The sequence below is a fragment of the Flavobacterium xueshanense genome (genome assembly GCF_900112975.1).
GTDB lineage: Bacteria > Bacteroidota > Bacteroidia > Flavobacteriales > Flavobacteriaceae > Flavobacterium > Flavobacterium xueshanense.
This window is the reverse complement of sequence record NZ_FONQ01000017.1, coordinates 1-57,671: the sequence shown is the minus strand read 5'-3', so window position 1 is coordinate 57,671 and position 57,671 is coordinate 1. Positions and strand designations below refer to the sequence as shown.

Sequence of the window (57,671 nt, the reverse complement as noted above, 5' to 3'; positions counted from 1 at the left end):
AATGGTACAATTATGTAGAAAAGTTTGTCGGAATCAGTGGGCAGGCCGAAAACTGGCCTCTTTTGCCGGATGGTAAATTTTTACCTCCAATGGATTTAAATTGTGTAGAGAAATCAGTTAAAGAAAGATTAGAAAAACATTATAATAAATCACGTATTCTGACAATTGGTAGAACCGCCAACTTAACTGTGCCTCACAAAGGTCGCGGTAGTTGTCAATACAGAAATTTGTGCAGCCGAGGATGTCCGTTTGGAGCGTATTTCAGTACGCAATCTTCTACTCTACCTGCTGCGATGGCAACCAACAGATTAACAGTGAGGCCCTATTCAATTGTGAATCATATCATTTATGATAAAGACACTAAAAAAGCAAAAGGTGTGATGGTTATTGACGCAGAAACAAATGAAACTATGGAGTTTTATGCTAAAATTGTTTTTGTTAATGGTTCCACTTTAGGTTCAACATTTATTTTATTAAATTCTACTTCAGAAGCACATCCTAATGGAATGGGTAATGCCAGCGGACAATTGGGACATAACTTAATGGACCACCATTTCCGTTGCGGTGCTGAGGGAACTGCTGAAGGTTTTGAAGATAAATATACTTACGGAAGACGAGCCAACGGAATTTATATTCCAAGATACCAGAATGTAGGAAATGATAAAAGAGATTATTTAAGAGGTTTTGGATATCAAGGTGGTGCAAGCAGAGGATCATGGCATAAAGAAGTAGCCGAACTGGCTTTTGGTGAAAATTTTAAATCTACCATGTCACTACCTGCTGATTCATGGAGTATGGGATTGGGTGGTTTTGGAGAAATGCTGCCTTATTATGAAAATAAAGTGTACATCGATCACAGCAAAAAAGACAAATGGGGACAACCTGTTTTGGCCATTGATTGTGAATACAAAGAGAATGAAGCAAAAATGCGTGAGGATATGATGAATGATGCTGCCGAAATGCTAGAAGCATCTGGAATCAAAAATGTAAGAACCTATGATAATGACTGTTATCCAGGTATGGCTATACACGAAATGGGTACAGCGAGAATGGGTAACGACCCTAAAGATTCTGTATTAAATAAATGGAATCAAATGCACGAAGTGAGTAATGTATTTGTAACCGATGGTTCTTGTATGCCTTCTATCGCTTGTCAAAATCCATCATTAACATTTATGGCTTTAACGGCTCGTGCTTGTGATTATGCGGTAAAAGAATTAAAAAAAGGAAATATTTAGGTTCATCGTTATGAGAAAATTAAGAATGGGAATGGTCGGCGGTGGCCAAGATGCCTTCATTGGTGCAATTCACCGCTTAGCCGCCAATATGGATGGACTAATCGAATTAAGCTGCGGAGCATTAAGCATTAAGCCAGAAACAGCTATTGCATCTGGTAAAGCGTTGTTTCTTCCGGAATCAAGAACATATTTGACGTATGAGGAAATGATTAAAGCTGAAGCGGGTTTGCCTGCTGATGAAAGAATCGATTTTGTTACTATTGTCACACCAAATTTTGCTCATTTTGCACCTGCAATGATGGCTTTGGATCATGGTTTTAATGTGGTAATTGAAAAACCAATGACTTTTTCATTGGAAGAAGCAAAATTATTGCAGCAAAAAGTTGAAGAAACAGGATTGATTCTTTGTTTAACACATACCTACTCCGGCTATCCAATGGTCAAGCAAGCCAAAGCGATGGTTAATGAAGGAAAATTGGGAAAAATTAGAAAAGTTTGGGTAGAGTATCCGCAAGGGTGGTTAAGTAAATTATCCGAAAGAGAAGGTAATGCGCAAGCGGCTTGGAGAACTGATCCGACTAAATCAGGTAAAAGTTCCGTAATGGGCGACATTGGAACTCATGCAGCACATCTAGCCGAATATATTACCGGAGCCAAAATTACGGATGTTTGTGCTGAATTAAACACTCTAGTCGAAGGACGTGTAATGGATGATGATGGAGCTGTTTTGTTAAAGTTTGACAATGGTTCCAAAGGTGTTTTAATGGCTTCACAAGTAGCTGCCGGTGAAGAAAATGCATTAAGAATAAGGGTTTATGGTGAAAAAGGTGGAATCGAATGGTTTCAACATGATCCAAACACTTTAACGGTTAGGTGGTTAGATGAACCAACTCAGGTTTTAAGAGCTGGATCTAACTATGCACATTTATCTTCATTTGCAACACACAATTGTAGAACTCCAGGCGGACATCCCGAAGGTTATTTAGAAGCATTTGCTAATATTTATCGCAACTTTGCTTTAACCCTCAACTGCAAATTAGATGGTACAACTCCTACTCCTGAAATGTTAGACTTTCCTTCTGTTGAAGATGGAGTAAGAGGAATGGCGTTTATTGATAACGTAGTAGCATCATCACAATCTGATAAAAAATGGACTCCTTAGGTTTTGTAATTAATTAGGAATTCACAAAAGTTTAGACAAATATAATATGACAACAATACAAGGTCCAGCAGTATTTTTAGCCCAATTTATAAGTGATGAAGCGCCTTTTAATTCTTTAGATGGGATTTGTAAGTGGGCCGCTGATTTAGGTTTTAAAGGTATTCAAATGCCAACATTAGATACCCGTTTCATTGATTTACAAAAAGCCGCCGAAAGCAAAATCTATGCAGATGAACTTAAAGGTACCATTGCTTCCTATGGATTAGAAATTACAGAGTTGTCTACGCATCTTCAAGGTCAGTTAGTAGCCGTTCACCCCGCTTATGATGATTTTTTTGATGCTTTTGCTCCGGTAAATGTACATGGAAACTCTAAAGCGAGGCAAGAATGGGCTGTTCAACAATTAAAATATGCAGCTAAAGCATCCCAAAATTTAGGTTTAAATGCTCATGCCACCTTTAGCGGTTCTTTACTTTGGCAATATTTTCATCCTTGGCCTCAAAGGCCACCCGGCTTAATTGAAGATGGTTTTGCTGAATTAGCCAAACGCTGGTTACCAATTTTAAATGAATTCGATGAAAATGGAGTCGATCTTTGTTATGAAATACATCCTGGCGAAGATTTGTTTGATGGGGAAACCTATGAAATGTTTTTAAAGGCGGTAAATAATCATTCCAGAGCGTGTTTGTTGTATGATCCGTCCCACTTTGTATTACAACAGTTAGATTACATTCAATACATTGATTTTTATCATGAAAGGATTAAAGCTTTTCACGTAAAGGATGCCGAGTTTAACCCTACAGGAAAGCAAGGGACTTTTGGAGGATATCAAAATTGGGTAAACCGTGCAGGCCGTTATCGTTCCCCTGGAGATGGTCAAATTGATTTTAAATCTATTTTCAGCAAACTGGCACAATATGATTTTAAAGGCTGGGCTGTTATGGAATGGGAATGCTGCATTAAAAATCAAGAGGATGGCGCCCGAGAAGGCGCAGCATTTATAAAAAATCATATTATAAAAGTTACCGATAAAGCATTTGATGATTTTGCTGCTGTTGAAACAAATAAAGCTTTTAACAAAAAAAACTTAGGATTATAAAACTTAAATATAAATGAAAATGAAATTAAAATATTTACTTTTTGGGATGGCTTTAGTGAGCCTAACCTCATTTTCTAATGATAATTTAGACACAAAATATATTAAAGCTACTAAAAAAACAGCCGCCATTTTTCAAACATCGGATGGTGAAAAATTAATCGCTAAATCTGATTGTGTTGGATGTCATAAACTAGACAAGAAACTTATAGGCCCCTCCTATTTAGATATTGCAAAAAAATATCCTTCGAACGAAAAAAATATTGCTTATTTATCTGGTAAAATAATAAAAGGTGGTTCGGGAGTTTGGGGAACAATACCTATGTCTGCACATGCGTCGCTTAAAAAGAATGATGCAAATTCTATGGCAAAGTATATTTTATCCCTAAAAAAATAAATCAAAATGCGCTTTTAAATATTCTACATAACTTTAGAATGCCGAAAATAAAGCCATGATGTTGCACTATTTTAGTGCTATTAACTAAACTAGATTAAAAATCAATGAAACAAAAAGAAGAAGAAGATAAAATCACAAATAACCGCCGTGATTTTATAAAAACAACTGCTATAGCTGCTGCAGCTTTTATGATTGTTCCCCGCCATGTTTTAGGGAGAGGATTCGTTGCACCAAGCGATCGTTTATCAATAGCCAGTATTGGCGTTGGTGGAAAAGGTAAATCTGATATCGCTATTTTTGCCAGCAGTGGAAAAGCTGATATTTCTTTTTTATGTGATGTTGATACTAGAAGAGCCGCTGCAAGTGTAAATGCATTTCCTAAAGCTAAATTTTACACCGACTGGCGCGAAATGTTAGACAAAGAACATAAAAATTTCGATGCAGTTTCAGTTTCAACTCCGGACCATAATCATGCTATTCAAGCGCTTGCTGCTATGCAGTTAGGAAAACATGTATATGTTCAAAAACCTATGGCACATGATATTTACGAAGCCCGTATTCTGACTAAAGCTGCCAAAAAATATAAGGTGGTTACCCAAATGGGAAATCAAGGTGCCTCAAATGATGGTACCCGAATAATGAAAGAATGGTATGATGCGGGTCTAATTGGTGATGTTCACACGATACATGCATGGACAGACCGCCCGGTTTGGCCTCAAGGTATTCCGTGGTCTGCCAATAAATCCGATATTCCAAGTGAATTAAATTGGGATTTGTGGTTGGGAACCGCTCCTCACAAAGAGTATGTAAATAAATTAGTGCCCTTCAACTGGCGAGGATGGTGGGATTATGGTACTGGTGCTTTAGGAGATATGGGTTGTCACCTGCTAGAAGCTCCTTTTAGTGTATTAAACTTAAAATATGCCAAAGATGTACAATGTAGTGTTGGTTCTGTATATGTAGATGAATTTCAAAGAGGATATTTTCCTGAAAGTTGTCCACCTTCTAGTCACGTTACATTAACTTTTCCAAAAACTGATAAAACAAATGGTGACATCGCAGTGCACTGGATGGATGGAGGAATCCAACCTGAAAGACCTTCCGAATTAGGTTCGAATGAAATTTTTGGAGATGGCGGAAATGGAACATTGTTCACAGGTACAAAAGGAAAAATGATGTGTGATACCTATGGTTTAAATCCTCGGTTGCTTCCTTTAAGTAAAAATGAAAATCTACAAGTTGCTCAAAAATATGCAAGGGTGATCGATGGTGCCGAAGGACATTACAAACAATGGATTGAAGCAGCAATTGCAGGTTATGGAAAAAAAGAATTAAGTTCTCCTTTTGAAATTGCAGGTCCTTTAACAGAAGCATTATTGATGGCAAATCTTGCTATAAGAGGATATGATGTAATGAGAGAAGAGCTTGGAGAAGAAGTGTATCCGGGCCGTTCAGCAAAATTACTATGGGATAATGATGCCATGAGAATTACCAATTTTGACGAAGTTAATCAATTTGTGAAACGAGACTATCGCCAAGGTTGGAAAGCTTTAACTTTATAAACAAGATTACCTAATAATTCAAAAACTTAAAAATGATTAAAAATATTTGTACCTCCTTAATGGTTATACTAATGATTCAAACCGCAAATGCACAACAGGCACCAATACCCAAAGGATTTAAATCAATTTTTGATGGACAATCCACAGCAGGATGGCATTCTTACGGAAGAAAAACAGCTGGTTCAGGTTGGAAAGTTGAAGATGGCGTATTGCATTTTGATCCTTCTGCTGCCCAAAATGGTCAAGGAGGCGATCTTGTTACTGATCTTGAATACGAGAATTTTCATTTGAAATTAGAATGGAAAGTAGCAGCAAATGCAAACAGTGGTATTATTTTCTTCGTTAACGAGGATTTGACAAAATTCAAAAACACTTATGAAACAGGTCTTGAAATGCAAGTGTTAGACAATGATGGTCACCCTGACGGTAAAATTGAAAAACACCGTTCAGGAGATTTGTATGATTTAGTAAAAAGTACTTCAGAGCCTGTTAAACCTGTTGGAGAATGGAATTCTGTTGATGTTGTATGTAAATTTGGAAAACTGACAATGTTAGTTAATGGTGTAAAAGTTGTTGAAACAACACTTTGGGATGCTAATTTCAAAAATTTAGTTGCCGGCAGTAAATTTGCTACTTGGCCTGGTTTTGCAGCTTTCAAAAAAGGAAAAATTGCTTTGCAAGATCACGGTGACAATGTATGGTTCAGAAACATCATGATTAAAGAATGGAATACTATGAAAATTACAACCGGATGTGAGGCCGGAATGTAATTGAAGAAAAAGTATTAAAAAAAACTAAAACTAACCAAACCAAAATAAAAATTAACCAACCAATGAATAGCACCATCCGAATAAAATTATCCATAATGATGTTCCTAGAATTTTTTATCTGGGGCGCATGGTTTGTAACTCTTGGAACATTTCTGGGAAATAACTTAAAAGCATCAGGTTCAGAAACTGCCGCTATTTTTTCTACACAATCCTGGGGCGCTATTGTTGCACCTTTCATCATAGGTTTAATAGCTGACAGATATTTTAATGCAGAAAAAATTTTAGGAATTCTTCATCTCGTAGGTGCCTTTTTAATGTATCAGATGTATCAATCAGAAGAAGTGGGAATGTTCTATACTTATGTTTTAAGTTACATGATTTTATATATGCCAACATTAGCTTTAGTAAATTCTGTTTCTTTCAATCAAATGAAAGATCCTGAAAAAGAGTTTGCTAATATTAGAGTTTGGGGAACTATTGGTTGGATCATTGCGGGACTTTCAATCAGTTATTTATTTCATTGGGATTCTGCCGAAGGAATAAGTTCAGGTTTACTTAAAAACACTTTTTTACTAGCTGGTATTGCTGCCTTTATTTTAGGTTTATTTAGCTTTTCATTACCAAAAACGCCACCAAAAGTAAGTGATGAAAAAATAAAAATTGGAGATATTATAGGTCTTGATGCTTTAAAATTATTGAAAGATAAAAACTTTGCAATATTTTTTGTTTCATCTATTCTAATTTGTATTCCTCTTGCTTTTTATTATCAAAATGCTAATCTCTTTTTAACTGAAGCCGGTGTTGAAAATCCAACGGGGAAAATGGCAATTGGACAAATATCTGAAGCCTTATTCTTATTATTGATTCCGGTATTTTTTACACGTTTTGGTTTCAAAAAAACGATTTTAATCGGGATGTTAGCATGGGCAATTCGTTACGTTTTATTTGCTTATGGCAACGGTGGAGACTTAAGTTTCATGTTGATTATAGGTATTGCTTTGCACGGTATTTGTTACGATTTCTTTTTTGTTTCGGGTCAAATTTACACCAATTCAAAAGCGGGAGAAAAATATAAAAGTGCTGCTCAGGGTCTCATTACATTAGCTACCTACGGAGTTGGTATGTTAATAGGTTTTGCTGTTGCAGGTTGGATAACAGATAATTATAAGCTGGCAGACGGTGCTGTAAACTGGCAGATGGTGTGGATTATTCCTGCTGGTATAGCTATCGTTGTATTTATTCTTTTTGCACTTTTATTTAATGAAAAAAACAAAGGAGAAGAATCCACTTCTGCTGTATAAAAAATTAAAAATGAGTGCTAATTTAAATAGAAGATCTGCAATAAAAGGAATATTAGCCGGAACAGTTGCGATGGGAATTCCTTCTGGATTTTCTGCTTTGGCTATGGCAAAAAATGAAGCAGCAACACAATTGGGTAAATTGAAAGGAAATATAAATCACTGCGTTTCTCGGTGGTGTTTTAATGACATAGATTTAGATACTCTTTGCATCGAATCCAAAAAGATGGGAATTACCGGGATTGATCTAGTGGGTCCTAAAGATTGGCCAACCTTGAAGAAATATGATCTTGTTTCTACAATGTGCAACGGTGCAGAGATTAATTTAGTAGATGGTTTTAATGATGTTAAATTCCACGAAACGCTTTTAAAAAACTACACTGAAATGATTCCGCTAGTGGCAAAAGCCGGTTATAAAAATCTGATTTGCTTTAGCGGAAGCCGACGAGGAATAACTGATGAAGAAGGTTGGAATAATTGTGTTATTGGTTTGCAAAAACTAATTCGATTGGCTGAAAAACACAATGTGATTTTAGTAATGGAATTGCTAAACAGTAAAATTGATCATAAAGATTACCAATGTGACCGAACATCCTGGGGAGTAGAATTAGCAAAACGCTTGAATTCAGAAAACTTTAAATTGCTTTATGATATTTATCACATGCAAATTGATGAAGGTGACGTGATTAGAAACATAAGAGACAATCATCAACATATTGTACATTATCATACAGCCGGCGTTCCGGGACGAAATGAAATTGATGAGACTCAAGAATTAAATTATTCCGCAATTATGAAAGCAATTGCAAAAACTGGTTTTAAAGGTTTTGTGGGTCAAGAATTTATTCCTAAAAACCCGGACAAACTAGCTTCTTTGAAACAGGCTATTGCAATTTGTGATATTTAACTAATCTAAAAAATAACTCATGATAAAAAGAAGAGAATTTTTAATTAATACTGGTTTGGCTCTAGGCGCATTAGCCCTTGCTCCTACATTTGCTTTTGACTCAAAAAGGAGACCTATAGGAATTCAATTATGGACCTTGCGTGACACGTTACCAAAAGATGTTAAAGGTGTTTTAGCTCAAGTTGGTAAAGCAGGATTTTGCGAAGTGGAAACTTTTGGTTACTCAGTTGACAAAGGTTTTTTTGGAACTTCAGTACGCGATTTTAAATCTATATTGGATGATAACGGTTTAAAAGCAACAAGTAATCATTTCGATTTCAATTCGATGATTAAAGATGGTTCAACTGATCTTGTAAAATATTATGTAGAAACCGCAAATCAGTTAGGAAGTGAATATGTGACGGTACCATATATTGTTTCAGAATTGCGCGGAACTACTGGTGATGCTTATAAAAAATTAGCCTTGCAAATTAATAAAGTAGGAGAACTTTGTAAAGAAGGAGGTTTGAAATTAGCGTATCATAATCACGATTTTGAATTTACTAAATTTGGTTCAACGAATGGATATGAGATTTTATTGAAGGAAACTGATAAAAACTTAGTTGATTTTGAAATGGATTTATATTGGGTAGTTCGCTCTGGAAATGATCCACTGCAATTATTCAAAAAATATCCGGGACGTTTTTCAATGTGGCATGTAAAAGATATGGATAAAGTAAATCCAGATTGGAATGCAGAAATTGGAACTGGAACTATAGATTTTAAATCGATTTTTGCTCAAGCTAAACTTGCTGGAATGAAACGTTTCTTTTTGGAACACGAATCAAACTACAAACCAAATCCAGTAGAATCTGCTGCAACAAGTTTTAATTACATTCGGAAAAACTTGATCTAAATAGTTTTAAATAAAAATAGGGATACTTTTTGTGTCCCTATTTTTTTGAGTAATTAATTTAAAATATTTTTATTCAAAAACTGCTTATAGAATTATGATAATCAATGAATTAAGATTAAATTATTCCGTAATATCAAAACCAGCGACATAGAAATTTTTATTTATTTCCATTATAGCATTTTCAGTATTTGCTGTAACATTCTTCCATTTTATTTCCGGTTGCAACAATTCTTCTTTTCCGTTTAGAGTTACTTTCACGGGCATATTAAAACCAGCTACACAATTTGTCCAGCGATACCCCAGTTGATTATCTTTGAAAAAATATTCAAGTGTAGGAATTCTGGTGTCTCGTAAGTACTGATTAAAAACAGTTAATAAATCGAGTCCGACTTTTTGACTCATATAATTCTCAATTTGTTTTGTAGTTACCGTTTGGTGATAAAAAGTACTATTCAAACCTCTTAAAATTCCTCTCCATTTTTCATCATCATTTACTAATTGGCGTATAGTGTGAAGCATATTGGCGCCTTTAGGATACATATCGCCTGAACCTTCATTATTTACATCGTAATTCCCGATTATTGGTTTGTCATTTTTGATATTTTTTCTGATTCCTCTCACGTACTCAAATCCTGCTTCTTTCCCATAATAATATTCGACAAAAAGACTTTCAGAATAGTTCGTAAAACTTTCGTGAATCCACATATCAGCAATATCTTTATACGTGATATTATTGGCAAACCACTCGTGTCCAGATTCATGAATTATGATAAAATCAAATTTTAATCCCCAACCCGTTCCGCTCAAATCACGACCCAAATAACCATTTAGAAATTTGTTTCCATAAGTTACTGAACTTTGGTGTTCCATTCCTAAATATGGGGCTTCAACAAGTTTGTAGCTGTCTTCGTAAAAAGGATACGGTCCAAACCAATGTTCAAAAGCCTTTAGCATTTTTGGAACATCCTGAAATTGTTTTTTGGCTTTCGCCAAATTGTCCCTCAAAACATAATAACTGCAATCTAAATTACCTTTTTCTCCTTTATATTTTTCTGAAAATGAAACATAATCTCCTATATTTATGTTTACACCATAATTATTAATTGGATTTGACACATACCAATTATAAGTTTTTGTATCATCTTTTAGTTGTTTAACACTAATCAGACGACCATTCGATACATTTGTCAAATTTTTAGGAACATTTACACTAATCAGCATATTTTCCACTTCGTCATACATGTGATCTTTGTTTGGCCACCAAACACTCGCTCCTAATCCTTGACATGAAGAAGCAATAAAAGGCTTACCATTATTGTCTTTTTTCCATGTGATTCCTCCGTCCCATGGCGGATTTACGGCAACTTTTGGTTTTCCTCCATAATATATGGTCAGTTCTTTTATTGCACCTTTTGTTTGAAGAGCAATTAAATCAATAAAAAATGCATTTCCTTCCCTTCTGTATTTTAAAGTTTTTCCATCTTGAATGACCTTAAAAATTTCCATGGGATTCTGTAAATCAATTTGCATATTGTTGTATTCCTGTAGCACCTTATATTTTATGGTGTTCGAACCAGAAATAGTGCTGTCTGCGGGATTTACTTTAATATCAAGATGGTAGTTTTTTACATCCCACCAAGCTCTTTCTTTGGTAATACTTCCACGTATCGTGTCTTGTCTAGTAAATATTTCTTCTTTTTTTTCTAGAAGGCCTTGCGCATTTACACCATTAAAGATGAGAAATGAGATAAAAATAAGACTGCATTGTTTTTTCATAATGAATTCATTTTGGACAAAAATAACCTTTAAAATTATAGAAATAAAATTCCTTAAATTTATTTACCGGGATATATCTGAACATATTCTTGAAGTAATTTATTTTGTTTTCCTCTAATTTCCATAATTACTTTATTGTTTTTAAAGTCAAATTTTAATAAACCAAAATTGATATCCGTAATCACTTCTCCTTTTACATAAGGATTTTCTTCACCAGAAAAAGAAGTATAGGTATGTGTCAATCCACTCGAGGTAAAATCTACTATCGGATACGCTAATTTAGCAACATTTTTGGAAGAAAATGTAGCAATATGGCGATCTCCCGATATTATAAAAGTACCTTGAGCTTTGGTGGAAATTATTAATTGCTCTAATTTTTCTATTTCATGAGGAAAATTTCCCCAGGCTTCAAAACCATGTTTATCGGATAAAAACTGAATACTGCTTACTATTACGTTAAATTGAGCATCGGAATTTCTAAGTTCTTTCTTTAGCCAATTCCATTGTGCCTTTCCCAGTAATGTCCCTTCACCATATTTATTGGGTTGAAAACGCTTTTTTGAATCGGTGGCTTTTGTTAGTGCTGTTCTAAAAAAACGAGAATCCAATACAATTATTTTGACTTTATTTCCCTCAACAACAATGGTTTTTGCAGTATAAATTCCGTCTCTTTTTCGTTCTGAAGCCTTTTTTGAAGTTCCTAAAAAGTCTAATAATAGCTGTTGGCTTTCTCTTTTAAAAGGATATTCTGCCCCGCCGTCATTCACACCAAAATCGTGATCGTCCCATGTTCCCAATACGATTTTGTATTTAATAAATTTGAGATAATCAGAATCCTGTTTCTGAATTTCATAATTATTTTTAAGAAAATACATGTCTGATGTATCAGAATACACATTATCGCCTCCCCAAATCCAAACGGACGGATGATTTTCATCTATCGCTGGCCAAAGTTCATTTTTAATTTTTTGGTCGTCGCAGGAACCGAAAGCAACAGTAAAATATTCATTTTGAACCGGTTTATGAGTTTCAATTTGACTTATTTGATCAAACGATTTACAACTAATAAATCCTAAAAAACTAAAAAGAAAAATTATTTTTTTCATGTGATGAAGAAATGGAAGAGGTTATTTAATTTTAAAATTCCAACGAAGATATAAAAAACTGTGTCGTTGCACTTTAACTAAACTTTAAATAAAAAAGCGACTATTTCTATTGAAACAATCGCTATTTTTAATTCGGCAAAAGCATTTAATGTAAGTTTGTTACTTTAATTTGTTCTACGACAGCTGTGAAATCATTGGCTAAACGATTGCCATAATCTTCTAAAAGTTCTAAAACACGCTGCTGATTGTCTGATTTTACAATTAATCCTGCATGATATTCCAGTGGAACTTTAAAGCAAACTTCAGGATCTGAAAAGGATGATAAATTAGGGTGCTGGAATTTTGACAACGTCAGAACGATTCCGGCATATCCTTTTTTTACTTTTGGGAAAACATATTTATCCGCTTTTACTAATCCGTTTTCAATTGCTGCCCACTCCTTCCATAAATTAATATTGGAAGCTTCGGCAACCATTTCTGCTAAATGTGCTCCTCCCACGCGTGAAGATGTTTCCAGAAAATAAATCTTACCATCTTCATTACTTTTAATAAATTCAGTATGAGCGGCTCCATGTTTCAAACCAAAGCCTTTCATCACTTGTTCATTTAATTTTTTTATCGCAATATCATCTTCTGAATTATATTTAATATTAGCTGAACGGAAAACACCGCCATCTTGAGAAATTTCCATTGGTGTGGCTAAATATTTTGAAGTTAAACTAAAGATTACTTTACTGTCCGAAATCAAACTATCACAATGATACACATCGCCTGGTTTGAATTGTTCCAATAAATATTTGAATCTATTATTCCCCATTTCATTAATATTAATCCACAAACTCTCTTTGTCATGTATTTTTATAATTCCTGTTGCCGAAGCTTCGGAACGAGGTTTTAAAACCCATGGAGCTTCGATAGTTTCAGCAAAAGTATTGATGTCATGATCGTTAAATAAGGAACAAAAAGCAGGAATGGGTATCCCACAACTTTTGGCCCTCATACGCATGGCGAGTTTATCTCTAAAATAACGTCCAGTGGTTTGTCCCATTCCGTCGATACGGAGATTTTCCCTTAAATATGTAGCTTTTTCCACATCATAATCATCCAAAGCTACAATGGCATCAATTTTTGTGGACTTCATGAAATTCCCGACACCTAACAAAAGATGTTCTAAATTCCAATCGACGTCCTGACCTTCCATGTAGAAAATCTCGTCAATATGTTGATGGGGCCACGGTTTATCCTTCAGTTTTTCACTCGTCACTAAATAGACTTTGTTGCCTAACTTTTTTAAATTAATTAAAAAATCGGCACCTTTGAAATAATTTGAAATACAAAGAAAGGTTTTAGAGTTTTCCATTGGTTATAAATTTTCAATGAATTTAGTCAATAAATGAACACCGAAGGCTGTTGCGTGTTTACTTTTAGCAAATTCATCATCTCCAAATGCCACTCCTGCAACATCCAGATGCGCCCAAGCTTTGTGTTCCTTGGTAAAATATTCTAGAAATTTGGCAGCACTTATGGCTCCCGCAACTGGTTTTCCGCTATAATTTTTTACATCGGCAATATCACTTTCAATATCTGATTTATATACATCCCAAAGTGGTAAAGGCCACAAACGTTCTCCAATTGAATCTCCGTTTTCTTGCAATTTCTTCGCCATTTCTACATTATTGGTAAACAAAGCAGCACATTCATAACCAAGAGTAGCCACGCTGCTTCCGGTAAGTGTAGCAATATCAACAATATATTCTGGTTTGAAATTTTTAATTAAATACGATAATCCATCGGCTAAAACAAGTCGCCCTTCAGCATCCGTATCGATAATTTCTATAGAATGCCCGCTATAGCTGTGAATTACGTCGCTTGGTAAAAATGATTTGCCATCCACCGCATTTTCAGCACAAGGAACAATTGCAGTTACTTTTACAGGTAATTGTAAATCAGCAATCAGTTGCATCGCTCCAAAAACTGCTCCACCACCGGCCATATCACATTTCATGTGAACCATTCCGGCTGTTTTTATATTTATTCCACCGGTATCAAATGTGATTCCTTTTCCAACGAGTCCAACGTGTTTCATGTGTTTAACTTCAGTTACGGGAGTGTAATTCATGATAATAAACTGTGGTTCATTTTCACTTCCTTTTCCAACTGCTAAAAATGCGCCGAGACCAACTATTTTTGAAGCTTCATACCCGAGAACTTCTACATCAAATCCGTATTTTTCTCCCGTTTCTTTGGCCCAATTCGCTAAGTATTTCGGATTGATTGTATTTGGTGGCAAATCGACCAAATTAAAAGTACTCAATTGTGCTTTTGCAATTTTAATTCCTTTTTTGGCTGCAGCCAAATAATCATTCTCACTTACCAAATTCAATGTGAATTCAGGATTTAAAAAAGGATGTTCTTGTTTTTCAGATTTAAAATGACCCAAATTATACGTTCCTAGAAGCAAACCGGAAACCATCGCTTCAACCTGTTCTTCAATACATTGTTCCGGTATAACTAAAGCAACATTTGAACTGAAATTTTCTTTCTGTTTCGATGAAATACGTCTAAAAATAGTTTTTAAAGATTTGTAATTAATTGTTTTTCCCAAACCAATAAAGACATACGTATTGTCATTTTTTTCGGCTAAGTAGTGTGTATCTTTTTTTCCAAAAAAAACGTTAGAGGCAATCTCCAATCCATTAAATGCGATGGGAACAATACTTTTTGAATAGGTTTCAAAAACCGGAATCAAAATTGTACCTGAAAAACTATCTAAATTTGTTACTGTTCTTGTTGTCATTTTCTTTAATTTTAAAGCTTTTTGATTAAATTTAATGTTACTGTGTATGCTTTATTCTTAAGATTGAGTTGCAATAAATTGCGTCTCTACGAATCTTTTGTATTAAAAAATAACCACTCAATTGCTTTAGGAAATTCATCACTCCAATACGTTTCGCTGTGTTTTCCTTGCCTGTTAATACTTAAATTAATTTGGGAATTATCTTCTATAAATTGGTTGGAAATTAAATCATCCTGAAACTTTTTGACGTGCTCAATCATCGTTTTACTTTCATCACCGCCTGCATATAAATATATTTTAGTATCGGCCGTATTCACTTTCTTTGCATCAATTTTCAATTCCGGAACCACCCAAAGTGATGGCGAAAAAATCATCAGTTTACCAAATGTTTCGGGATTTCTGAGACCACTAAAAATACTGATTAATCCGCCCATCGAACTTCCTCCTATTCCTGTGAATTCACGTTCTTTTTTGGTTCTGAAATTACTGTCTACATAAGGTTTTAGCGTATCAGTCACAAAACGGATGTATTTCTTTCCTTGTCCTTTTCCTAAAACTGTTTTCCCTACATTATATTCTTTTATACGATCTTCCTCAGCGTGTTCAACAGCAATAATTATTATTTTTCCAATTTTATACTCGGACATAACTGCCAGTTTTTTGTCAATTTCCCAGTTTCCGAATTCGGCTGTTTCATTGAATAAATTTTGGGCATCCTGCAAATACATCACCGGATAACTCTCACTCGAATTATCGTAATCATGTGGTAAAAGCGCCCAAATTTTCCTGATTTTATTAAGTTGCGGGATTTTAAATTCATCTGATATCAACTGCACTTGTGGCAAATACGATTGTTTATAAGGCAACCAGTTTTTCCTCCATCTTGCAACATGTTCATTTTGTATGCCGGTATAAGCAAATGTTGAACGATTTTCGGTACGATTTCCATGACTATCAATTTCAACTTCACTCCAATCCCCTTTTGTAAATTTATACAAAAGCACAGTAGGATAATCAAAATCATGAGGGAATTTATAATGATACGAACCATTTCCAATCTTTTCCATCACAAATTCTTTGTCCTGTGTGCGCCAATTATTAAAATTTCCTGAAATATAAACTGGTCGAGAATCATCTTCGTCAGTTGTCAGAATTATGTGTAGTCCTGTATTAATTATGGAATCGTTTACATCTGGATTAAAGGTGGTATTATCTGTATTCAGTACGTGCATGCGCTTCTTTTATTATAAATTATAGTAAATATAGTGGATTGGCCTTGGAAATAAAAGAAAAAAGAAAACCCAATAGCAAATGAATTTCCTATTGGGTTTTCTAAATGAAAATTAAATAAACTAATTTTTCTTCTGGCGACTTTTCAAAACAGCAACAACATCATCTAATTTAAAACCTTTGGCTTGCAACAAAATAAGATAATGAAAAAGTAGATCAGCACTTTCGCCCAAGAATAAATCATCATTGTCATCTTTTGCTTCGATAACCACTTCAATCGCTTCCTCGCCTACTTTCTGTGCAATTTTGTTCATTCCCAATTTAAACAACGAAGCCACATAACTTTTTTCGGAATCTGCATTTTCTTTTCGAAGTTGAATAGTATCTTCTAACGTCGTCAGAAACCCATAATCGGATTTATTTTCGTCAGCCCAACACGTATCAGTTCCTTTGTGACACGTTGGTCCTTCTGGTTTTACTTGTATCAATAACGTATCATTATCGCAATCGTTTTTAATGTCAATCAAATTCAGAAAATTTCCACTTTCCTCCCCTTTTGTCCAAAGCCTTTGTTTTGTGCGACTATAAAATGTTACTTTTTGAGTGTCAACTGTTTTTTGGTACGCTTCAGCATTCATGAAACCCAACATCAAAACCGTTTTGGTTTCACTGTCCTGAATGATGGCAGGAATTAATCCGTCTGTATTTTTTGAGAAATCTATGTTCATATTTTTAATTTAAAGATTGAAAAATTAAAGATTGAAAGATTATCTAATCCGATTTTCTTTTCTCTTTATTCTATTATCTGTTTCTATATCCTAACTTCGATATTGTTGCTTTTAAGCGCTGTTTTTAATGTTTTGATTTTAATTTCTTTAAAATGAAATACGCTTGCCGCCAATGCCGCATCTGCTTTTCCTACCAGAAAAGAATCTACAAAATGTTGAATGTTTCCTGCGCCACCGGAAGCAATTATTGGAATATTAACTAATTTAGAAAGTTTGGCCAAAGCTTCATTTGCAAACCCATTTTTAGTTCCGTCATTGTCCATTGAGGTAAACAGAATTTCGCCTGCGCCTCTTTGCTCCACTTCTTTCGCCCAATCAAATAAATTCAATTCAGTTGGTATTTTCCCTCCCATTAAATGCACAATCCATTCTCCATCTATCTGTTTGGCATCAATAGCGACAACAACACACTGGCTTCCAAATTTCTGTGCCAAATCATTAATCAATTGCGGATTCTTAACCGCTGATGAATTGATGGAAACCTTATCAGCTCCGTTTTGAAGCAATATTTCAACATCCAAAACAGAAGAAATTCCACCACCAACGGTAAAAGGAATATTAATCGTTGAAGCAACCTTCCGAACCAATTCAACTAAGGTTTTTCTTCTTTCTTCTGTTGCAGAAATATCCAGAAAGACTAATTCATCCGCGCCTTCATCAGAATATATTTTGGCTAATTCTACCGGATCTCCTGCGTCACGTAAATCCACAAAATTAACACCTTTTACGGTTCTTCCGTTTTTTATATCAAGACAAGGTATAATTCTTTTTGTAAGCATATCTGTTTGTTGTTAAAAGTCTTATTATTCAAATACTGGGCGCAAAAAAGTTCGTTCATAACTTAAAATACATCTTGAATCTTCTGCAATTTTGAACGCTTCGATACACTCTTGATCTTCTAAAATTAGTCTTCTGTAATTTTCATATTCGGATAAACTAGCAAACGAAAACATTGCAAATGCCACGTTATTTGCACCTTCAGACGGCAAAAAATAACCATGATGCTGTCCACCAAAACGGTTAACTAATTTAATCCATCTTTTACCATACTCTTCAAAAATATCCAATTGAAAAGGGTCAATAATATATTTTACGTAACAAGTTATCATAATTTATGCTCTGAATTTGACTATTTACTAATTATAAACTGTTCCAATTGTTTTAACGAAATTCGTCCTTCGTAAATTGCTTTTCCGATTATTGTTCCTTCACAACCTAATTCGGCTAGCCTTGGCAACTCATTAAAAGTTGAGATTCCTCCTGAAGCAATCAATTTTATGCCGTTGGCTTCCGCCAACTTCTCGACTCCGCTCGAAGTGACAGAGCATTCATCAAGTATTTTTTTATATAAATCAAAACTTGGTCCTTCAAGCATGCCGTCTTTGGCAATATCCGTACAAATTACATATCTAATTCCTTTATTTTGATACTCTTGTATAAATGGAATCAAATCTTCATTCGAATCTTCTAACCAACCAGAAACTGCTACCTTTTCATTATTAGCATCTGCCCCCAAAATAATTTTATCCGAACCATATTCCGCAATCCATTTTTCGAATAGTTCTCTATTTTTAACGGCAATGCTTCCGCCAGTAATTTGATTTGCACCACTTTCAAAAGCGATTTTTAAATCAGAATCCGATTTTAATCCACCACCAAAATCAATTTTCAGTTTGGTTTGAGAAGCAATTTGTTCCAATATCTTATAATTGACAATTTGGCTTGACTTTGCTCCATCTAAATCAACCAAGTGCAAATATTCGATTCCGTGCGCTTCAAATGATTTCGCCACTTCAAGCGGATTTTCATTGTATATAATTTTGGTATTGTAATCGCCTTTTGACAAGCGAACACATTTTCCGTCTATGATATCTATTGCAGGTATTATTCTCATTTATTTTTATTTAAAGATTTAAAAATTGAATTATTTAAAGATTAATTATGTTGAACAAAGAATTTTAGATTCTCTCATTTTTTAATCTTTTAATTTTTCAATCCTTTAATTTTAAGAAATTACCCAAAATTTGTTCTCCTACGTCACCACTTTTCTCTGGGTGAAATTGTGTTCCGTAGAAATTATTTTTTTGAAGAGCTGATGCATACTCAACTTCATAATTAGTTGTTGCAATGGCTTCGAGACAATTTGGCACATAAAAACTATGTACTAAATACATGTATTCGTTTTCATTAATTCCTTTAAATAAAAGTGATTTCAAGTTGTAAATTTGATTCCAGCCCATTTGAGGCACTTTTACTTTTGGCGTAAATTTAATCGCATCAACATCAAAAATACCCAAACCCGTTGTGTTTCCTTCCTCCGATTTGTTGCACATCAATTGCATGCCCAGACAGATCCCTAAAACGGGTTGTTTTAAAGTTGGGATTAATACATCAAGACCACTGTCAATAAGCATTTCCATCGCAAAACTAGCTTCGCCAACACCTGGAAATATAACCCGGTCCGCAGCCTTAATTTCTTTCCAATCATTACTCAAAACAGCCTCAAAACCTAATCTTTCAATAGCAAATTTTATGCTTTGAATATTTCCTACTCCGTAATTTATGATTACAATTTTCATCTCTTTCAACCATTAATAAATTAAGTTTTATTTTAGACGTAACGCCTAATAATTCATAATTTATAATTCATAATTTTTTAAAGCATTCCTTTTGTCGAAGGCAAAATCATCTTTTCCGTATCACGTTTTACTGCTACTTTAATCGCTTTTGCAAAAGCTTTAAAGATCGCTTCAATCTTGTGATGCTCATTTGTACCTTCTGCTTTGATATTAATGTTGGCTTTGGCGCCATCCGAAAACGATTTGAAAAAATGAAAAAACATTTCCGTCGGCATTTTCCCAACCATCTCCCGTTTAAATTCGGTTTCCCAAACCAGCCAGTTTCTCCCTCCAAAATCAATTGCCACTTGTGCTAAACAGTCGTCCATTGGCAAACAAAAACCGTAACGTTCTATTCCTAATTTATTTCCTAATGTTTTTGCAAAAACTTCGCCCAAAGCAATTGCTGTATCTTCAATCGTATGATGTTCATCTACTTCTAAATCTCCTTTTACAAGAACTTCTAAGTCCATTTGTCCGTGGCGCGCGATTTGGTCGAGCATGTGGTCAAAGAAAGCAATCCCGGTTTCAATTTTACTTTTTCCGGTTCCGTCAAGGTTCAATTTGATATAAATATCCGTTTCGTTCGTTTTTCTTTCGATGGAAGCGGAACGCTCCTCTAATTTCAAAAACTCATAAATTACTTTCCAATCGGTAGTTTGTAAAGCAATAACGAAGTCTAATTCTCCTCTTTTTGAAGAAATTTCATCTCCTCCCAAAGCTTCATTTGTATCAATAAAAATCGCTTTTGAACCTAAGTTTTTTGCTAATTCTACATCTGTTATTCTGTCTCCAATGACGAATGAATTTGCTAAATCATATTCCGGATTGTCAATATATTGTGTCAACATTCCAGTTGCAGGTTTGCGAGTCGGTGCATTTTGGTACGGAAAAGTTTTGTCAATAAACACTTCTTTAAAAACAACTCCTTCATTTTCAAACGATTTCATAATAAAATTATGAACTGGCCAAAAGTTGATTTCGGGATGAGAATCCGTTCCCAAACCATCTTGATTGGTAACCATAACCAGTTCGAAATCCAATTCTTTTGCTATTTTAGCTAAATATTGAAAGGCGTTTGGATAAAATTCTAATTTTTCGAAACTGTCTAACTGATAATCATTTGGTTCCAAAACCATTGTTCCGTCACGGTCTATAAAAAGTATTTTCTTCATTTAATTAATATGCGCTATGCTATTTTAAATTAGCTATTTGTCTCTTATTTTGTTCTTGTATGAATAATCAAATCTTTTTGGGCGTGTCCCTGTGGGTCGGGCTATACGTTCCCGCTTTTTTACAGCCTCGTTCCTCTGCTCTAAAAAGAGCTCCACTGCTATCCCTCACGCTAAGCAACCACGCTCTATTTTAAATATTACAAACATTTGCTATCCACGGTCATCTTGACCATCTTGGATTTAGCTGTATTTTCAGTTACTTCTTCACAGTAGATGTTATTTATCAATATCCCAGTTTCAAATACAAGCTGAACGTAAGTTATTTTGTCTGGCTCAACTTGAATTACAAATTTTTCAGCTTTGTCTTTTGAGACTTTACCACCAAATTGCACAGAACATTCATGCTTTCCAGCAGGAACTTCGTGAATAGAATATTTTTTATTGTTCAATTTGCAAACAAATTCACCGTCTATAAAAGTTTTAAAGGCAACTGCTGATCCCTGAAAACCTGTAGAACGCAAAAAATAAATTTTGCCAGTTTCAACATTGGTACTGTCTTGCGCCGAGGCAAGTGAAGCAAAAAATAAAGTGACAATTAAGGTAAAAATAGATTTTTTCATTTTTGGTAGAGTTTAGATTAATTAATTTCTTTCAAAGCTACTATTAATTTCATATTTTCTTGTTCAGTTCCAACAGTAAAACGCAAACAATTGTCACATAGCGGTTGGGTTGTACGATTCCGAATTACGATACCTTTTGCAATCAATTTATCATACCTTTTGTTAGCATCATCCACTTTTACCAAAATAAAATTGGCTTCTGTAGGATAAATTTTTTCGACAAATTTCACATCAAGTAATTCCTTTAGTAATTTTTCTCTTTGTGTTATTATTGATTCAATCTCAGCTTTTATTTTTTCTGTATCACCTAATCGTTCGATTGCTCTTTTTTGAGTTAGTTCATTGACATTATACGGTGGTTTTATTTTGTTTAAAACCGAAATTATTTCCGCAGATCCATAACAAACTCCCAATCTAATTCCGGCCAGACCATACGCTTTTGATAATGTTTGGGTGATAATTAGGTTTGGATATTCATCTAATTCATTACTCCAGCTATCTTTCTTGGAAAAATCAATATAAGCTTCATCAATTACAACCAGACCTCTGAAGTTTTGCAAAAGATACGCGACACTTTCATCCGAAAAGGAATTCCCGGTTGGATTATTTGGAGAACACAAAAAGATGATTTTAGTTTGTTCATCGACAGCTTCGATGATTTTTTCAATTTGAGGTTGAAAATCATCCGAAAGCAAAACTTCTCTATTTTCAACTGCATTAATATTGGCTAAAACGCCATACATTCCGTAGGTTGGCGGCAAAGTAATTACATTATCTTTTTTTGGTTCACAAAAAGCCCGAAACAACAAATCCAGCACTTCATCACTCCCGTTCCCCAATAAAATTTGATTCGTTTTGACAAATTTTTGTTTTGCCAAAACCTCTTTTACACTCCCTTGTTGTGGATCTGGATAACGATTTACACCATTTTCAAATGGATTTTCATTGGCATCCAGAAAAATCATATCTGCAATGTCGAAATCTTTAAATTCATCGCGAGCCGTAGAATACGGTTTCATTTGTTTAACGTTTTCTCTGACTAAATTATTTATATCGAAATTATTTTCCATCTTGAATCGCTTTTAATCGTAATGTAACTGCATTTTTGTGTGCTTGCAATCCTTCCGCTTCTGCCATGATTTCAATAGCTTTACCGATGTTTTGTATTCCTTTTTCAGTTATTTTTTGAAAAGTCATCGTTTTAGTAAAACTATCCAAATTTACACCGCTATAATTCTTGGCGTAACCGTTGGTTGGCAAGGTGTGATTCGTTCCTGAAGCATAATCACCGGCACTTTCAGGAGTATAATTTCCTATGAATACAGAACCAGCATTTTGAACACCATTGCTGTAAAAATCATCAAATTCTGAACAAATAATAAAGTGTTCCGGTCCGTATTCGTTGATTAAATTCAAAGCAATTTTATCATTTTCGACAAAAATTAATTTAGAATTGGCAATCGCTTTTTCAGCAATGGCTTTTCTTGGCAACGCTTTTATTTGGATTTGGATTTCATCCTCGACAGCATCAATTAATTTTTTGGAAGTAGAAACTAAAATTACTTGACTGTCTGCTCCATGTTCAGCCTGTGACAATAAATCCGAAGCTACAAACGCCGGAATTGCAGTATCGTCAGCAATAATCAATAATTCTGATGGACCTGCCGGCATATCGATTGCTACTCCAAATTGTGTTGCTAATTGTTTAGCCACGGTCACAAATTGATTTCCTGGTCCAAAAATTTTATACACTTTCGGAATTGTTTCTGTACCAAAAGTCATTCCGGCAATAGCCTGAATTCCTCCTACTTTTAATATTTTAGTCACACCACATAAATTTGCCGCATACAAAATAGCTGGATTTATATTTCCGTTTTTATCCGGTGGCGAACACAAAACAATTTCATTACAGCCAGCAATTTCCGCAGGAACAGCCAACATCAAAACTGTGGAGAATAAAGGTGCAGTTCCTCCCGGAATATACAATCCTATCTTTTGAATTGGTCTTTTTTCCTGCCAGCACTTTACTCCTTCGATTGTTTCTACAGTTACTCTTTCCGTTTTTTGAGCAATATGGAATTTTTTAATATTTGATTTTGCAAGTGCAATCGCTTCTTTTAAGTCGGTAGAAATTGATGCGATAGCTTTCTCAATTTCAGCTTTAGTAACTTCAATGGAATCGATTTTGGCACCATCAAAAAGTGACGTATATTTTGTTACAGCTGTATCTCCTTTTTTTTGAACTTCATTAAAGATTTCTTTTACAGTGGCTTCAATGTCATCCACAGTTTTAGTAGGTCGCTCTAAAATTGAGGACCACGTTTCTGGTTTTGGATTGTATATTTTATTCATTTTTTTATAATTTCAGGTTCATAGCTTAAAGTTCGAATTTGAGACTTTATACTTCTATGTTTAATTAAAGCACCATTTTCTCGATTGGACAAATTAAAATCCCTTCAGCTCCAGCTTCTTTCAATTGATCAATCACATCCCAAAAACTGTCCTTGTCGATAACAGAGTGAACGCTACTCCATCCTTCTTGTGCCAAAGGCAAAACGGTTAAACTTCTTAATACCGGAAGAATTTTTCCAACGGCATCAATTTTGTCATTTGGAACATTCATCAGGATATACTTCGATTTTCGTGCTCTTAAAACGGATTCGATTCTAAATTTTAACGTATCAATTATTTTTTGGGATTCAGGACTTACTTTTGGAGAAACAGCCAAAACCGCTTCACTTTTAAAAATAACTTCAACTTCTTTTAAATTATTTTTAAACAAAGTACTCCCGCTCGAAACAATATCAACAATAGCATCGGCCAAACCTATATTTGGCGCAATTTCAACCGAACCTGATATCTGGTGAATATCGACATTTACACCTTTAGAATTGAAAAAATCAAGCACTGTTTTAGGATAGGAAGTTGCAATACGCATACCGTCTAAATCTTGAACTGATTTGTAATTAAATGCTTTTGGTACAGCAACGGAAACTTTACATTTTGAAAAACCTAATTTTTGAATTACTTCAATACTGTTTCCTTTTTCAACTAATAAATTATCGCCAACAATAGCAATATCTACAACTCCATCTATCAAATATTGAGGAATATCCGAATTTCTTAAATATAAAACCTCTAATGGAAAATTTGATGCTTCGGCTTTTAATTGGTCGATACCGTTATCTATTGAAATACCCGCATCTTTTAGAATTTGAATACTGTCTTCGTTTAAACGTCCTGATTTTTGAATTGCAATTTTTAATGTACTCATTTTGTTTTTTTGTTTTTTGTTTAAAATATTTTGATTGAGTACAAATAATGGGTAATAAAAAACCCGTTTGATGTACTCAAACGGGTTTTTAGAATATGATGATTTACATACATATCATTAACACATCGCTTGAGAGCAATAATGAAAATGATGATGATGCAATTGATTTGTAAACATTTTTGTATGATTAATTTTAATTCTTTTGCAAAGATAAGAGATAAATTATTTACAAAGCAATTTTTATTTTAACATTAATGCTGATTTTTGTTAAATGAATATTATTTGTCTTCTTTATCATATTCTTTTTCAGCAGATGGATTCTCATTCAGCGGCGCGGAAACAGCATTATCTTCTCTAATTTCTGTGTGACGAATTTCTCCTCCCGAAGTTCCAACATTTATCGCCATAATTCCACCTATCAATGCTGTAACAAGCGTAATAAAGGAAAATATTTTAGACAATCGGAACTTTTTTATAGCGGCTACTAATGAAACTAAAGCAAAAACCCCGGTTACGTAAAGTACTAAAGCAAATTTCTCCGCTAATTCTTCATGTTCTTTTATGATTGCTTTGCCAATATTTGGAAAATCTTTCACCATTTCCTCTGCTCCCTCGCCAGTTCCCATACTGAATGCACCAAAAATAGCTGCTACAATAAATAGAATGTAAGCTGTATTTTTTATCGAATTGTTCTTAAAAAATATTCCTGTAATCAAAATTCCAATTCCAAAAAAGGTTCCGATAATTGGAAAATGGTTTACGACCATGTGTAAATGAGCATCATTCATAATTTTTTTATTTAATGTTAATTACTATTTAATATTTTATAATATGTTAATTATTTTATCCCGCCAGTGAAACCCCGATCAGGGAACCTATTCCATAAGTTACGGCTGCAGCGACCAATCCGAAAGAAACTTGTCTAAATCCGGAAAACAAAACGCTTTTTCCTGTCAATAAGGTTATTGCGGCGCCAATACCAAAAAGCCCAACCACACTACTTCCTACACTTAATAAAATGGCATTTTTTCCATCTAAAAACATAAATGGATATAATGGAATAATCGCTCCAATAGCAAAAAGTACGAATGAAGCTATTGCCGCTTCCCAGGCTGAACCGCCTAATTCTTCTTTGTCTATTCCCAATTCTTCTGTGATAATAGCATCAATTGCCGTTTGAGGATTTTCAAAGGCTTTGTCAGCTAATTTCTGTGCTTCCACAGCATTCATTCCTTTGGCTTGATACAGCAATACCAATTCTTTTTTCTCTTCTTCGGGTGAAGCTTCTAATTCTTCGGTTTCCAACTCAATTTGACGCTGGTTTAATTCTCTCGAGCTTTGCACCGAAAGCCATTCGCCCAAAGCCATTGAAATTGCTCCTGCCAAAAGCCCTGCAATTCCGGTTAACAATATCGTATCATTAGAAACGGCTGCACCGGCAACGCCCATTACTAAACTCATATTCGAAACCAATCCGTCATTAGAACCTAAAACCGCCGCACGTAATGCGTTTCCACCCACTGATTTGTGGCGGCTTTCAAATTTTGACAAAAAACCGCCGGAAACATTTAAGGCGGCATTATTGTTTACGGCTTCAATAATATTTAGATGATTGTGCTCAAAACCTGTTGGTTTTTCCCCACTTTTGATTTTATTCTTGATTGAATTTACCGCAAACTGCTTTTCTATACTCGAGAGGTTACTAATAATAGAAGAATAACCAAAGATTTTGCCCAACTTCAATTGAAATTTTGCTCTTGTGGAAGGCGAAGGCATTGTGTAATTTGGCTCCAAAGTCAAAACTTTATCAAACATATGTTTCGCATGTCCTTTTTCGATTTCACTCAGACTACGCAATACTCGTGTCAGCGTATCGTCGGACTGAATGGCAGCAATACTATCATACAAAAAGGCAGTATCAACCTCTGTTTGCAATTGATCTTTTAATTTATTCAAGTCCATTTTATTTACTATTTATTAATTTGCCAAATCGAAAACACCCTTTGTTAAAATCCTTGAAGAAGCATTAATGATTGTACTCGGAAATATTTCGACGAAATTTTCAGATTTTTCGCCTACCGTAACGCTTACTTTCCTGAATGAATATCCATTTTTTTTATTATTCAATAAAAGTACGAAATTTTTGTTATTTTCGGTTATTATTGCTTCAGAAGGAATCGCCAAACCTTTCTTGGAATTGGTAATAATTTCAGCTTCAACAAACATTCCTGTTAATAACTTTTGCTGTATAGCATCGTCTAAATGTCCATGAACATTAATCGTTCTGTCATTTCCTTCAATTGATTTTCCAACCAAATGTACTTCTGCATTAAAAACATCTTTTGTTGCCTCAGGGACTTTAAAATGAATTTTCTGTCCTATTTTAACATTTAAAATATCTTTTTCAAAAACAGCTAATTCTAAATGCAAATGATCCGTATCAACAATTTCTAAAATAACATCCGAAGGCGCCACATACATTCCCACATTGGCATTCATAATCACAATATCTCCCACTATTGGAGAAAAAATAGTGATTGTTGAAGTCAGATTTCCTCTCTCCACATTTCTCGGATTAATGTTCAAAAGCACTAATTTGGCGCGTAAACTTTGATGCATTGCTTTCGCTCTTTTATATTCACTTTCTGCTTTTAGGTAGTTTTTTTGTGAAGTTATTTTTTCATCATACAACGTTTTTTGCCTGTCATATTCCGATTTTAAGAAATTAAGCTGCTCAGCCACTTCCATATAATCTTTCTGAATATCAAGAAATTCGGTGTTTTGTAACGTTAACAAAGCTTGTCCTTTTGTGACTTTATTTCCAACCAAAAGTGTTGTTGATTTTACATATCCACCCATAAAAGTGTTTACTTTAGCTCGGTTTTGTGGCGGAACATCAATCTTCCCCGAGGACTTAACCGTTACATCAAAATCTTGTTCTGTTGGACTCGCAATCTCCATTCCCGAAGATTTGAATTGCGCTGCGGTTACAGTAATCAAACCGTTGTCTTTTTGTTCGACTTCCTCTGTTTTCGATTTTTTACAAGAAAATAAAACAAGAGATAAAGCGATTATGTAAAGTGAGTTTTTCATTAGTTGTATTTTAAAAATTTAAGTATTGTAAATCTAATTGGGTTTGATTAAAGAGTAAAATAGTATCTAAATAGTCTACTTGTATAGTTGTCGCATTTTCCAAACTTTGAATGTATTGGAAAAAATCAATCTCTCCATGCTTGTAACTGTTATTGCCTACTTTAATAATCTCATCCGATAGTTTTTTGCCATACATATTGTAATAATTTATGGCTTCCTGATATTTGGCTAATTCGTTCTTTTTTTGATTAATGTACTTCTCTATTTTTACTTCTTCATTTTGTTTTTGTTGTTCCCAACTTTGTAATTCGAGCTGCGCTACTTTGGTTTTAGAAATAGTACCGGAGAATAATATGGGTACTGCTAAACCAACTTGAAAACCATACAAAGATTGTGACAATCCGTTATTTCTTCCTTGAAAATAATCCAAGTTTATATCCGGTAACCAATGTTGTTTTTGTAAATTAATTTGGTTTTTATAATTTTCAGTAATTCTCTCTAAATAAGCAGTATAAAATGACTTACTTGTTTCATTAGTAAAAGTATTTAATGCTGTAATTGAATTACTTTTAATTGCAATTATTTGATCGGTTTGAAGTAAGGATTGCAACACTTCGTATTGTGCTTTTTTATCATTTTCAATTTGGGAAAGCTTGGTTCTTATTTGTCTGAATTTAGCTTGAGCTGTAATTTTTTCCAGATAATTAGTTTCTCCCAATTCAAAACGCCTATCGCTTGCTTTAGAGAAATTTTGGTACAAACTATCTAAATAGTGGTACAGTTTTTCTTGATGTTGCAAATAAACAATGTGCTGATACGATTTAGAAACAGCCAAAGAAAGTTTGTTTTTTTGAATATCAAAATTGGCTTTTTCCCTTTCATATTCGGAGGAATAAACCTTTCTCTGCGCTCCGTAAACCGTTGGAAAAGAAAAACGTTGCTGCACGCCAAATACTCTTAAAGGCTCGTTATTGAGTGCCAAATTGTTTTGATCGTAACTGTAATAAATATTGGTTTTATCAAAAGTATTTGCCGTTTTAATGTTGGATTTTGTTTTATCGACTTGCAATTGAGCCGCTTTTATTCCTTTATTATTTTGAATTGCTTTTGACATTAAACTATCCAGTTCCGGATTAGAATTTTGTGAAAAAGCCAATGAAGAACTCAACAATAACAAAATGATATAGGTGGAACTTTGATGTTTCTTAAATTTAGCTTTTTTGAAAGCGACACTATCAAAAACTTTGTATAAAATAGGCAGCACAATCATCGTCAAAATAGTTGCCGTGAACAATCCGCCTATAACTACCGTTGCTAGTGGTCGTTGTACTTCTGCCCCAGCCGAGGATGAAATTGCCATTGGTAAAAATCCTAAGGCGGCAGCCGAAGCGGTTAATAAAACCGGACGCAATCTGTCCGTTGTTCCTTTTAAAATTAATGCATCGATATCTTTCATGCCTTGATGTTTGAGTTCTTTAAAATGTTCAATCAGTACAATTCCATTCAATACCGCAATTCCGAAAAGCGCTATGAATCCAACACCTGCCGAAATACTGAACGGCAAATCTCTCATCCATAAAAATAAAACACCACCGACTGCAGACAACGGAATTGCCGAATACACCATTAACGCTTCTTTTACGGAGCCAAATGCAAAATACAAAAGGATAAAAATCAAAAATAAAGCGATGGGAACTGCAATCATCAATCGGGCTTTGGCGCTTTGTAAATTTTCAAACTGTCCGCCATATTTCACGTAATATCCCGCTGGCAATTTAATTTGATTGTCCACAATTTTCTGAATATCAGTAACCACACTTTGTAAATCTCGGTTCCTAACGTTAATTCCCACCACAATTCTTCTATTGGTATTGTCTCTTGAAATTTTTGCGGGACCTTCGGTATATTCGATAGAAGCCAATTCGCTCAGCGGAATTTGTTCTCCGTTTGGCGTTGGCACGTATAAGTTACGTAAATCTTCAATATCGTGGCGATTCGCTTGATCCAAACGAATTACCATATCAAAACGTTTTTCACCTTCAAAAACATTTCCAACGGTTTTTCCGGCAAAGCCAAGAGCAATCATTTCGTTCAAATCAGCAATATTCAAACCGTAACGGGCAATTTTTGAACGATTATAAACCACGGACATTTGTGGCAAACCTTCTGTCTTTTCGATAATAATATCCGAAGCGCCTTCCACTTTTGCAATAGCATTTTTGATTTCATGTGCTTTTTTTGCCAAAATATTTAAGTCTTCGCCAAAAACTTTAACCGCTACATCAGATCGGGTTCCAGAAATTAATTCGTTGAAACGCATTTCAATAGGTTGCGTAAATTCGATTTCCATATTTGGAATTTGTTTTTCCAATGCTGCTTTTATTTTGTCCGCCAATTCATCTTTGGTCGAAGCCGAAGTCCATTCTGATTTGGGTTTTAATTTTACAATAATATCACTTTCTTCCATAGACATTGGATCTGTCGGTACTTCGGCCGCTCCAATTCTGCTGACGACTTGTGTGACTTCCGGGAAGTTTTTAAGTATTATTTTTTCTATTTTGGTCGTTATCGCAATTGTTTTTGTTAAAGAAGTTCCAGTTTTTAAAACGGGCTGAATCACAAAATCTCCTTCGTCAAGCGTTGGTATGAACTCTCCTCCCATGGTTGCAAATAATCCTACGGCCAGCAATAACAATCCTAATGCGCCATACAATACTTTTTTGGTATTGCTTATTGCCCAAGTAATTATTGGTAAATATGAAGAATTGAGTTTGTGGATTAATTTACTGGATACTGAATTTGGATTTTCTGTTTTTGGTTTCAAAAACAAAGAAGAAACGACCGGAACGTAAGTGAAACAGAAAATCATTGCGCCTAATAATGCAAAACTAAAGGTCATCGCCATCGGTTTAAACATTTTACCTTCGATTCCGGATAACGAGAGAATTGGAATAAAAACAATCAAAATAATCAACTGGCCAAAAATAGCCGAATTCATCATTTTGGAAGCACTTTTATAGGTGATTTGGTCAATTTCTAATTGGCGTTCTTCCTTACTCAGATTTACTAAATGCGCTGATTTACTGGCGATTTGAAAAGCAATAAACTCTACAATAATTACGGCACCATCAATTATAATTCCAAAATCAATGGCTCCTAAACTCATTAAATTAGCATCGATACCAAAAATATTCATAAACGAAATGGCGAATAATAAACACAACGGAATTACGGACGCCACAACCAATCCGGAACGCCAATTTCCTAATAGTACTATGACAACAAAAATCACAATCAAACATCCTAAAATCAAGTTTTCGGCCACCGTAAAAGTTGTTTTTCCAACTAATTCGCTTCGTTCCAGAAAACCGTTAATGTACACACCATCAGGTAATGTTTTTTGAATTTCGGCAACTCTGTTTTTGACATCATCAATTACTTGTTTAGAGTTCCCACCTTTAAGCATCATCACTTGTCCCAAGACTTTTTCGCCTTCACCATTACCAGTGATTGCTCCAAAACGGTTGGCATGACCAAAACGAACTTGCGCTACATTCTTGATATAAACCGGCAATCCATTGGTGTTTGTAACAACTATATTCCCAATATCTTCCAGCGAATTTACTTTTCCTTCACCTCGAATAAAATAACTTTGATTGACTTTTTCGATGTACGCTCCACCGGCAATGCTATTGTTTTTTTCAAGTGCAGTAAAAACATCCGCAGTGGTAATATTCATCGCTTTCAAGCTCGAAGGATTGATGGCAATTTCGTATTGCTTTAAAAAACCACCCCAGGTATTAATTTCCACAACACCTTTTATTCCTGAAAGTTGCCGTTTTACCACCCAATCTTGTATGGTTCGCAAATCAGTCACTGAGTAATTATTTTTGAACTCGGGTTTTACTTCTAAAGTATATTGATAGATTTCACCAAGTCCTGTAGTGATTGGTCCCATTTCCGGTGTTCCAAAACCTTGCGGGATTTTCTCCGAAGCCGTTTTAATTTTCTCCGCAATAAGTTGTCTTGGAAGATAGGTTCCCAGATTTTCATCAAAAACAATTGTAACAACTGATAATCCAAATTTTGAAATAGAGCGAATTTCTTTAACACCAGGTAAATTGGCCATTTCAATCTCAACCGGATAGGTTATAAATTGTTCGATGTCTTGTGTAGACAGGTTACGTGAAGTGGTAATTACCTGAACTTGGTTGTTCGTCACATCAGGAACTGCTCCAATGGATATTTGGAAAACAGAAAACAAACCAAATCCGAAAACCCCTAAAGTAAAGAGCAAGACAATCAGTTTATTTTTTAAGCTAAAAGCAATAATTTTTTCGAGCATTTTTATCTTATTTATACTTCAAAAGTAAAGTTTAAAGATAACTATTCCCTTAAGAACTACTTAAGGTCTGCTTCATATAATCTTAAAATTACGGTAGTTCCGCTATGTTCCTGACTGGTAATTGCAATATCAATGTTGAGCAAGGAACACAATCTTTTTACGATAGACAATCCTAATCCTGTTCCTTTAATTTCTGGATGATTACTAGATTTTGAACGATAAAACTGGTTGAATATTTTTTCTAAGTCCTCAGCTGGTATTCCAATTCCGGAATCAGTGATCTGACATTCAATTTTAGAACCGATAGATTTTATGGTGACAACCAAATTTCCATTTTGATTCGAATATTTTAACGCATTTGATATTAGATTATTAATTACTATCGAAAATAAATAATTATCGGTTTCCAAGTAATAATCTTTAAGGAATTCAGTCGAAACATTAATTTTTTTTGATTGTATCACCGTAGAATATCGAGCAATTGTATCTAAAAATAATGCATTCAGATATACTTTCTCCGTTTTTAAGGTTTGCTTTTGGTTTTCAAATCGAGCTAATAAAAGCAATTGATCCACTAAATGATTCAATCGATTAACTTCTGTTATACAAAAGTTTATTTTTTCTTCATATTCTTCGTGACCTCTGGGTTTCCGAATCAAAACTTCCAAAGTTCCTTTGATCACAGTTAATGGAGTTCTTAATTCATGAGAAGCATCCGAAGTGAACTGCTTTTCTCGTTCAACGGCAGTTTCTATTCGGTCTAATAAATTGTTGATGGTTTGAGATAAAACAAACAATTCGTCACGGTTTTGAGGTAACGGAATTCGGGAAGTCAGATTATCTTTGGTAATAATATTAGAAGTTGTGATAATGGAACTAATCGGTTTTATGCTCCTTCCAGCTATAAATCGAGCGATAAAAAACAGCAAAATAAGAATTACGGGATAGGCAACAATCAACACTTCAAATATATTATCAAGCACCATCGTAGCATCTTGCAGTGACATGGCAATTATTATGTAGCCAATAATTTTTGTTTTTTGATAAATGGGAACCTGAATTTGACGAATTGCGTTATTGACTAATTTGGTATCAAAGAGTTTATTATCTGCATTCTCTTTGTTAAAAGTTAAAGTAGATCGTTTTAGATTGGGCGATTTTTCAATTACATTGCTATTTTGATCTATAAACTGAATAAACACCGGATTTACGTCCAAGGTATTGTGCTCCCGTTCCTTCCATTCCTCCCTATGAATCAAATGAAAACTGTTGCCTACAATTTCAATTTCAGTGAAATGTTTCTCAACTTCACTTGTAATGTCGTTATTGACATGGCTGTAGACACTAAATTTAACAATAGAAAAGATGATAAAGAAAACCACAAAAATCAATAAAGCTGTGGTAACAATATAATTGAAAGCGATTCTATTTTTAAAGGAAAGTTGTTGCATCTTCATCTAGTCATTAGCGATATAACCTACACCACGAACTGTTTTTATGTAGTCTTGTTCAATTTTTAAATTTAATTTTTTACGAATTGCATTCATAAAAACATCAATTACGCCAGTGTCATATTCAAAATGAATATCCCAAACATCTTCTATAATCTGAGTTCTGGTGCAAACTTTACCTTTGTTTTTTACCAAATAAGTCAACAGTTCAAATTCACGTTGGGTCAATGCCACTTGAATTTCATTTACTAAAACACGATGTTGTTTTGTATCAATTTTGATGGTGCCAAGAGTCATCACTTCGTCGTCATTTTGGTTCCTGAAATGAATTTTGATGCGCTCCACTAATTCATCAAAACTAAAGGGTTTCTTGATATAATCATTGGCACCTGCTTTCAAACCTTCAATTGTTTCCTGAACGGTATCTTTTGCTGTTAAAAAAATGATTGGAGTCGTAGTGTTTTTTAATCGAATGGATTTACAAAGTTCTAATCCGGTGATTTTTGGCAACATCCAATCCAATAAAATCAGATCAAAATTATGCTTTTGAGTCAACTCAAATCCTTTCAAACCATCAGAAGCACTCGTGATTGTATACCCTTCTTCTTCTAATCCTTGTTGCAGAAATTGAATAATTCCTGCTTCATCTTCTACAATTAGTATATGCATTTTTATCGTTTTTGTAAATTTAGGTTTTATTGCATTACAAATTTGAACGCAATTGTAGCAATATTTGCATTCAGATTATCGCTTCGTTTGTAATGATTGAATCTAAAATCAATATTTTTCAAACCAAATTTCCAAATTTTACCCGCAGTAAAAATATCGGTATAATTTACACCAAAACCATATTGATTCGCATCAAATGTTGCTAAATCAGCATCAGAAGTGTAAAACTTTTCTGATGACAAATGCGTTTCATAAGGCGCAAAATATTTTGAAGCAATTTGTGAGTAATAGCGATACATAGGAAAAACAGTAAACTTATCCGATACTTTCACAGGAAGCTCAAAACTGGCGGTATGAGATTGAATATCCCAGTTATCAGAATAAAAACGATAATAGGTTCGTAATATAAATCGGTCACTGAAGTAATAATTCAAACGCGCTCCCACCGGAATTTTAAAACGAGAATCCGGCAATCTTTCGATATCGTCCGCTAATTTGTAGACTCCGGCGTTGCTTGTACTTTCGTAATTGCTAATATATTCCGGTTGTCCAATGTAAAAATTGGCTTTGTCAGCAAAATAAATTCGGTGATAAGGAGACGATAATAATCCTTGCTGTTGCAATACATCAAAGAAAAAGGAAACTTGTAATTTCTTGGTCAATACCTGAGAAAACCCTACCGAAGCCGAGAAAGAATTTCGGTTAACCGCATTTACTGTTTGAAACGCTGACGGCAAATAATTTGTTGTGGATATACCGTTTTGATCCAAAACCGATACCCCGCTAAAATAGCCTTGATTTAAAAAATTAGAACCATATTTTGAATATTCATGCAATTCAGTAGGATAAATAGGTCTCCACTGGTCCAAATACGCATTTACTTTCAAGCTCAGTTCCGTGTTTTTTTCATTGAAGAGACTTGCAATTCCTCCACCAAAACCAACAGAAGTGTAATCATATTCATTCGAAAAAGAAACATCTGCATTCCATATAAAATTTCTAGAGTCGCTGCTGTGACTGTAATTAGCCATAACAGAAACCAATTGATCACTTTTTGAAGCACCGGATGAAGCTTGCCAAGGCGTTCCATAAGGTCCGGAGGCCACTGCTTTATTTCCTGTTATTTTACCATCATTACCATTTTCTGCGCCGCCAGAAGCGCCAGTGGAATTAAATGGATTTATATTACTAGAAGAAGCTGATGAATAGGCCGATATTCCTAAATCAATAGTCAAAACATCATCATCATTCAAAGGCATTGCCACTACAATATTGGAGGCAACATCGGTAAGTTTCTCCGAACCAATTCCACCAGAAACGGCTGATTTTGATCCGTCTTGATTGTAATAACTGGCTAAAAAGTCAACTTCCGTACTTTCTAACACCCTTTTTTTGAAAACGGGTTCTTTACTATTTTCTTGAGAAAAAGCAGTTACCGTAATTAAGATAAAAAGAGATAAAATTTTTATTTTCATTTTTTACTGGATTGAAATTTACAATCTGGATTAATGTTTTTGACTAATTGCAACCGCAACCACCTCCCGATTTTCCACCATTGGCTCCTGCAGCAGCTTCACGATATATTTGAAAAGACGTTTCATAACGTTCCGCCGTTCGTGCTGAAAGCTTCATGTCAGGATCATTTATTTTCTCTTTTTCATATTCTTTTACGGAACTGCACGATTGTAAAACGAGTAACATAAAAAAAACAAAGGCTACTTTCTGTTTCATGACTATATTTTTTTATTAATTATATTTTTTTATGTCAATTCCATTTGAAGAATGGATTTTGCCTTTATCATCAACAATAATGCATTCAAGGCCTTTAATTTGATTGACAAGATCCAACCCTACTTCTACTCCAAGCACAAAAATTCCCGTTGCCATAGCATCGGCGATTTCCGTCTGTTTGGCAAAAACAGAAACACTGACAATGCCGCTAGCCGGATAACCTGTTCTGGGATCAATAATGTGAGAATAGCGTATTCCGTTGAAATTCACATATTTTTCATAACTGCCTGAAGTTTCCACGGCGCTATCTTCTATTGGAAAAGTGGCGAAAATTTTATTTTTATTCAAAGGGTTTACAATTCCTACTGTCCAAGGTTTTCCATCCGGTTGTTTTCCCCAAACATTAATATCGCCTGAAACATTTATAATCCCTGAAAGACACCCTTTCGAAAACAATAGATCTTTCACTTTATCAGCAATATAACCTTGTCCAATACCGCCCAAACCTAATTTCATTCCTTCTAATTTTAGAAAAACAGTTTGTTCTTTTGGGTTTAGAATTATGTTTTTATATCCAATTTTTGCCACTGATTTTTTTATGGCTTCTTCGGTTGGCATTTCTTTCATCGAACCATCAAACTTCCATATTTTGTCCATCGACGCATACGAAATATCAAATGCGCCATTGGTTATTTGAGAAATTTTTATGGATCTTTCGACCAATTCAAAAACTTCGGTATCGACTTTTACCGGTTTTATTCCTGCATTGCGGTTAATTTCTGAAATTTGTGTAGTTGGAATCCAATCGGAAATTAAATTTTCAATTCGCTTTACTTCGGCTACAGCCAAATCAATATATTCGTTGGCTTTAATAGTGTCATTTGCAACAGCAGTAACCTCAAAAGGACTTCCTAACATAAACAAATTTCTCTTGTGCGTAATTTGAGAAGTTGCTAATACTGTTGTGAATAAAAAACCTATTAAGAGTATTTTTTTCATTATTTCTCAAAGGAATGAATGATTTGTATGTATTCTTGCGGAGTTATGTTTTTGTAACCAGTAATTCCTAAAACGCTTCCTGTTTTATCCAGCAATAGCACTAAAGGAAAATTTCCGGATTTGTTATATTGGTCTGCTAATTTTTTATTGCTGACAGTTAGTTCTGCTGATAATAAATTTGCTTTCTTCTTTGGAAAATCAGCTTTGAATATTACCCATTTCTGTTCTGATTCTTTTTTAAAATCTTCTGATTTCCAAATCGTATTTTCTAATTTAATACAAGGTGCACACCAGTCTGATCCCGAAAACACGAGTAGAATGTTTTTGTTTTCTGAAATTGACTGTGCTTTTGCCTCTTCAAAATTCGTCTTCCAATTTTGAGAGTAGCTTAATGTTCCTATGAAAAGAAACAAAATCATTACATTTTTTTTCATTGTAAAACTATTTTAAATTTTGGAGTAAATTTATCTCTTTTATTCTAAACCAAACCTTACTAAATTTGATTTTAAGCTAATATTAATTTTGATAAAATATTAAGCAATTCTTAAAAAATAACAATAAAAATTATTTATACTTTTGTTTTTAAATTTATCATTATGAAATTGTCACAAAAAGTCAATCCATTTTATTATCTACTACTGTTTTATATTAGTGTAAGTTTTATTGTAAGAGTTATTCTTTTCTTTCATCCCATAACACAGACATCATTTATTTGGTTTGACACACTGTCCCTATTTGTTTTAGGGTTGATTTCTGATATTTTTATTTTTGTTTTAGTCAGTGGATTTTTGTGGTTGTATCTTATTTTCATATCCAATGCAAAATATTACAAACCATACGGATATCCAATTTTTGGATTATTAATAGCCTTGATACTTTACGTTTCATTTGGAAACACGGTACTCAACGAATATGGTAGTGCTCTACCAAAAATTGTAATTGTCTTTATTTCGATAAAAACAATATTGTTTGGACTGTTACTTTTCTTACCAAAATATAGAAACCAAATCAGACTTTGGTTATTTTCCTTCGTCATTTTCCTCTACGTAATTTTAATTCTCCAAAACGCAATCAGCGAGTATTTCTTTTGGAATGAATTTGGGGTGAGATATAATTTTATCGCAGTAAATTATTTGGTTTACACTAATGAAGTTATCGGAAATATCATGGAATCCTATCCTGTTATTCCGTTGTTTTCAGCGCTATTTATTATTGCAGGATTTGTAACTTATTTTATTGTAAAAAAATCAAAAAATTACATTGAAAGTATTCCTGTTTTTGTGCAAAAAATCAAAATTTCCGGAATTTACCTGCTGCTTTTCGGATTATCATTGTTGGCAATTCCCGCTTTATCTGTCAAAGAAAATTCTCAAAATATATTTGCCAATGAATTACAGGCCAACGGTCTGTATAAATTCTATGTGGCATTTATGAAAAGTGAATTGGATTATTTTAAATTCTATAAAACAGTCCCTAATAATCAAGCTTTCGCTCAATTAAAACAACAAATCCCTAACATTTCAGGAGAAACAACTTTGAGAGAAATAAAAAATGAAGCTGCCGAAAATCGCAAAAATGTGGTTTTGATTACTATTGAAAGTTACAGCGCAGAATTTATGAAAATGTATGGAAACGAGAAAAATATCACTACATTTCTTGACAGTTTAGCAACCAAAAGTTTAGTTTTCACCAACCTTTATGCCGTGGGAAACAGAACGGTTCGCGGTCTTGAAGCCGTTACTTTATGCTTTCCTCCCACAGCTGGTGAAAGTGTGGTAAAACGAGAAGACAATAAAAACAAATTCTCTACCGGAAGCATCTTTAAGCAAAAAGGCTATGCTGTAAAATTCATGTACGGCGGCGATTCCTTTTTTGATAATATGGGAAATTTCTTTTCAGGAAATGGATATGAAATTGTAGATAAAAAAACATTTGAACCCAATGAAATAACTTTCGCTAATATTTGGGGTGTATGTGATGAAGATATGTATAACAAAGCCATTAAAGAAATGAATAAAGAAGCAACAGCAAATAAGCCGTTCTTCAACCACATTATGACCGTGAGCAATCACAGACCATTTACGTATCCCAATGGAAAAATTGACATTCCCGGTGATGCAAAATCACGTGATGGTGGTGTAAAGTACACGGATTATGCAATGAAAAAATTCTTTGAAAAGGCCAAAAAACAGCCTTGGTTTACCAATACCGTTTTTGTAATTCTAGCCGATCATTGTGCCTCCAGTGCAGGAAAAACAGAACTTCCAGCTGATAAATATAGAATTCCGGCAATCATTTACAGTCCAGGTTTTGTTGAACCAAGAAAATACACCAATCTGATGTCGCAAATTGATGTAATGCCAACTCTATTCGGTTTGCTGAATTTTGATTACCAAAGTAAATTTTATGGACAGGATGTTCTAAAACAAGACTATAAACCACGAGCTTTGATTGCCACCTATCAGGATCTAGGATTGATTAAAGACAATGTTTTGACGATTATCTCACCAAAACAAACCGTAAAACAGTTTCAATTGACTTTAAAAGCCAACCAAAAAGTAGCTCCTGATTTTCAAATATTTTATGATCAAATACCGCTCAAAAAAGAAAGAACTGATTTAGTTAACGAAACCATTTCTTACTATCAAACGGCATCGGATATATTGAAGAAAAAGAACTATCAAAAAATTAATTAGCATAAAAAAACGGGTGAAACTAATGTCTTACCCGTTTTTTAATTGGAAATATAACGTTATTCTTTTTCGTTTGTCAAACCAAAAAGATTCCCTTTTTCAAAAGTTTTTAAATCCTTTTTTAAAGTTTTGCTATTGCGCTTTGTAAGTTCAGTAGCATCAAGATTACTTAAATCCGGTTTTCCTGCATTTACCCAAGCTGTATACCAAAAACTTGCAGTAGCAGTAATGGCTTTTTTCATTTGTTGTTCGACCATTCCATTCAAATCCGTGTGTAATTTAGCAGCATATCCATCAGAATATAACGTTCCGCCGTATTTGTTTTTCACAACATTTCCAGCTGCATCCGTTACATACATTTTGTTTTCAGCAGTTGCAGTTCTTAATTTTTTATCAGTATCTAACAAAGGTTTTACTAAACTGTGGGTGTCAAAAATCATATCCCAAGTTGCTTTCTCCACATTCTCTAGATATTTTCCTTGCGGTACATTGAGCTTATAATCTTTGGCAAACAATTCCGGCAAACGGCTTTCCCATAAAGAATGAATTCCTTTTTGATTAGTATTTTGTCCATCATGATTATCCGAAGTATGCAATGGCATGTGCGCATCAGCAATGTAATGTCCTAAATCAGCTGCGATGAATAATATTTCATTCTTTCTTTTGTCCTTGAAAGCTTTAGTCAATTTGACCATCATATCCTGAATGTACCAAGGTAAAATTCCGTTTTTAGTCAAAAATTTCTCGTCATATTTTAGGTTCGCTTCTTGCATTGTTTTAGGAAAAGTTTCCACTGCACCAAAATTCTCCATGTCAAAATAATGACGTGGCGGCTCCGCTTTATCATTCAAAACATTTCTTCTCAAATCCGGAACGGTAGATCCTTGCGTGATAAAATCAATGTGATTGTAAAAAAATGTCTGTAATGGTTTTGGAAGTGCCATTACTGCGGCTTTGTTGATTCGTTCATGACCAATAACGCCCCATGACAAAAGAAAAATAGCAACTCCAAGAACAGATAAAGTAATAAGCGTAGGTCTAATTTTAAAATTTTTCATTAAATTTATTTTTTTGAAGTACAAATGTATTTCTTTAAATCGTTATTAAAAAAAATAGGGTTTAAGATTCTGTTAATTAAAAAAGAAAACTACAAATATGTTTCGACATCAAGGAAAAAACAGAACTTTTATTCACAATCTTCGTTTGGCCACTTTATTATCTTTTGTTGCTGGAATTGTAAATGTTACGGGTGTTTTGTCTATTCAAACATTAACTACCAATGTTACGGGACATTTCGCCTATTTCGCGGAAGAAATCATGAAACGGGATTATGCAGCCGCAATTACCTTTTTTGTATTCACTATTTTCTTTTTGTTTGGTGCTTTTATTTCTAATTTTTTAGCGGAATTAATTTCCAAAAAACATCCCAATTTATCTCACGTCATTCCTATTGCATTGGAAATGCTTGTTTTGATTGGTGTTGGAATCTTTGGAACACAATCCGACTTATCCAGCATTGATGGAAAATGGATTGCTTTTTCGATGCTTTTTGCTATGGGAATACAAAACTCTTTGGTAACCAAAATCTCTCAATCAACAGTCCGAACAACCCATTTAACTGGGCTTTTCACCGATTTAGGTATTGAATTATCTCAATTGTTTTTTTATAAAAAACCCGAAGAGAAGAAAAAATTAAAAACCAGTATTTATCTGAGATTATCCATTATCTTGTTCTTTTTTATCGGCTGTTTTGCAGGTGGTTTTCTTTATAATTTATTGGATATGAAAACACTTTTTGTGGCCGCCACTTTTCTAATGTTTGCCCTTTTGTATGATTATCTCCGATTGCAATTTCATGTTATAAAGCGAAAAACCTTTCATCATAAAACTATTTTAGATAAATAATTGAGACCAAAGTTGCAATTGCTATGAATGTCCAAAGCAAAATTCCCTGCGCGAGCGGTTTAAATCCCACCGATTTTAAAACAGTTCTATTCAATCCGGCTCCAATTAGAAACAAAGTTAATGTCAAACCTATTTTAGCAACTGAAATCAAATGCGGGGCAAAATTACTTATTTGCGGCAAATACGTATTGGCAATCATAGCCAAAATCAAGAACCCAATAAAATAAGGGATTTTTATTTTCCCCGATTTATTTTTGAAAATAAAAGTAGTAATCAATGCTACAGGAATAATCCACAAAGCACGGGCTAATTTTACTGTAGTGGCTATCTGCAATGCTTCAGGACCAAATTTACTGGCTGCTCCTACCACAGAACTGGTATCATGAATGGCAATGGCGCACCATAATCCAAACTCTTTTTGTGATAAATCCAACCAATGACCTACGGCAGGAAATACAAACAGTGCAACCGAATTCAGAATGAATATTACTCCTAAGGCGATTGAGGTTTGTTTTTCATTGGATTTGATTATGGGAGCAATCGCTGCAATCGCACTTCCTCCGCAAATTGCAGTTCCACAAGAAATTAAATGAGACGTTATCTTTTCGGTTTTAAACCATTTCCCAAGAAAAGTTCCTAAAATCAAAGTACTAAAAATAGAAATCACAGTAAACAAGAAGCCTTCTTTTCCTGCAGCAACAGCACTGTGAACATTCATTCCAAATCCTAAACCAACGACTGAAAATTGCAACAGGTAATTTGTGGCTTTATGATTCAATTGTAAAAAAGGATGTCCAAAAAGATTGGCGACAATTAATCCCAACACTAAAGCAATTGGCGGGGAAACAAAAATTGTGGTACAAAACAATAACAAGATAACAAAAATGAGTTGCTGCAATGTGGCATTTACTTTAAAAAAAATAAATGATTCATTTTGAATTACTTTTTGATCCGTTTCCAATGTAAAGTTGTTGAATTATTACAGTACAAAGGTGGAGAGATAAATCTATTTGTGCCAATCGTAAATTATAATCTGCTATAACTTTAAATTATAATGATTGTAAATATTCTGAATAAACAAATCCGATAAAGAATCCGTTTTTCCTTGTAATGTAATGATGTAAAAGAAACGTTCTATAATCAGGTCTTTAATGTCTAGTATAACTAATTCATTGTTTGCAAGTTCTTTTTTTACCGCATGAATGGATATAAAAGCCACACAATCAGAGTTCATCAAATAGGATTTTATGCTTTCGGTACTGCCTAATTGCATTTCGATTTGTAGTTCTGATAGTTTAATTTTAAATGGTTTCAAGGCATGTTCAATTACTTCAAGTGTTCCTGAACCTTGTTCCCGCATTAAAAAACGCATTCTTTTTAGATCCTCCTGAGTCACTTCTACAAGACTGACTAATGGATTGGAACTCTTACAGACTAAAACCAATTCGTCTTTTAAAAACTCCGTATATTTAATGGACTTATTTTTTGATTGCCCTTCTACAATACCTATTTCAATCTCCTGTTTTAATAAAGCATTTTCTATTTGTTCCGTATTTCCATTTAATAAATTCACTTTTATATCTTGTAATTTTTGATGGAAACGGGCTAAAAGTGGTGGAATTATATACTGAGAAATCGTTGTACTGGCTCCTAATCGCAACAATCCTGAACGTTGATTAATAAGCGTGCTCATATCAAAATCAATCTCGCGATATACTTCGAAAATGTTTTTGGTATGTTTTAATAATACTTCACCAGCATTTGTCAGTGCGGTTTTAGAACCATTTCTATCAAATAATTTAATTTTATATTGTTCCTCTAATTCCTGAATGTGTTTTGAAATCGCAGGTTGCGTGATAAACAATTCCGTTGCAGCTTTAGTGAAACTCAAACGATTGGCAACGGTATAAAACACTTTCAGTCTATAATCCATATTATTTAATTGTATTACAGTAATCCGTTGTATTTTCGAACAAACCATTCGGTTGCCAGCAAAATTGAAATTAAAACCAATAACCAAATCCAATCAATTAAAGGCTTTTTAGTAACACTATTCTTTTGTACTGCTCTATATTCGTCGTTTTCCAAAAGCGTTTTAATCAATGCATCTACTTGATCCGGAAAAAAAGCTTTCCCTTGTGTTTGCGTCGCTAATTGTGTTAATTTTTCGACATCGGGATTGACAAATTGTTTTTCGATATCAAAATCAAGAATTTCAAACTTACCGGAATACGTCGTTGTAGAATTCAATTCTTTTACCGTAAGCGCGTACGAGCCGGCTTTCATACCGTCAAGATTAACTTTATAGGAATTATTTCCTTTCAATAAATCGTAATTTTTTGTTTGCTTGGTTTTGGAATTTGTTACCGCAATAGTCAAACGGGCTTTTTCATCAAACTCATAATTTTTATTGAAATATTGCGCAGTTATTTCAATGGCTTCACCTGAATTATAAAAACTTTCATATTCCACCACCAAAGATTTTTTAGAATTATTGGAAGCCAAAAATTGAATAATCTTATCCATGAAAATATCATATTTTTTAAAAGATTGATTATTGACATGTGTTTGCATTCGCCATTTCCAACTGTTTTCACCCAAAAGATAAGCGGCTCGTTTGCCTTGATTTTCTGTAAAAGCCAGCAAAGGCGCATTCATATCTATAGCTCTGATTTTGGACGAAAGCAAAACAGATACCACACCTTTTGTAGTTACAGTTCCAAAAGCATTTTGTAAAGGCGGCAAATTTTCAAACCCGATATTGTCCGCTGCAAACAAATTAAACTGCCCATTAAAAACCGACAAATAATCTTCTTTTTGTCCGCTCATTTTAAAGCTCAAATTATTCTGTTGCTGATTCAGAAAATTGAAATCGGTGTTGTTTCCAGTAATAATAAACGTATTGATTCCGGCACCTTTATTATTTTCAAAAATAGTTTTAAATTCGGTTGTTGGTTGGTATAATATCAAAACATTAAAATCCTGCAATTTTTTGACTTCATTTGGTTTAACGATTGTTACTTTTCGTTGCGCATTGGATTCAATGGCTCTTTTTAGCGCACCTAAATCAGGATGATTTATGGCAGAAACGATAACAATATTTGTTTTTTGGTCAATAACTTCAACCGCAAAATTTTTGGTATTATTGTATGTATTAATTTCCTTTTCTTTCGATGCAATGGTAGCTTTAAAAACCTGCAATCCTATTTTATCAGCCGGCAAAAGTACGCTTACTGTTGCCGTTTTCTTGGATGGCGAAAAGGTAATAGATTGTTTACTGAATACCGAATTTCCTTGCGAAATGATGAAATCAGCAGTTACGCTTTTAGTTCCTGAATACTGCAAAAAAGCTTCTACAGGAAGTTTATTTTTGTGAAAAGCGTATTTATTAACGTTCAGCTGATTGATTTTAAAATCTAAAAAAGTTGTTGTATCACCTACAATCACTGGATATGTTTTATTCGCAGCATCAAAACTATAGACATAATCATTCCCGGAAGTTTGATTTCCATCCGTAATCAAAACGGTTGGATAGATTGCGTTTTTATAAATGCTTTTTAGATTTTTAGCTACAACATCAATATTCGTTTGGGTTCCTTTAAAATTAAATGTTTCTGTTGGTTCAAAATCATCTGAAAAATGATACGATTGTACGTCAAATTTCTGTTGTAAATCCGAATTTGATTGTATTTTTTTATACAATTCTATTGTTTTCTCATTCGCATTCAAAAACGAAATAGAACTTGAATTATCAACAACAATTGGTAAAGGAGTTTTTACAGTTTCCAATGTATTTCTGGTTATTATTGGATTAATCAACAACAATAAAATTCCAAAAATTGATGAAAAACGCAAAAAAGCCAAAAACCAACCGATTTTCGATTTGTTTTTGGCTTTATAGATGTATTGAAAAAACGACAAACCGCCAGCTATTAATATAGAAAGAAGTAATAGTAGCAAGGTAGTTGTTGTCATATTTTGGCAGTTTTCAGTGTTCAGTCTCAGTTCTCATCTTACTGATTACTGAAAACTGTTAACTTTTTAGGTAAGCATTCCTCCACAAACATTCATAACCTGTCCAGTTACATACGCGCTCATGTCCGAAGCAAAGAAAAGACACGCATTAGCAACATCTTCAGTAGTTCCGCCACGTTTCAACGGAATTCCGTCTCTCCATCCTTTTACAACATCTTCGTTTAATTTTGCTGTCATTTCTGTTTCTATAAAACCTGGAGCAATTACATTGCAACGAATGTTACGAGATCCTAATTCCAATGCTACAGATTTAGAAAAACCAATAACTCCCGCTTTAGAAGCAGCATAATTAGTTTGTCCTGCATTTCCTTTTACACCTACAACTGAACTCATATTTATTATAGAGCCAGAACGTTGTTTCAGGAAAGTACGTTGAATAGCTTTTGTCATATTAAAAACTGATTTCAAGTTGACATCAATTACTTGATCAAAATCGCCTTCAGACATACGCATCAAAAGGTTGTCTTTAGTAATTCCAGCATTGTTTATTAGAATATCAACCGTTCCAAATTCAGCTAAAACTGCATCAACAAAAGTTTGTGCTTCATTAAAATCGGCAGCATTTGATTGATATCCTCTAGCTTTAATTCCAAGAGCGTTCAATTCATTTTCTAATGTCAAAGCTGATTCTACAGAGGAGCTGTAAGTAAATGCAACATTTGCACCATGTTTTGCAAAAACTTCAGCAATTCCTTTTCCAATTCCGCGACTCGCACCTGTAATTATGGCTACTTTTCCTTCTAGTAATTTCATTTTATGATGATAAGTTTATTTATTAATTTGCCATACAAATATAGATTATTTAGGCGTTTTATGAAATTTGTAGTACAAAAAAAGCCTTACTGAAGTAAAGCTTTTAAATAGAAAATTTATTTTTTTTGGAAATACACTAAAAAGCTACATTCCATTTTGGCAATCTTCCATTTTCGTCAAGGAAGTTTTGTAAAACTTGTCCTTCTACAAATGTTGGGATTACTTTAGTTTTATCATTGAATGTTTCATACCAAACCACTTCAATAGTATTGATATCTTCGATTTTCATTTGTGCTGGCCAAGAATATTTTCTTCCTGTTTTTGCAAATTGGTGTCCTTCTACAATTTTATCTTTCAAACCACCATTTTTAATTTTCAAAGTTCCATCATTTTGAACAGTTCCGGTAGAACCAACCATAATCAGTTCTTTTTCATCTCCAACAGAATAAACTAAAAACACTCCAGATCCTTCTGAAGCATTACAAACTTCTGCTAAACTATCTTCTGTAGTAAATGAAAACTGATTGGTAACTTTGAATTTTTTTAACTCTTTGTACATATTATTTTATTTTTATTTGAACTGGCTTCGGCAAAAAAATACCCCACAAAATCGTGAGGCTCATTAGAAACCATTCGTTTATGTTTGTTCTTATTAGGATTACATCTGAAAAAAAAGTTGCATTTAATAAAGTGCAAAGATATTTCTTTAATTCAATTTATAATAAAAAAGCCCCACAAATTGTGAGGCTTTTAAAAATATTTAATTTGAGTTTAGATTAACCTAAAACTTCTTTTACTTTTTTACCAATTTCAGCTGGAGAATCTACTACGTGAATTCCACATTCTCTCATGATTTGTTTTTTAGCTTCTGCAGTATCGTCAGATCCACCAACGATTGCACCTGCATGTCCCATTGTACGTCCTGCTGGAGCAGTAACTCCTGCAATGAATCCTACAACTGGTTTACGGTTACCATCAGCTTTAATCCAATGAGCAGCATCTGCTTCTAATTGTCCACCAATTTCACCTATCATTACGATACATTCTGTTTCTGGGTCGTTCATCAATAATTCAACCGCTTCTTTTGTAGTAGTTCCAATGATTGGGTCTCCACCAATACCAATTGCAGTAGTGATTCCTAATCCTTGTTTTACCACTTGATCAGCTGCTTCGTACGTTAATGTTCCCGATTTAGAAACAATACCAACAGTCCCTTTTTTGAAAACAAAACCTGGCATGATACCAACTTTAGCTTCACCCGGAGTGATTATTCCTGGGCAGTTAGGTCCTATTAATCGAGCGTTTCTCTCTTTAACATAACTATTTGCTTTTATCATGTCAGCAACCGGAATTCCTTCAGTAATTGCAATAATTACTTTTATTCCAGCGTCTGCAGCTTCCATAATTGCGTCAGCAGCAAAAGCCGGCGGTACAAAAATGATTGTTGTATCAGCACCTGCTTGTTCTACAGCATCTTTTACAGTATTGAAAACTGGTCTGTCTAAGTGAGTTGTTCCCCCTTTTCCTGGAGTTACACCACCAACAACGTTAGTACCGTACTCAATCATTTGAGAAGCATGGAAAGTTCCTTCGCTTCCTGTAAATCCTTGAACAATTATTTTGGAATCTTTGTTGACTAAAACACTCATGATATATTTTTTATGTAGTTTTTAAAATGGTTATGCAAAAGTATAAAATAGTAATCAGTAATCAGTATTCAGCGTTCAGTTTTTTGACACTAAATTATGATAATTGACTCATTTGGTACCCTCGAAATAATTTATTGTCTTTAATTTGCCAAATAACAATAAAATGTGCCAATAACATCTCTTCTCTTGGATTCTCAATCGTTTTCACAAAATGAGAATAGCGAACTGAAATTAAATCATTTTCAGATAAAATATGGCTAATACGAATCTTAGAACGAACGTACGCTTTGCTCAACTCAACAGATAAATTTACCAGCGAATCATAATTAAGTTCCACAAAGCCTTTACTGCTGTTCCATTCCACAATTACTTCCGGATGCAAAAAATCTTTAATAACCTCGCTGTCAATTAAGGCATCTGATTTATAAAATTTCTGAACGATTTCTTTTGCAGACATATTATTTTAGTTTATTTAGAATTTCTGGAATCTTCTTGATATTGGCCAGTTGTTTCAATTTTTCTCTTGATTCTTCAATTGGAGTACCGAAATACGATTTACCGCCTTCTACTGATTTTGTTACGCCCGTTTGACCAAGAATAACAGCCTTTGCTCCTATTGTTATCCCACTCGTGGTTCCTACTTGTCCCCAAATAGTAACTTCATCTTCAATAATAACACAACCCGCAATTCCGGTTTGTGACGCGATTAAACATTTTTTTCCAATAACGGTATCATGACCTACATGCACCTGGTTGTCAATTTTTGTGCCTTCGCCAATAGTGGTATCGCCAGTTACTCCCTTGTCAATAGTACAAAGAGCTCCAATTCCAACATTATCTTTAATAACCACTCTTCCGCCTGAAAGTAATTGGTCGTATCCTTCAGGTCGTTTCTTGTAATAAAAAGCATCAGCACCCAAAATAGTTCCTGCGTGAATCATCACATTATCGCCAATTACGGTATAATCATAAATGGAAACATTAGAGTGAATCAAACAATTCTTTCCTATAACTACATGGTTTCCAATAAATGTATTTGGCTGGATTACAGTTCCTTCTCCTATGGAAGCTGAAGCAGATATTGAAACATTTGAAAATTGAAGTGGCTTGAAATAGTTTGTCAATTTATTAAAATCCCTAAAAGGATCTTCAGAAATCAACAACGCTTTTCCATCAGGACAAGCTACATTTTTATTAATTAAAACAATCGTTGCTGCAGAGTTTAATGCTTTATCGTAATATTTAGGATGATCCACAAAAACAATATCTCCGGATTCAACAACATGAATCTCATTCATTCCTGAAACAGGAAATTTAGCATCACCAACATATTCACAGTCGATGATACTTGCAATTTCTTCTAAAGTGTAAACTTTTTGGAATTTCATTTTCTTTTAGTTTTTAGTTTTCAGTCTCAGTTTTCAATCTTTACCCACACGAAATGTCATTGAGGCTGAAAACCAATAAAAACTATTCCTTAACTCTTTCCATATAATTTCCGGAAGTCGTATCTATTTTGATTTTGTCCCCTTCATTAATAAACAAAGGAACATTTACAGTTGCACCAGTTTCAACAGTTGCTGATTTTGTTGCATTCGTAGCAGTATTTCCTTTAATTCCTGGTTCAGCATAAGTCACTTCAAGAATAACTGATGCCGGCATATCTACTGAAAGCGGTAAATCAGTTTCTGTGTTAATACTTACCATTACATTTTCTCCTTCTTTTAATAAATCAGGAGAATCCAGAATGTTTTTGTTTAAAGTAATCTGTTCGAAAGTTTCAGTATTCATAAAATGAAAATCATCACCCTCCGGATATAAAAACTGAAATTTATGGTTTTCTACTCTAACTTCTTCGATTTTATGACCTGCCGAAAAGGTGTTATCTAATACTTTTCCGTTTGTTAAACTTCTCAATTTTGTTCTGACAAAAGCAGGTCCTTTTCCTGGTTTTACGTGAAGAAATTCAATGATTTTGTAAATATCGCTGTTGTATTTGATACACAATCCGTTTTTAATATCTGATGTAGATGCCATTATATTGTTTATTTTTTATTACTATTTTTGTTTTTTGGTAACTGAAAACCACTCTAATTTTTAGTAGTTCCCAGAATATCCTTTCATTACGCCTCTTGACGAATTTCGAATAAAATCAATGATTTCATCTCTTTCGGGTGTTGCTTCCATTTCAGCTTCAATAATACCCAAGGCTTGAGTGGTATTGTAATTTTTTTGATACAGAATTCTGTAAATATCTTGAATTTCTCTAATTTTTTCAGTGGTAAAACCACGTCTTCTTAATCCAACAGAATTAATTCCAACATAAGATAAAGGTTCTTTTGCTGCTTTTGTGAAAGGCGGAACATCTTTTCTTACTAAAGAACCGCCCGAAATCATTGCGTGATCTCCAATGTGAATAAATTGATGAATCGCTGCCAATCCTCCAATAACCGCATATTTACCAACTGTAACATGACCTGCCAAAGCAACTCCATTTACAATAATAGCATTATCACCTATGTGACAATCGTGCGCAATATGCGCTGTTGCCATTACCAAACAATTGTTACCTAGAGTTGTTTGTCCAGAAGCAATTGTACCTCTGTTTATGGTTACGCATTCTCTGATCGTACAATTGTCACCAATTATGGCTAAAGAGTCTTCTCCTCCAAATTTCAAATCCTGCGGAACTGCTGAAATTACCGCACCAGGGAATATATTACAATTTTTCCCAATTCTTGCGCCCTCCATTATCGTAACATTCGAACCAATCCAAGTTCCATCTCCAATTATTACGTTATTGTGGATGGTTGTAAATGGCTCGATGACAACATTTTTGGCTATTTTGGCGCCTGGATGAACATAGGCTAGTGGTTGATTCATCAGCTATTATTTATTTTTATATTTATCAGAATAAAAACTCCAATCGATTCTTGTTGCGATTCAATTGTAACGTTTTCAATCCTAATCTATTGTTTTTTTGCAATTTGCGCCATTAATTCCGCTTCAGCAACTAGTTTTCCATTTGCGTAAGCATTTGCTTGCATGTGGCAAATTCCTCTTCTGATAGGCGTTATTAAATCACATTTAAAAATTAAAGTGTCTCCTGGCAACACTTTATGTTTGAATTTGACATTGTCAATTTTCATAAAATACGTCAAATAATTTTCAGGATCTGGAACAGTGCTTAAAACCAGAATTCCACCGGTCTGTGCCATGGCTTCTACAATCAAAACACCTGGCATCACTGGAGCTTCAGGAAAATGACCCACAAAGAAATTTTCATTCATCGTAACATTTTTCATTCCCACAACATGCGTTTCAGACATTTCAATGATTCTGTCAATCAATAAAAAGGGAGGTCTGTGAGGAAGTACCGCCATAATTTTATGAATGTCCATTAATGGCTCTTGGTGCAAATCATAAACAGGAACGTAATTTCTTTGTTCAATTTTTATAATTTTCGCCATTTTTTTGGCAAACTGTGTATTTACAAAATGCCCTGGTTTGTTAGCGATTACTTTTCCTTGAATTCTTGTTCCAATTAAAGCCAAATCACCTACAACATCAAGCAGTTTGTGTCTTGCAGCTTCATTAGGATAATGTAATGTTAGGTTGTCTAAAATTCCATTTGGTTTAACCGTAATTTCGTCTTTTCCAAAAGCAACTTTTAAATTCTCCATCGTTGCGGCTGAAATTTCTTTATCAACGTAAACAATCGCATTATTCAAATCGCCACCTTTTATCAAACCATTCTCCAAGAGAGATTCTAATTCGTGTAAAAAGCTAAATGTCCTGGACTTTGATATTTCAGTTTTGAAATCAGCAATACTTTTCATATTTGCATTCTGAGTTCCTAGAATTTTAGTACCAAAATCAACCATTGCGGTTACACAATAATGATCACTTGGCATAACTAAAATTTCACTTCCTGATGCTTCATCGGTAAAAGAAATCACTTCCTTAACAACGTATACATTTCTTTTCGCATTTTGCTCTTCAAAATCTGCTTTTTCAAGTGCTTCAACAAAATACTTTGATGAACCATCCATAATAGGAAGTTCCGAAGCATTCAATTCGATGATCACATTATCTAAATCACAACCCATCAGCGCTGCTAAAACATGCTCGGGAGTTTGAATTTTAACGCCAAGTTTCTCCAAATTGGTTCCTCTTTGCGTGTTTACAACATAATTTGCATCAGCCTCAATAATAGGTTGTCCTTCAAGATCTACTCTAACAAAGGTAAAACCATTATTCACTGGAGCAGGTTTAAAAGTCATTTTTACTTCTTTTCCTGTGTGTAATCCAACTCCAGTTAGCGAAATTTCTGTTTTGATGGTCTTCTGTTTAACCATTGTTTCCATTTTTTTGGTTTAATATTTGTTTTTTTAATTCTTCTATTTCTGCAACAATTTTCGGTAAATTCTTGAAATGAACATACGACTTACTAAAATCATTGTAACCAAATGTAGGGCTTCCTTGCAAGATTTCATCATCTTTTATATTTCTTCCCACACCGGACTGCGCTTGGATTCGAACATTATTACCAATGGTTAAATGTCCTGAAATTCCAACTTGTCCGCCAATCATGCCGTTTTTCCCAATTTTTGTAGAACCTGCAACTCCTGTTTGAGCAGCTATCACTGTATTTTCACCTATTTCAACATTATGAGCAATCTGAATTTGATTATCAAGCTTGACTCCTTTTCTGATAATGGTAGATCCCATTGTGGCTCTGTCAATCGTGGTACAAGAACCTACATCAACATTATCTTCAATAATTACATTTCCTATTTGCGGAATCTTAGTGTACGTTCCGTCCGGATTTGGTGCAAAACCAAAACCATCAGCGCCGATAATAGCACCGGAATGAATGGTACAATTATTACCAATCACCGTTTCCGAATATATTTTTGCGCCAGCGAATAATATTACATTATCCCCAATTAACACATTATCCCCAACAAAACAATTAGGATATATTTTTACATTTTCGCCCAAAACTACATTCTGACCAATATAACTGAAACTACCAAGATATAAATTATCTCCGTATTTCACATTTTGTGACAGAAAAGAAGGCTGCTCTATTCCGGTTTTATTCAATTTTACCTGATTATAAAACTCTAATAATTTTGAAAATGCCGCATACGCATCATGTACTTTTATTAATGTGGTAGTCAATGGTGATTCTGGCTCAAAAGTCTCATTAACAATTGTTACGGAAGCTTTTGTTGAATAGATATAATTGAGATATTTAGGATTTGATAAAAAAGTAAGTGATCCCTCAGAGCCATCTTCGATTTTTGACAATCTAAAAACTTCAGCCATGGGATTCCCTACAACTACTCCTTCTAAAATCCCTGCTATTTCTTCTGCTGTAAATTTCATCTTATCGGATTATATTTTTAAAAGATATAAGATGGAACTCGCTGTATAAAGTTCTTTTTAAATTAAAAAAAAATGGTTTGGCTCGTTTCATTGTGGCAAAAATATAAAAAAATAGATTTTAAATGACGTTTTTATAACAGTTGTTTTGGGAAACAGATATAATACTTCGTCACTAATTTAGATAACGATTTTAAATTCAGCTGGTCAGAAGATTCTATAACGTCCTCAATTGTGCTGTCTTTTTTCAAAATCCGTATCGGTTCCGCTTCTTTACTATACGCTTGATTTTTTATTTTACCTTTAAAAATAAAATAATTAGTTTCTAATAATGAAATATTATTTTCCATTGCAAATCGTTCTTTTAGCGGCTGTAATTCTTCAATCGCTACTTTTTCACTAGTTAATTTTATTTTCAATAAATCTCTGTTAACAATCATTTTACTTAAAGATGACAAAATAAAATCATCCTGTTTTTGCCAAGCTTTTAAAGCTCCAATAATATCAAAATCATCCAGTTGAGCAAATAAATCCAAGGTTTCAGCATCAAAGCTATCAATAATGACTTTGTTTTGCATGAAAAACAATAGCGACTCGCTGCACGGTAATTGCATTCCTTTTAAAGTTAATTCTTTGGCGCGTTTTAAGATTTTCATCAAAATTAACTCTGCCACTAAACTCGTTTTGTGCAAATATGCCTGCCAATACATCAAGCGTCTGGACATCAGAAACTTTTCTACAGAATAAATTCCTTTTTCTTCAATTACCAAATAATCGTCGACCACATTCATCATTTGAATCAGTCGTTCCGAGTTGACATTTCCTTCTGCCACCCCCGAATAAAAACTGTCACGTTTCAAATAATCCATTCGATCCATATCCAGTTGACTGGAAATCAATTGCAACATGAACTTTCTGTAGTATTCTCCTTTAAAAACCTGAATTGCCAAACTCAACTGACCGTTAAATTCCACATTTAATTGGTTCATGAATAACAACGATATTTCTTCATGATGAACATTTTCTACAATACTTTTTTCCATGGCATGCGAAAAAGGGCCATGCCCAACATCATGCAATAAAATAGCAATGAACAGTGCATTTTCTTCCTCTGAAGAGATAGAAACTCCTTTGAAACGCAACACATCGACAGCTTTTTGCATCAAATGCATACAGCCTAAAGCGTGATGAAAACGAGTATGATTTGCTCCGGGATAAACTAAATACGACAATCCCATTTGGGAAATTCGGCGCAAACGTTGAAAATAAGGATGCTGAACTAAATCGTAAATTAACGCATTTGGAATTGTAATAAACCCATAAATGGGATCATTGAATATTTTTAGCTTATTGATTTGACTCACTACACATTTATTTTTAAAGTCAACAAATATAAGTAAATTAGATTTCAAAACAGAAACGTCTTAATGCTGATTTGGAATCAAAAAAAACGAAGCGTTCATCGCTTCGTTAGTCTATTTTATTTTTAAAGTTTTCTGATCCAAATATTTCTAAATTGATTTTTTGAATCATGATCCTGAAGCGAAATTACATCATCGCCATGAGACGACGGATAATTGTGCAAACCGATGTAAAGTGTCAATCCGTTTATAGTAGTGTTATTTTGTACTAAAACACCATTCAAAAATACGGTGATTCTTGCCGGAGCATCAATTCTTCCATGTGCTGTAAAACGTGGTGCGGTGTAGATTACGTCGTAAGCATTCCATTCTAATGGCGTTTTCACGGCGTTTACCAATGGCGGATGATCTTTATAGATACTTCCCGCCTGACCATTGCTGTATGTTCTGTTGTTGTGGGAATCTAATATTTGTAACTCGTATCTGTTTTGAAAAAATACACCACTGTTTCCTCTAGCCTGTCCGCCATCTAAAACGACATCCGGCGCACTCCATTCCAGATGCAACTGACAATCTCCAAAAGCCATTTTGGTTTGAATGGCGCCAGTACCCGGAACAACTTCCATATAATCTTTATCAACAATTTTCCACCCTGCAGCTTTACTTACATCTTTTTGGTTCACCCATTGGTCCAGATTTTTACCATCAAATAAGATTATCGCATCTGAAGGTGCATTTCCAAGAATTTTAGCAGGCGTAATAACTTTCACTTGCGGTTCCCAAATCTCGGTCATTTCAGGTTTCATCAGCATTGGTGAAACCTCTGGCGGAGTATTCACATATTTGTGTTGCGCCATAGTTACGGTAGCAGCAAATAAGACAATCATTAAAAAAGAGTTCTTCAGGTTTTTAGATTTCATAGTTACATTCATTTTGTTTGATAAAATATAAACGGGGTTAATTGTTCTCTTTTCAATATTAAGCATTTTTTTTTCATGAAATGATTATTAATTTTAATATCACTAATTTGGTATAATTCAAGTTTTTTTAAACGCATAAAACCATAGTTTTTAAAAATTTATGCTAAGACATTTCACTATATTGTAGTATATCATAGCTTTGTGGACCCTAGAATTTGGCTATCCTAATCTTTTTTTTCTATGAATCTATGGGTTTATTTTAATGTTTTTTTTCGGAATTTGTAATTTCAAAAAATTTTACACAAGAGGTTAAATAAAACTAATTGACAGTTAAACTTTAGATTTCACACGAAATCCTCCCAAAAAAATTGATTTTAGAATTTTAAAAATAAATTTTGTTTTTCTATTGATATCAATCGGTTGCTAAAATAGCGTAGCCGTAATTATCGGACCAGCCAGATGATAACGGCAATAATTTTCGGGTGTGTGCTTCTCTAATCATTCCAGTTTTTTCCAAAACATGGATAGAACCAATATTCCCAACCGCGCAACCCGCCTCAATCCGATGCAGATGAAGTTCTTCAAAACCAAAACGGAGAATTTCTTTTAAAGATTCTGTAGCGTATCCTTTGTTCCAATGATTCTTGTGGAATTTAAACCAAACTTCCGCATTTTTATATTTTACCTTCCCCAAATTGATTCCTGTTAATCCTATAGTTTGGTTTCCGGTATTCAATTCGACTGCAAAAGTAAAATGGGTCGCAAATTCTTTGTTGTTTTCAAAAACCCACTTTTCTAAAAGTAATTTTGTTTCTTCGAGTTCTGATGGAATTCCTAAAGTATTGAATTCATCTGTTTCTTTCAAAGAATGCAATTCATGAATATAATCCAGATCCAACAGTGCGATTGGTCGTATAATTAATCGTCGCGTTTTGAGAATTGTAGTATTCATTATTGACTATTATAATTTTATTCGAGTAATAAGTAGTAAAACTCAAATTTGAATTTTGTGCCCACTAAAACCAGTAATTTTGTAATTATGTAATTTCCGACTAATCAACATGGGCACAAAAAAATTTATTCAGTACCAAAACAAAAAAAAGTTCGAGTCATTTAAATTAATAAGTCCTAAAACAACTTAAATATTCTGTTAATTGGAATCATCACACCTTGTTTCAAGATAACATTTTTGTCAGTGACACCCCAAACCGTGGTATCTACAACTTTCTTGGATTCAACGTCTTCAAAGAAAATTTTAATTTTTGAATGCTCTAAATTGCCCAGTGATAAAGCTCTGTTGATTTCACCAGTTCTTGTTTTTATTTCGTCAACGTCGCTTAAAACATCTGTTTTTGGAAACTTAAGAAGCGCAATATCTTCTTTATCAATGATTTTGTAATCTTCTGTCATAATAGTAAAAATTTAATTAATAATAAATTGCGGTACTGTGGAAAATCAAAAACTTGACCAATTTTATTCGCCATAATACTACATTACAAAAATAAAACCTCCCAAGTTTGTTACTGCCAATTTTATATTAATTTTTTGTCTTTCTTAACAATTACTTTTTTTATCTCCTCAAAAGAATCGCTCTCAATTCAGTGTTGTTCCAAAAAATTCAATATTGTGCAATCAAACAAATATTTTAAATCTTAGAAAGTAATTTTTTCTTTGAATACCAGTACTGACAGAAAAACATTTAAAAAAATTAAGCAGATTGTACAAACTATTTTATAAAAATGTAAAAACTGAATTTTGCTAATTTATAATTTTCCGACACTCAATAAATTCACTATTTTTCCTAAGTAATTCCTAAAGAATAAATGATAGCAATTAAAAAAAATGTAAAAATGAAATTCATTTCTTTTAATGTACTAGATTCAACTAATTAATGCAACTTTTAGGGGGGAGATAAAGACATTTTTTCAAAAGAAAGGACTTTTAAAAAGCCCTCTCTCTCGAATGGA

53 protein-coding genes (1 of these 53 running past the window's edge) are annotated in these 57,671 nt (G+C 34.0%); 11 read left to right on the top strand and 42 right to left on the bottom strand.

The features are described 5' to 3' along the window. From BMZ76_RS13640 to BMZ76_RS13600, 9 genes are all read left to right on the top strand, one after another. Positions 1 to 1,238: the 3' portion of a GMC oxidoreductase gene (locus tag BMZ76_RS13640; protein ID WP_091207919.1), read on the top strand. 466 nt of this gene lie to the left of the window's left edge; only the last 1,238 of its 1,704 coding nucleotides appear in the window; the start codon falls outside the window, past its left edge; its stop codon occupies positions 1,236 to 1,238. Between the two features lie 10 nt (positions 1,239 to 1,248). Next, positions 1,249 to 2,400 carry a Gfo/Idh/MocA family protein gene (locus tag BMZ76_RS13635; RefSeq protein WP_244281823.1) on the top strand — a complete coding sequence of 384 codons (1,152 nt, stop codon included), beginning with the start codon at positions 1,249 to 1,251 and terminating at the stop codon, positions 2,398 to 2,400. A gap of 46 nt (positions 2,401 to 2,446) precedes the next feature. After that, on the top strand, positions 2,447 to 3,499 hold the full coding sequence (locus BMZ76_RS13630) for a sugar phosphate isomerase/epimerase family protein (protein ID WP_091207912.1): 1,053 nt from the start codon (positions 2,447 to 2,449) through the stop codon (positions 3,497 to 3,499). A gap of 13 nt (positions 3,500 to 3,512) precedes the next feature. Further along, a complete protein-coding gene (locus tag BMZ76_RS13625) occupies positions 3,513 to 3,893 on the top strand; it encodes a c-type cytochrome (RefSeq protein ID WP_244281822.1) in 381 nt (126 codons plus the stop codon). A 104-nt stretch (positions 3,894 to 3,997) separates the two neighbouring features. Beyond that, positions 3,998 to 5,455, top strand: coding sequence for a Gfo/Idh/MocA family protein (locus tag BMZ76_RS13620; RefSeq protein WP_091207905.1), 1,458 nt, complete (start codon positions 3,998 to 4,000; stop codon positions 5,453 to 5,455). Positions 5,456 to 5,487: 32 nt separating this feature from the next. Further along, positions 5,488 to 6,225, top strand: coding sequence for a 3-keto-disaccharide hydrolase (locus tag BMZ76_RS13615; protein ID WP_091207900.1), 738 nt, complete (start codon positions 5,488 to 5,490; stop codon positions 6,223 to 6,225). A gap of 62 nt (positions 6,226 to 6,287) precedes the next feature. Beyond that, positions 6,288 to 7,526, top strand: a complete 1,239-nt coding sequence (locus BMZ76_RS13610; RefSeq protein WP_091207897.1) for a nucleoside permease — start codon at positions 6,288 to 6,290, stop codon at positions 7,524 to 7,526. A 10-nt stretch (positions 7,527 to 7,536) separates the two neighbouring features. Next, complete coding sequence (locus tag BMZ76_RS13605) at positions 7,537 to 8,430, top strand: hydroxypyruvate isomerase family protein (RefSeq protein ID WP_091207995.1); 894 nt, start codon at positions 7,537 to 7,539, stop codon at positions 8,428 to 8,430. Positions 8,431 to 8,449: 19 nt separating this feature from the next. Further along, positions 8,450 to 9,325 carry a sugar phosphate isomerase/epimerase family protein gene (locus BMZ76_RS13600; protein ID WP_091207894.1) on the top strand — a complete coding sequence of 292 codons (876 nt, stop codon included), beginning with the start codon at positions 8,450 to 8,452 and terminating at the stop codon, positions 9,323 to 9,325. Between the two features lie 120 nt (positions 9,326 to 9,445). Here BMZ76_RS13600 and BMZ76_RS13595 read toward each other — a convergent pair whose 3' ends face one another. The 25 genes from BMZ76_RS13595 to BMZ76_RS13475 form a co-directional block, all read right to left on the bottom strand. Further along, the gene (locus BMZ76_RS13595) at positions 9,446 to 11,101 is read right to left on the bottom strand and encodes a M1 family metallopeptidase (protein ID WP_091207892.1); all 1,656 of its coding nucleotides are present in this window, start codon (positions 11,099 to 11,101) and stop codon (positions 9,446 to 9,448) included. Positions 11,102 to 11,160: 59 nt separating this feature from the next. Then, complete coding sequence (locus BMZ76_RS13590; protein ID WP_091207889.1) at positions 11,161 to 12,207, bottom strand: alkaline phosphatase D family protein; 1,047 nt, start codon at positions 12,205 to 12,207, stop codon at positions 11,161 to 11,163. Between the two features lie 145 nt (positions 12,208 to 12,352). Further along, positions 12,353 to 13,567: an ATP-grasp domain-containing protein gene (locus tag BMZ76_RS13585; RefSeq protein WP_091207884.1), complete on the bottom strand. Its 1,215-nt coding sequence runs from the start codon at positions 13,565 to 13,567 to the stop codon at positions 12,353 to 12,355. Between the two features lie 3 nt (positions 13,568 to 13,570). Next, positions 13,571 to 15,004, bottom strand: coding sequence for a leucyl aminopeptidase family protein (locus BMZ76_RS13580; RefSeq protein WP_091207880.1), 1,434 nt, complete (start codon positions 15,002 to 15,004; stop codon positions 13,571 to 13,573). Positions 15,005 to 15,090: 86 nt separating this feature from the next. Further along, positions 15,091 to 16,236, bottom strand: coding sequence for an alpha/beta hydrolase (locus BMZ76_RS13575; protein ID WP_091207876.1), 1,146 nt, complete (start codon positions 16,234 to 16,236; stop codon positions 15,091 to 15,093). A 120-nt stretch (positions 16,237 to 16,356) separates the two neighbouring features. Continuing rightward, entirely contained in the window at positions 16,357 to 16,962 is a 606-nt protein-coding gene (gene hisIE / locus BMZ76_RS13570; protein WP_091207873.1) for a bifunctional phosphoribosyl-AMP cyclohydrolase/phosphoribosyl-ATP diphosphatase HisIE, read from the bottom strand. An 83-nt stretch (positions 16,963 to 17,045) separates the two neighbouring features. Continuing rightward, entirely contained in the window at positions 17,046 to 17,801 is a 756-nt protein-coding gene (gene hisF, locus BMZ76_RS13565; RefSeq protein WP_091207869.1) for an imidazole glycerol phosphate synthase subunit HisF, read from the bottom strand. A gap of 24 nt (positions 17,802 to 17,825) precedes the next feature. Beyond that, positions 17,826 to 18,131: an NIPSNAP family protein gene (locus BMZ76_RS13560; protein ID WP_091207866.1), complete on the bottom strand. Its 306-nt coding sequence runs from the start codon at positions 18,129 to 18,131 to the stop codon at positions 17,826 to 17,828. 20 nt (positions 18,132 to 18,151) lie between these two features. After that, positions 18,152 to 18,916: a 1-(5-phosphoribosyl)-5-[(5-phosphoribosylamino)methylideneamino]imidazole-4-carboxamide isomerase gene (locus BMZ76_RS13555; RefSeq protein WP_091207863.1), complete on the bottom strand. Its 765-nt coding sequence runs from the start codon at positions 18,914 to 18,916 to the stop codon at positions 18,152 to 18,154. A gap of 97 nt (positions 18,917 to 19,013) precedes the next feature. Further along, on the bottom strand, positions 19,014 to 19,601 hold the full coding sequence (gene hisH / locus BMZ76_RS13550; protein WP_091207858.1) for an imidazole glycerol phosphate synthase subunit HisH: 588 nt from the start codon (positions 19,599 to 19,601) through the stop codon (positions 19,014 to 19,016). A gap of 77 nt (positions 19,602 to 19,678) precedes the next feature. Beyond that, entirely contained in the window at positions 19,679 to 20,815 is a 1,137-nt protein-coding gene (hisB, locus tag BMZ76_RS13545; protein WP_091207854.1) for a bifunctional histidinol-phosphatase/imidazoleglycerol-phosphate dehydratase HisB, read from the bottom strand. A gap of 197 nt (positions 20,816 to 21,012) precedes the next feature. Continuing rightward, positions 21,013 to 21,435, bottom strand: coding sequence for a DUF2846 domain-containing protein (locus tag BMZ76_RS13540; protein ID WP_091207851.1), 423 nt, complete (start codon positions 21,433 to 21,435; stop codon positions 21,013 to 21,015). A gap of 17 nt (positions 21,436 to 21,452) precedes the next feature. Next, positions 21,453 to 22,505, bottom strand: coding sequence for a histidinol-phosphate transaminase (gene hisC, locus BMZ76_RS13535; protein ID WP_091207848.1), 1,053 nt, complete (start codon positions 22,503 to 22,505; stop codon positions 21,453 to 21,455). After that, complete coding sequence (gene hisD / locus BMZ76_RS13530; protein ID WP_091207843.1) at positions 22,495 to 23,787, bottom strand: histidinol dehydrogenase; 1,293 nt, start codon at positions 23,785 to 23,787, stop codon at positions 22,495 to 22,497. Before hisD ends, hisC begins: the two co-directional genes overlap by 11 nt. A gap of 64 nt (positions 23,788 to 23,851) precedes the next feature. Next, a complete protein-coding gene (gene hisG, locus BMZ76_RS13525) occupies positions 23,852 to 24,709 on the bottom strand; it encodes an ATP phosphoribosyltransferase (protein ID WP_091207840.1) in 858 nt (285 codons plus the stop codon). 278 nt (positions 24,710 to 24,987) lie between these two features. Beyond that, positions 24,988 to 25,497, bottom strand: a complete 510-nt coding sequence (locus tag BMZ76_RS13520; protein ID WP_091207836.1) for a DUF2231 domain-containing protein — start codon at positions 25,495 to 25,497, stop codon at positions 24,988 to 24,990. Between the two features lie 55 nt (positions 25,498 to 25,552). Further along, positions 25,553 to 26,671, bottom strand: a complete 1,119-nt coding sequence (locus tag BMZ76_RS13515; protein WP_091207832.1) for a VIT1/CCC1 transporter family protein — start codon at positions 26,669 to 26,671, stop codon at positions 25,553 to 25,555. A 15-nt stretch (positions 26,672 to 26,686) separates the two neighbouring features. Continuing rightward, positions 26,687 to 27,802, bottom strand: a complete 1,116-nt coding sequence (locus tag BMZ76_RS13510; RefSeq protein WP_091207827.1) for an efflux RND transporter periplasmic adaptor subunit — start codon at positions 27,800 to 27,802, stop codon at positions 26,687 to 26,689. A gap of 10 nt (positions 27,803 to 27,812) precedes the next feature. Further along, the gene (locus tag BMZ76_RS13505; RefSeq protein WP_091207824.1) at positions 27,813 to 32,147 is read right to left on the bottom strand and encodes a CusA/CzcA family heavy metal efflux RND transporter; all 4,335 of its coding nucleotides are present in this window, start codon (positions 32,145 to 32,147) and stop codon (positions 27,813 to 27,815) included. Between the two features lie 56 nt (positions 32,148 to 32,203). Further along, a complete protein-coding gene (locus BMZ76_RS13500; protein WP_091207992.1) occupies positions 32,204 to 33,598 on the bottom strand; it encodes a HAMP domain-containing sensor histidine kinase in 1,395 nt (464 codons plus the stop codon). A gap of 6 nt (positions 33,599 to 33,604) precedes the next feature. Next, positions 33,605 to 34,267, bottom strand: coding sequence for a response regulator transcription factor (locus BMZ76_RS13495; RefSeq protein WP_091207821.1), 663 nt, complete (start codon positions 34,265 to 34,267; stop codon positions 33,605 to 33,607). A 26-nt stretch (positions 34,268 to 34,293) separates the two neighbouring features. Beyond that, positions 34,294 to 35,742 (bottom strand): DUF3570 domain-containing protein, encoded by a 1,449-nt coding sequence (locus BMZ76_RS13490; RefSeq protein ID WP_091207817.1) that lies wholly within the window; start codon positions 35,740 to 35,742, stop codon positions 34,294 to 34,296. Positions 35,743 to 35,785: 43 nt separating this feature from the next. After that, positions 35,786 to 35,998 carry a DUF4266 domain-containing protein gene (locus tag BMZ76_RS13485; protein WP_091207812.1) on the bottom strand — a complete coding sequence of 71 codons (213 nt, stop codon included), beginning with the start codon at positions 35,996 to 35,998 and terminating at the stop codon, positions 35,786 to 35,788. A 15-nt stretch (positions 35,999 to 36,013) separates the two neighbouring features. Next, positions 36,014 to 36,997, bottom strand: a complete 984-nt coding sequence (locus BMZ76_RS13480) for an FAD:protein FMN transferase (protein ID WP_091207809.1) — start codon at positions 36,995 to 36,997, stop codon at positions 36,014 to 36,016. Continuing rightward, entirely contained in the window at positions 36,997 to 37,431 is a 435-nt protein-coding gene (locus tag BMZ76_RS13475; RefSeq protein ID WP_091207804.1) for a thioredoxin family protein, read from the bottom strand. The genes BMZ76_RS13480 and BMZ76_RS13475 overlap by 1 nt, the downstream gene beginning before the upstream one ends. Before the next feature lie 162 nt (positions 37,432 to 37,593). Between BMZ76_RS13475 and BMZ76_RS13470 the strand changes: the two genes are divergently transcribed. After that, positions 37,594 to 39,693: an LTA synthase family protein gene (locus tag BMZ76_RS13470; protein ID WP_091207800.1), complete on the top strand. Its 2,100-nt coding sequence runs from the start codon at positions 37,594 to 37,596 to the stop codon at positions 39,691 to 39,693. 56 nt (positions 39,694 to 39,749) lie between these two features. On the opposite strand, the gene BMZ76_RS13465 is transcribed toward BMZ76_RS13470, so the two are convergent. Further along, positions 39,750 to 40,748 (bottom strand): zinc dependent phospholipase C family protein, encoded by a 999-nt coding sequence (locus BMZ76_RS13465; RefSeq protein WP_091207796.1) that lies wholly within the window; start codon positions 40,746 to 40,748, stop codon positions 39,750 to 39,752. A gap of 97 nt (positions 40,749 to 40,845) precedes the next feature. On the opposite strand from BMZ76_RS13465, the gene BMZ76_RS13460 reads away from it, so the two are divergent. Then, positions 40,846 to 41,595, top strand: coding sequence for a YoaK family protein (locus BMZ76_RS13460; RefSeq protein ID WP_091207791.1), 750 nt, complete (start codon positions 40,846 to 40,848; stop codon positions 41,593 to 41,595). Here the strand turns inward: BMZ76_RS13460 and BMZ76_RS13455 are convergent. The 16 genes from BMZ76_RS13455 to BMZ76_RS13380 all read right to left on the bottom strand — a co-directional run bounded on the left by BMZ76_RS13455 (position 41,579) and on the right by BMZ76_RS13380 (position 57,114). After that, positions 41,579 to 42,556 (bottom strand): YeiH family protein, encoded by a 978-nt coding sequence (locus BMZ76_RS13455; RefSeq protein WP_244281821.1) that lies wholly within the window; start codon positions 42,554 to 42,556, stop codon positions 41,579 to 41,581. The genes BMZ76_RS13460 and BMZ76_RS13455 overlap by 17 nt on opposite strands. Positions 42,557 to 42,631: 75 nt before the next feature. Further along, the gene (locus tag BMZ76_RS13450; protein ID WP_091207985.1) at positions 42,632 to 43,528 is read right to left on the bottom strand and encodes a LysR family transcriptional regulator; all 897 of its coding nucleotides are present in this window, start codon (positions 43,526 to 43,528) and stop codon (positions 42,632 to 42,634) included. Positions 43,529 to 43,542: 14 nt separating this feature from the next. Then, positions 43,543 to 45,570: a hypothetical protein gene (locus tag BMZ76_RS13445; protein ID WP_091207787.1), complete on the bottom strand. Its 2,028-nt coding sequence runs from the start codon at positions 45,568 to 45,570 to the stop codon at positions 43,543 to 43,545. A gap of 66 nt (positions 45,571 to 45,636) precedes the next feature. Beyond that, a complete protein-coding gene (gene fabG / locus BMZ76_RS13440) occupies positions 45,637 to 46,383 on the bottom strand; it encodes a 3-oxoacyl-[acyl-carrier-protein] reductase (RefSeq protein ID WP_091207784.1) in 747 nt (248 codons plus the stop codon). 136 nt (positions 46,384 to 46,519) lie between these two features. Beyond that, on the bottom strand, positions 46,520 to 46,942 hold the full coding sequence (locus tag BMZ76_RS13435) for a hypothetical protein (RefSeq protein WP_091207780.1): 423 nt from the start codon (positions 46,940 to 46,942) through the stop codon (positions 46,520 to 46,522). 217 nt (positions 46,943 to 47,159) lie between these two features. Further along, a complete protein-coding gene (gene sucD / locus BMZ76_RS13430) occupies positions 47,160 to 48,032 on the bottom strand; it encodes a succinate--CoA ligase subunit alpha (RefSeq protein ID WP_091207776.1) in 873 nt (290 codons plus the stop codon). Positions 48,033 to 48,126: 94 nt separating this feature from the next. Continuing rightward, entirely contained in the window at positions 48,127 to 48,489 is a 363-nt protein-coding gene (locus tag BMZ76_RS13425) for a hypothetical protein (RefSeq protein ID WP_091207771.1), read from the bottom strand. A gap of 1 nt (position 48,490) precedes the next feature. Next, a complete protein-coding gene (locus tag BMZ76_RS13420; RefSeq protein ID WP_091207764.1) occupies positions 48,491 to 49,420 on the bottom strand; it encodes a UDP-3-O-(3-hydroxymyristoyl)glucosamine N-acyltransferase in 930 nt (309 codons plus the stop codon). Between the two features lie 82 nt (positions 49,421 to 49,502). After that, positions 49,503 to 50,069: an elongation factor P gene (gene efp / locus BMZ76_RS13415; protein ID WP_091207756.1), complete on the bottom strand. Its 567-nt coding sequence runs from the start codon at positions 50,067 to 50,069 to the stop codon at positions 49,503 to 49,505. Positions 50,070 to 50,129: 60 nt separating this feature from the next. Continuing rightward, a complete protein-coding gene (gene lpxA / locus BMZ76_RS13410; RefSeq protein WP_091207753.1) occupies positions 50,130 to 50,915 on the bottom strand; it encodes an acyl-ACP--UDP-N-acetylglucosamine O-acyltransferase in 786 nt (261 codons plus the stop codon). Between the two features lie 86 nt (positions 50,916 to 51,001). Then, complete coding sequence (locus BMZ76_RS13405; protein WP_091207982.1) at positions 51,002 to 52,390, bottom strand: bifunctional UDP-3-O-[3-hydroxymyristoyl] N-acetylglucosamine deacetylase/3-hydroxyacyl-ACP dehydratase; 1,389 nt, start codon at positions 52,388 to 52,390, stop codon at positions 51,002 to 51,004. Beyond that, positions 52,383 to 53,426 carry a UDP-3-O-(3-hydroxymyristoyl)glucosamine N-acyltransferase gene (gene lpxD, locus BMZ76_RS13400; RefSeq protein ID WP_091207749.1) on the bottom strand — a complete coding sequence of 348 codons (1,044 nt, stop codon included), beginning with the start codon at positions 53,424 to 53,426 and terminating at the stop codon, positions 52,383 to 52,385. Before lpxD ends, BMZ76_RS13405 begins: the two co-directional genes overlap by 8 nt. Positions 53,427 to 53,557: 131 nt before the next feature. Next, positions 53,558 to 54,787, bottom strand: a complete 1,230-nt coding sequence (locus BMZ76_RS13395) for an HD domain-containing protein (RefSeq protein ID WP_091207745.1) — start codon at positions 54,785 to 54,787, stop codon at positions 53,558 to 53,560. 122 nt (positions 54,788 to 54,909) lie between these two features. Continuing rightward, on the bottom strand, positions 54,910 to 55,704 hold the full coding sequence (locus BMZ76_RS13390; RefSeq protein WP_091207978.1) for a 3-keto-disaccharide hydrolase: 795 nt from the start codon (positions 55,702 to 55,704) through the stop codon (positions 54,910 to 54,912). A 412-nt stretch (positions 55,705 to 56,116) separates the two neighbouring features. Beyond that, positions 56,117 to 56,656, bottom strand: coding sequence for a GNAT family N-acetyltransferase (locus BMZ76_RS13385; RefSeq protein ID WP_091207740.1), 540 nt, complete (start codon positions 56,654 to 56,656; stop codon positions 56,117 to 56,119). Positions 56,657 to 56,832: 176 nt separating this feature from the next. Then, entirely contained in the window at positions 56,833 to 57,114 is a 282-nt protein-coding gene (locus tag BMZ76_RS13380; RefSeq protein ID WP_091207736.1) for a hypothetical protein, read from the bottom strand. Positions 57,115 to 57,671: the final 557 nt, after the last annotated feature.

Bases quoted from the DNA above. Each gene is read 5' to 3' on its own strand.
- BMZ76_RS13600 (WP_091207894.1), top strand. From the start codon at position 8,450: ATGATAAAAAGAAGAGAATTTTTAATTAATACTGGTTTGGCTCTAGGC.
- BMZ76_RS13460 (WP_091207791.1), top strand. From the start codon at position 40,846: ATGTTTCGACATCAAGGAAAAAACAGAACTTTTATTCACAATCTTCGT.
- BMZ76_RS13435 (WP_091207780.1), bottom strand. From the start codon at position 46,942: ATGTACAAAGAGTTAAAAAAATTCAAAGTTACCAATCAGTTTTCATTT.
- BMZ76_RS13500 (WP_091207992.1), bottom strand. From the start codon at position 33,598: ATGCAACAACTTTCCTTTAAAAATAGAATCGCTTTCAATTATATTGTT.
- BMZ76_RS13580 (WP_091207880.1), bottom strand. From the start codon at position 15,004: ATGACAACAAGAACAGTAACAAATTTAGATAGTTTTTCAGGTACAATT.
- hisH (WP_091207858.1), bottom strand. From the start codon at position 19,601: ATGAAAATTGTAATCATAAATTACGGAGTAGGAAATATTCAAAGCATA.
- BMZ76_RS13420 (WP_091207764.1), bottom strand. From the start codon at position 49,420: ATGAAATTCCAAAAAGTTTACACTTTAGAAGAAATTGCAAGTATCATC.
- BMZ76_RS13480 (WP_091207809.1), bottom strand. From the start codon at position 36,997: ATGAAAAAAATACTCTTAATAGGTTTTTTATTCACAACAGTATTAGCA.
- BMZ76_RS13625 (WP_244281822.1), top strand. From the start codon at position 3,513: ATGAAAATGAAATTAAAATATTTACTTTTTGGGATGGCTTTAGTGAGC.
- BMZ76_RS13615 (WP_091207900.1), top strand. From the start codon at position 5,488: ATGATTAAAAATATTTGTACCTCCTTAATGGTTATACTAATGATTCAA.
- efp (WP_091207756.1), bottom strand. From the start codon at position 50,069: ATGGCATCTACATCAGATATTAAAAACGGATTGTGTATCAAATACAAC.
- BMZ76_RS13555 (WP_091207863.1), bottom strand. From the start codon at position 18,916: ATGAGAATAATACCTGCAATAGATATCATAGACGGAAAATGTGTTCGC.
- hisF (WP_091207869.1), bottom strand. From the start codon at position 17,801: ATGCTTACAAAAAGAATTATACCTTGTCTTGATATAAAAAACGGAAGA.
- BMZ76_RS13495 (WP_091207821.1), bottom strand. From the start codon at position 34,267: ATGCATATACTAATTGTAGAAGATGAAGCAGGAATTATTCAATTTCTG.
- BMZ76_RS13470 (WP_091207800.1), top strand. From the start codon at position 37,594: ATGAAATTGTCACAAAAAGTCAATCCATTTTATTATCTACTACTGTTT.
- hisB (WP_091207854.1), bottom strand. From the start codon at position 20,815: ATGAAGAAAATACTTTTTATAGACCGTGACGGAACAATGGTTTTGGAA.
- hisD (WP_091207843.1), bottom strand. From the start codon at position 23,787: ATGAATAAAATATACAATCCAAAACCAGAAACGTGGTCCTCAATTTTA.
- sucD (WP_091207776.1), bottom strand. From the start codon at position 48,032: ATGAGTGTTTTAGTCAACAAAGATTCCAAAATAATTGTTCAAGGATTT.
- BMZ76_RS13485 (WP_091207812.1), bottom strand. From the start codon at position 35,998: ATGAAACAGAAAGTAGCCTTTGTTTTTTTTATGTTACTCGTTTTACAA.
- hisIE (WP_091207873.1), bottom strand. From the start codon at position 16,962: ATGAACATAGATTTCTCAAAAAATACAGACGGATTAATTCCTGCCATC.
- BMZ76_RS13595 (WP_091207892.1), bottom strand. From the start codon at position 11,101: ATGAAAAAACAATGCAGTCTTATTTTTATCTCATTTCTCATCTTTAAT.
- BMZ76_RS13585 (WP_091207884.1), bottom strand. From the start codon at position 13,567: ATGGAAAACTCTAAAACCTTTCTTTGTATTTCAAATTATTTCAAAGGT.
- fabG (WP_091207784.1), bottom strand. From the start codon at position 46,383: ATGAAATTACTAGAAGGAAAAGTAGCCATAATTACAGGTGCGAGTCGC.
- hisG (WP_091207840.1), bottom strand. From the start codon at position 24,709: ATGAGTACATTAAAAATTGCAATTCAAAAATCAGGACGTTTAAACGAA.
- BMZ76_RS13380 (WP_091207736.1), bottom strand. From the start codon at position 57,114: ATGACAGAAGATTACAAAATCATTGATAAAGAAGATATTGCGCTTCTT.
- hisC (WP_091207848.1), bottom strand. From the start codon at position 22,505: ATGGAAAATAATTTCGATATAAATAATTTAGTCAGAGAAAACGTTAAA.
- BMZ76_RS13490 (WP_091207817.1), bottom strand. From the start codon at position 35,742: ATGAAAATAAAAATTTTATCTCTTTTTATCTTAATTACGGTAACTGCT.
- BMZ76_RS13605 (WP_091207995.1), top strand. From the start codon at position 7,537: ATGAGTGCTAATTTAAATAGAAGATCTGCAATAAAAGGAATATTAGCC.
- BMZ76_RS13505 (WP_091207824.1), bottom strand. From the start codon at position 32,147: ATGCTCGAAAAAATTATTGCTTTTAGCTTAAAAAATAAACTGATTGTC.
- BMZ76_RS13515 (WP_091207832.1), bottom strand. From the start codon at position 26,671: ATGGACTTGAATAAATTAAAAGATCAATTGCAAACAGAGGTTGATACT.
- BMZ76_RS13450 (WP_091207985.1), bottom strand. From the start codon at position 43,528: ATGGATTATAGACTGAAAGTGTTTTATACCGTTGCCAATCGTTTGAGT.
- BMZ76_RS13390 (WP_091207978.1), bottom strand. From the start codon at position 55,704: ATGAAATCTAAAAACCTGAAGAACTCTTTTTTAATGATTGTCTTATTT.
- BMZ76_RS13590 (WP_091207889.1), bottom strand. From the start codon at position 12,207: ATGAAAAAAATAATTTTTCTTTTTAGTTTTTTAGGATTTATTAGTTGT.
- BMZ76_RS13560 (WP_091207866.1), bottom strand. From the start codon at position 18,131: ATGATAACTTGTTACGTAAAATATATTATTGACCCTTTTCAATTGGAT.
- lpxD (WP_091207749.1), bottom strand. From the start codon at position 53,426: ATGAAATTTACAGCAGAAGAAATAGCAGGGATTTTAGAAGGAGTAGTT.
- lpxA (WP_091207753.1), bottom strand. From the start codon at position 50,915: ATGAATCAACCACTAGCCTATGTTCATCCAGGCGCCAAAATAGCCAAA.
- BMZ76_RS13635 (WP_244281823.1), top strand. From the start codon at position 1,249: ATGAGAAAATTAAGAATGGGAATGGTCGGCGGTGGCCAAGATGCCTTC.
- BMZ76_RS13405 (WP_091207982.1), bottom strand. From the start codon at position 52,390: ATGGTTAAACAGAAGACCATCAAAACAGAAATTTCGCTAACTGGAGTT.
- BMZ76_RS13425 (WP_091207771.1), bottom strand. From the start codon at position 48,489: ATGTCTGCAAAAGAAATCGTTCAGAAATTTTATAAATCAGATGCCTTA.
- BMZ76_RS13465 (WP_091207796.1), bottom strand. From the start codon at position 40,748: ATGAAAAATTTTAAAATTAGACCTACGCTTATTACTTTATCTGTTCTT.
- BMZ76_RS13540 (WP_091207851.1), bottom strand. From the start codon at position 21,435: ATGAAAAAATCTATTTTTACCTTAATTGTCACTTTATTTTTTGCTTCA.
- BMZ76_RS13610 (WP_091207897.1), top strand. From the start codon at position 6,288: ATGAATAGCACCATCCGAATAAAATTATCCATAATGATGTTCCTAGAA.
- BMZ76_RS13445 (WP_091207787.1), bottom strand. From the start codon at position 45,570: ATGACAACAACTACCTTGCTACTATTACTTCTTTCTATATTAATAGCT.
- BMZ76_RS13520 (WP_091207836.1), bottom strand. From the start codon at position 25,497: ATGAATGATGCTCATTTACACATGGTCGTAAACCATTTTCCAATTATC.
- BMZ76_RS13575 (WP_091207876.1), bottom strand. From the start codon at position 16,236: ATGCACGTACTGAATACAGATAATACCACCTTTAATCCAGATGTAAAC.
- BMZ76_RS13620 (WP_091207905.1), top strand. From the start codon at position 3,998: ATGAAACAAAAAGAAGAAGAAGATAAAATCACAAATAACCGCCGTGAT.
- BMZ76_RS13510 (WP_091207827.1), bottom strand. From the start codon at position 27,802: ATGAAAAACTCACTTTACATAATCGCTTTATCTCTTGTTTTATTTTCT.
- BMZ76_RS13475 (WP_091207804.1), bottom strand. From the start codon at position 37,431: ATGAAAAAAAATGTAATGATTTTGTTTCTTTTCATAGGAACATTAAGC.
- BMZ76_RS13630 (WP_091207912.1), top strand. From the start codon at position 2,447: ATGACAACAATACAAGGTCCAGCAGTATTTTTAGCCCAATTTATAAGT.
- BMZ76_RS13385 (WP_091207740.1), bottom strand. From the start codon at position 56,656: ATGAATACTACAATTCTCAAAACGCGACGATTAATTATACGACCAATC.